At 70.2% G+C, this 55031-nt stretch carries 56 protein-coding genes, 2 tRNA genes and 1 pseudogene (1 of these 59 cut by a window edge); 30 read left to right on the plus strand and 29 right to left on the minus strand.

The features are described 5' to 3' along the window. Positions 1-43: 43 nt before the first annotated feature. Positions 44-1126: a peptidoglycan-binding protein gene (locus ACWDEN_RS05835; RefSeq protein ID WP_450857467.1), complete on the minus strand. Its 1083-nt coding sequence runs from the start codon at positions 1124-1126 to the stop codon at positions 44-46. A 186-nt stretch (positions 1127-1312) separates the two neighbouring features. Between ACWDEN_RS05835 and ACWDEN_RS05840 the strand changes: the two genes are divergently transcribed. The 4 genes and pseudogenes from ACWDEN_RS05840 (at position 1313) to ACWDEN_RS05855 (ending at position 6516) form a co-directional block, all read left to right on the plus strand. Then, a tRNA-Lys gene (locus ACWDEN_RS05840) sits at positions 1313-1386 on the plus strand. A gap of 105 nt (positions 1387-1491) precedes the next feature. After that, positions 1492-2178: pseudogene (locus tag ACWDEN_RS05845) on the plus strand (FadR/GntR family transcriptional regulator); the annotation flags it as partial. Positions 2179-2593: 415 nt separating this feature from the next. Then, complete coding sequence (locus ACWDEN_RS05850) at positions 2594-4585, plus strand: glycosyltransferase family 2 protein (protein ID WP_450857469.1); 1992 nt, start codon at positions 2594-2596, stop codon at positions 4583-4585. Beyond that, positions 4582-6516, plus strand: coding sequence for a radical copper oxidase GlxA (locus tag ACWDEN_RS05855; protein ID WP_351614098.1), 1935 nt, complete (start codon positions 4582-4584; stop codon positions 6514-6516). The genes ACWDEN_RS05850 and ACWDEN_RS05855 overlap by 4 nt, the downstream gene beginning before the upstream one ends. Here ACWDEN_RS05855 and ACWDEN_RS05860 read toward each other — a convergent pair whose 3' ends face one another. From ACWDEN_RS05860 to ACWDEN_RS05920, 13 genes are all read right to left on the minus strand, one after another. Continuing rightward, a complete protein-coding gene (locus ACWDEN_RS05860) occupies positions 6517-7542 on the minus strand; it encodes a glycoside hydrolase family 6 protein (RefSeq protein WP_450857471.1) in 1026 nt (341 codons plus the stop codon). A 121-nt stretch (positions 7543-7663) separates the two neighbouring features. Then, on the minus strand, positions 7664-8326 hold the full coding sequence (locus tag ACWDEN_RS05865) for a class F sortase (protein WP_351614092.1): 663 nt from the start codon (positions 8324-8326) through the stop codon (positions 7664-7666). A gap of 9 nt (positions 8327-8335) precedes the next feature. Beyond that, the gene (locus ACWDEN_RS05870; RefSeq protein ID WP_450857473.1) at positions 8336-8902 is read right to left on the minus strand and encodes a hypothetical protein; all 567 of its coding nucleotides are present in this window, start codon (positions 8900-8902) and stop codon (positions 8336-8338) included. Positions 8903-9059: 157 nt separating this feature from the next. After that, positions 9060-9839, minus strand: coding sequence for an HAD-IIA family hydrolase (locus ACWDEN_RS05875; protein WP_351614086.1), 780 nt, complete (start codon positions 9837-9839; stop codon positions 9060-9062). 123 nt (positions 9840-9962) lie between these two features. Next, positions 9963-11018: a 2-aminoethylphosphonate ABC transporter substrate-binding protein gene (locus ACWDEN_RS05880; protein ID WP_450857476.1), complete on the minus strand. Its 1056-nt coding sequence runs from the start codon at positions 11016-11018 to the stop codon at positions 9963-9965. Positions 11019-11064: 46 nt separating this feature from the next. Beyond that, complete coding sequence (locus ACWDEN_RS05885) at positions 11065-11862, minus strand: ABC transporter permease (RefSeq protein WP_351614080.1); 798 nt, start codon at positions 11860-11862, stop codon at positions 11065-11067. Next, on the minus strand, positions 11849-12631 hold the full coding sequence (locus ACWDEN_RS05890) for a 2-aminoethylphosphonate ABC transporter permease subunit (RefSeq protein WP_450857478.1): 783 nt from the start codon (positions 12629-12631) through the stop codon (positions 11849-11851). Before ACWDEN_RS05890 ends, ACWDEN_RS05885 begins: the two co-directional genes overlap by 14 nt. Next, positions 12624-13670, minus strand: a complete 1047-nt coding sequence (locus ACWDEN_RS05895; protein WP_450857480.1) for an ABC transporter ATP-binding protein — start codon at positions 13668-13670, stop codon at positions 12624-12626. Before ACWDEN_RS05895 ends, ACWDEN_RS05890 begins: the two co-directional genes overlap by 8 nt. A gap of 1 nt (position 13671) precedes the next feature. Next, positions 13672-14370: a phosphonatase-like hydrolase gene (locus tag ACWDEN_RS05900; RefSeq protein WP_450857482.1), complete on the minus strand. Its 699-nt coding sequence runs from the start codon at positions 14368-14370 to the stop codon at positions 13672-13674. 8 nt (positions 14371-14378) lie between these two features. Continuing rightward, positions 14379-15464, minus strand: a complete 1086-nt coding sequence (locus ACWDEN_RS05905) for a TIGR03364 family FAD-dependent oxidoreductase (RefSeq protein ID WP_450857643.1) — start codon at positions 15462-15464, stop codon at positions 14379-14381. Between the two features lie 180 nt (positions 15465-15644). Beyond that, positions 15645-16400 carry a GntR family transcriptional regulator gene (locus tag ACWDEN_RS05910; protein ID WP_351614066.1) on the minus strand — a complete coding sequence of 252 codons (756 nt, stop codon included), beginning with the start codon at positions 16398-16400 and terminating at the stop codon, positions 15645-15647. 68 nt (positions 16401-16468) lie between these two features. Next, on the minus strand, positions 16469-17314 hold the full coding sequence (locus tag ACWDEN_RS05915) for a hypothetical protein (RefSeq protein WP_351614063.1): 846 nt from the start codon (positions 17312-17314) through the stop codon (positions 16469-16471). A 167-nt stretch (positions 17315-17481) separates the two neighbouring features. Further along, positions 17482-17853 (minus strand): hypothetical protein, encoded by a 372-nt coding sequence (locus ACWDEN_RS05920; RefSeq protein WP_351614060.1) that lies wholly within the window; start codon positions 17851-17853, stop codon positions 17482-17484. Between the two features lie 135 nt (positions 17854-17988). Between ACWDEN_RS05920 and ACWDEN_RS05925 the strand changes: the two genes are divergently transcribed. Beyond that, the gene (locus tag ACWDEN_RS05925) at positions 17989-18405 is read left to right on the plus strand and encodes a VOC family protein (RefSeq protein ID WP_351614054.1); all 417 of its coding nucleotides are present in this window, start codon (positions 17989-17991) and stop codon (positions 18403-18405) included. 19 nt (positions 18406-18424) lie between these two features. Here the strand turns inward: ACWDEN_RS05925 and ACWDEN_RS05930 are convergent, their stop codons facing one another. Then, entirely contained in the window at positions 18425-19603 is a 1179-nt protein-coding gene (locus ACWDEN_RS05930; protein WP_450857486.1) for an ROK family transcriptional regulator, read from the minus strand. A 56-nt stretch (positions 19604-19659) separates the two neighbouring features. On the opposite strand from ACWDEN_RS05930, the gene ACWDEN_RS05935 reads away from it, so the two are divergent. From ACWDEN_RS05935 to ACWDEN_RS05945, 3 genes are all read left to right on the plus strand, one after another. Next, positions 19660-20739, plus strand: a complete 1080-nt coding sequence (locus tag ACWDEN_RS05935; protein ID WP_450857488.1) for a Gfo/Idh/MocA family protein — start codon at positions 19660-19662, stop codon at positions 20737-20739. Beyond that, on the plus strand, positions 20739-21269 hold the full coding sequence (locus ACWDEN_RS05940; protein WP_450857490.1) for a heme-degrading domain-containing protein: 531 nt from the start codon (positions 20739-20741) through the stop codon (positions 21267-21269). The genes ACWDEN_RS05935 and ACWDEN_RS05940 overlap by 1 nt, the downstream gene beginning before the upstream one ends. 86 nt (positions 21270-21355) lie before the next feature. Beyond that, positions 21356-22228, plus strand: a complete 873-nt coding sequence (locus ACWDEN_RS05945; RefSeq protein ID WP_450857492.1) for an LLM class F420-dependent oxidoreductase — start codon at positions 21356-21358, stop codon at positions 22226-22228. Positions 22229-22314: 86 nt separating this feature from the next. Here the strand turns inward: ACWDEN_RS05945 and ACWDEN_RS05950 are convergent, their stop codons facing one another. The 3 genes from ACWDEN_RS05950 to ACWDEN_RS05960 all read right to left on the minus strand — a co-directional run bounded on the left by ACWDEN_RS05950 (position 22315) and on the right by ACWDEN_RS05960 (position 24442). Then, a complete protein-coding gene (locus ACWDEN_RS05950; protein ID WP_351614041.1) occupies positions 22315-23172 on the minus strand; it encodes a fumarylacetoacetate hydrolase family protein in 858 nt (285 codons plus the stop codon). Positions 23173-23311: 139 nt separating this feature from the next. Next, the gene (locus ACWDEN_RS05955) at positions 23312-24037 is read right to left on the minus strand and encodes a YidC/Oxa1 family membrane protein insertase (protein WP_450857494.1); all 726 of its coding nucleotides are present in this window, start codon (positions 24035-24037) and stop codon (positions 23312-23314) included. A 93-nt stretch (positions 24038-24130) separates the two neighbouring features. Beyond that, positions 24131-24442 (minus strand): DUF6412 domain-containing protein, encoded by a 312-nt coding sequence (locus tag ACWDEN_RS05960; RefSeq protein WP_351614035.1) that lies wholly within the window; start codon positions 24440-24442, stop codon positions 24131-24133. 86 nt (positions 24443-24528) lie between these two features. Between ACWDEN_RS05960 and ACWDEN_RS05965 the strand changes: the two genes are divergently transcribed. Continuing rightward, entirely contained in the window at positions 24529-25365 is an 837-nt protein-coding gene (locus ACWDEN_RS05965; protein ID WP_450857497.1) for a serine hydrolase domain-containing protein, read from the plus strand. 10 nt (positions 25366-25375) lie between these two features. On the opposite strand, the gene ACWDEN_RS05970 is transcribed toward ACWDEN_RS05965, so the two are convergent. Further along, complete coding sequence (locus ACWDEN_RS05970; protein WP_450857499.1) at positions 25376-25903, minus strand: winged helix-turn-helix transcriptional regulator; 528 nt, start codon at positions 25901-25903, stop codon at positions 25376-25378. 175 nt (positions 25904-26078) lie between these two features. Here ACWDEN_RS05970 and ACWDEN_RS05975 point away from each other — a divergent pair, with 175 nt between their 5' ends. Continuing rightward, the gene (locus ACWDEN_RS05975; RefSeq protein ID WP_450857501.1) at positions 26079-27476 is read left to right on the plus strand and encodes an MFS transporter; all 1398 of its coding nucleotides are present in this window, start codon (positions 26079-26081) and stop codon (positions 27474-27476) included. Positions 27477-27703: 227 nt separating this feature from the next. Here the strand turns inward: ACWDEN_RS05975 and ACWDEN_RS05980 are convergent, their stop codons facing one another. Then, positions 27704-28501: a class E sortase gene (locus ACWDEN_RS05980; protein WP_450857503.1), complete on the minus strand. Its 798-nt coding sequence runs from the start codon at positions 28499-28501 to the stop codon at positions 27704-27706. Between the two features lie 229 nt (positions 28502-28730). On the opposite strand from ACWDEN_RS05980, the gene ACWDEN_RS05985 reads away from it, so the two are divergent. The 3 genes from ACWDEN_RS05985 to ACWDEN_RS05995 all read left to right on the plus strand — a co-directional run bounded on the left by ACWDEN_RS05985 (position 28731) and on the right by ACWDEN_RS05995 (position 34864). Next, the gene (locus tag ACWDEN_RS05985) at positions 28731-30206 is read left to right on the plus strand and encodes a beta-1,6-galactanase (protein WP_450857505.1); all 1476 of its coding nucleotides are present in this window, start codon (positions 28731-28733) and stop codon (positions 30204-30206) included. A 70-nt stretch (positions 30207-30276) separates the two neighbouring features. After that, the gene (locus ACWDEN_RS05990; protein WP_450857507.1) at positions 30277-31299 is read left to right on the plus strand and encodes an SEC-C domain-containing protein; all 1023 of its coding nucleotides are present in this window, start codon (positions 30277-30279) and stop codon (positions 31297-31299) included. 415 nt (positions 31300-31714) lie between these two features. After that, entirely contained in the window at positions 31715-34864 is a 3150-nt protein-coding gene (locus ACWDEN_RS05995; protein ID WP_450857509.1) for a DUF3427 domain-containing protein, read from the plus strand. Positions 34865-34876: 12 nt separating this feature from the next. Here the strand turns inward: ACWDEN_RS05995 and ACWDEN_RS06000 are convergent, their stop codons facing one another. Further along, positions 34877-35512, minus strand: coding sequence for an ATP-binding protein (locus tag ACWDEN_RS06000; RefSeq protein WP_450857645.1), 636 nt, complete (start codon positions 35510-35512; stop codon positions 34877-34879). Between the two features lie 233 nt (positions 35513-35745). On the opposite strand from ACWDEN_RS06000, the gene ACWDEN_RS06005 reads away from it, so the two are divergent. The 11 genes from ACWDEN_RS06005 (at position 35746) to ACWDEN_RS06055 (ending at position 42070) form a co-directional block, all read left to right on the plus strand. Then, on the plus strand, positions 35746-36591 hold the full coding sequence (locus ACWDEN_RS06005; RefSeq protein ID WP_450857511.1) for a helix-turn-helix domain-containing protein: 846 nt from the start codon (positions 35746-35748) through the stop codon (positions 36589-36591). Beyond that, positions 36591-36788: a DUF397 domain-containing protein gene (locus ACWDEN_RS06010; protein ID WP_450857513.1), complete on the plus strand. Its 198-nt coding sequence runs from the start codon at positions 36591-36593 to the stop codon at positions 36786-36788. Before ACWDEN_RS06005 ends, ACWDEN_RS06010 begins: the two co-directional genes overlap by 1 nt. A gap of 397 nt (positions 36789-37185) precedes the next feature. Further along, the gene (locus ACWDEN_RS06015; RefSeq protein ID WP_450857515.1) at positions 37186-37791 is read left to right on the plus strand and encodes a DUF5753 domain-containing protein; all 606 of its coding nucleotides are present in this window, start codon (positions 37186-37188) and stop codon (positions 37789-37791) included. Positions 37792-37887: 96 nt separating this feature from the next. Next, a complete protein-coding gene (locus tag ACWDEN_RS06020; protein ID WP_450857517.1) occupies positions 37888-38115 on the plus strand; it encodes a hypothetical protein in 228 nt (75 codons plus the stop codon). Next, positions 38093-38605, plus strand: coding sequence for a DUF6879 family protein (locus tag ACWDEN_RS06025; RefSeq protein WP_450857519.1), 513 nt, complete (start codon positions 38093-38095; stop codon positions 38603-38605). The genes ACWDEN_RS06020 and ACWDEN_RS06025 overlap by 23 nt, the downstream gene beginning before the upstream one ends. 29 nt (positions 38606-38634) lie before the next feature. Beyond that, positions 38635-39483, plus strand: a complete 849-nt coding sequence (locus ACWDEN_RS06030; RefSeq protein WP_450857521.1) for a helix-turn-helix domain-containing protein — start codon at positions 38635-38637, stop codon at positions 39481-39483. Positions 39484-39545: 62 nt separating this feature from the next. After that, positions 39546-39761: a hypothetical protein gene (locus tag ACWDEN_RS06035; protein ID WP_450857523.1), complete on the plus strand. Its 216-nt coding sequence runs from the start codon at positions 39546-39548 to the stop codon at positions 39759-39761. Between the two features lie 121 nt (positions 39762-39882). Further along, complete coding sequence (locus tag ACWDEN_RS06040; protein WP_351614009.1) at positions 39883-40107, plus strand: DUF397 domain-containing protein; 225 nt, start codon at positions 39883-39885, stop codon at positions 40105-40107. Positions 40108-40200: 93 nt separating this feature from the next. After that, on the plus strand, positions 40201-40668 hold the full coding sequence (locus ACWDEN_RS06045; protein ID WP_351614006.1) for a hypothetical protein: 468 nt from the start codon (positions 40201-40203) through the stop codon (positions 40666-40668). A gap of 394 nt (positions 40669-41062) precedes the next feature. Beyond that, positions 41063-41344, plus strand: a complete 282-nt coding sequence (locus ACWDEN_RS06050; protein WP_351614004.1) for a hypothetical protein — start codon at positions 41063-41065, stop codon at positions 41342-41344. Positions 41345-41767: 423 nt separating this feature from the next. After that, positions 41768-42070 carry a hypothetical protein gene (locus tag ACWDEN_RS06055; protein WP_351614001.1) on the plus strand — a complete coding sequence of 101 codons (303 nt, stop codon included), beginning with the start codon at positions 41768-41770 and terminating at the stop codon, positions 42068-42070. A 56-nt stretch (positions 42071-42126) separates the two neighbouring features. Here the strand turns inward: ACWDEN_RS06055 and ACWDEN_RS06060 are convergent, their stop codons facing one another. Then, positions 42127-43077, minus strand: coding sequence for a GlxA family transcriptional regulator (locus ACWDEN_RS06060; protein WP_351613999.1), 951 nt, complete (start codon positions 43075-43077; stop codon positions 42127-42129). Between the two features lie 207 nt (positions 43078-43284). On the opposite strand from ACWDEN_RS06060, the gene ACWDEN_RS06065 reads away from it, so the two are divergent. Then, on the plus strand, positions 43285-43764 hold the full coding sequence (locus tag ACWDEN_RS06065; RefSeq protein ID WP_450857526.1) for a hypothetical protein: 480 nt from the start codon (positions 43285-43287) through the stop codon (positions 43762-43764). Between the two features lie 13 nt (positions 43765-43777). Here the strand turns inward: ACWDEN_RS06065 and ACWDEN_RS06070 are convergent, their stop codons facing one another. Together ACWDEN_RS06070 and ACWDEN_RS06075 are read right to left on the minus strand one after the other, a co-directional pair. After that, entirely contained in the window at positions 43778-45352 is a 1575-nt protein-coding gene (locus tag ACWDEN_RS06070; protein WP_450857528.1) for an MFS transporter, read from the minus strand. A 93-nt stretch (positions 45353-45445) separates the two neighbouring features. Then, positions 45446-46762: a DUF445 domain-containing protein gene (locus tag ACWDEN_RS06075; protein ID WP_351613991.1), complete on the minus strand. Its 1317-nt coding sequence runs from the start codon at positions 46760-46762 to the stop codon at positions 45446-45448. Positions 46763-46984: 222 nt separating this feature from the next. Here ACWDEN_RS06075 and ACWDEN_RS06080 point away from each other — a divergent pair, with 222 nt between their 5' ends. Further along, complete coding sequence (locus ACWDEN_RS06080; protein WP_450857531.1) at positions 46985-48319, plus strand: SGNH/GDSL hydrolase family protein; 1335 nt, start codon at positions 46985-46987, stop codon at positions 48317-48319. A gap of 45 nt (positions 48320-48364) precedes the next feature. Further along, the gene (gene rdgB / locus ACWDEN_RS06085; protein WP_450857533.1) at positions 48365-48967 is read left to right on the plus strand and encodes an RdgB/HAM1 family non-canonical purine NTP pyrophosphatase; all 603 of its coding nucleotides are present in this window, start codon (positions 48365-48367) and stop codon (positions 48965-48967) included. A gap of 41 nt (positions 48968-49008) precedes the next feature. Here rdgB and ACWDEN_RS06090 read toward each other — a convergent pair. From ACWDEN_RS06090 to bcp, 4 genes are all read right to left on the minus strand, one after another. Next, a tRNA-Leu gene (locus tag ACWDEN_RS06090) sits at positions 49009-49093 on the minus strand. Positions 49094-49107: 14 nt separating this feature from the next. After that, a complete protein-coding gene (locus ACWDEN_RS06095) occupies positions 49108-49716 on the minus strand; it encodes an HNH endonuclease (protein ID WP_450857535.1) in 609 nt (202 codons plus the stop codon). Further along, the gene (locus ACWDEN_RS06100) at positions 49713-50366 is read right to left on the minus strand and encodes an HNH endonuclease signature motif containing protein (protein WP_351613980.1); all 654 of its coding nucleotides are present in this window, start codon (positions 50364-50366) and stop codon (positions 49713-49715) included. The genes ACWDEN_RS06095 and ACWDEN_RS06100 overlap by 4 nt, the downstream gene beginning before the upstream one ends. A 138-nt stretch (positions 50367-50504) precedes the next feature. Continuing rightward, positions 50505-50972 (minus strand): thioredoxin-dependent thiol peroxidase, encoded by a 468-nt coding sequence (bcp, locus tag ACWDEN_RS06105; protein ID WP_351613978.1) that lies wholly within the window; start codon positions 50970-50972, stop codon positions 50505-50507. Between the two features lie 93 nt (positions 50973-51065). On the opposite strand from bcp, the gene ACWDEN_RS06110 reads away from it, so the two are divergent. The 3 genes from ACWDEN_RS06110 to sugE all read left to right on the plus strand — a co-directional run bounded on the left by ACWDEN_RS06110 (position 51066) and on the right by sugE (position 52283). After that, positions 51066-51395, plus strand: a complete 330-nt coding sequence (locus ACWDEN_RS06110; protein ID WP_351613975.1) for a DUF3618 domain-containing protein — start codon at positions 51066-51068, stop codon at positions 51393-51395. A gap of 43 nt (positions 51396-51438) precedes the next feature. After that, positions 51439-51798: a GroES family chaperonin gene (locus ACWDEN_RS06115; protein WP_031159553.1), complete on the plus strand. Its 360-nt coding sequence runs from the start codon at positions 51439-51441 to the stop codon at positions 51796-51798. Between the two features lie 164 nt (positions 51799-51962). After that, positions 51963-52283, plus strand: coding sequence for a quaternary ammonium compound efflux SMR transporter SugE (gene sugE, locus ACWDEN_RS06120; protein WP_351613972.1), 321 nt, complete (start codon positions 51963-51965; stop codon positions 52281-52283). A gap of 25 nt (positions 52284-52308) precedes the next feature. Here sugE and ACWDEN_RS06125 read toward each other — a convergent pair whose 3' ends face one another. Then, on the minus strand, positions 52309-55031 hold the 3' portion of the coding sequence (locus tag ACWDEN_RS06125) for a transglycosylase domain-containing protein (RefSeq protein ID WP_450857647.1). 106 nt of this gene lie beyond the right edge of the window; 2723 of the gene's 2829 nt are visible here — the last part of the coding sequence; its start codon lies beyond the right edge, outside the window; the stop codon is at positions 52309-52311.

Consider the following 55031-nt stretch of genomic DNA (forward strand, 5'->3'; position numbering starts at 1 on the left):
CACCCGGCCCAGCCTTCAAAGGCCGCCCCCCCCGGCCCCCCGCTCAGAGGCCCGTCGCGCGATCGGGGTCCGTGTCTGCGAACAGCCGGCGCCAGGTTTCCGGTCCCGGGAAGCCGTCCGCCGCGCCGCCGCGCCAGCCCTGGGTGCGCTGGAAGGCCTGCACCGCGCGCCGGTCCGCTTCACCCCAGCGCGGACCGGGACCGGCGGGATAGAACGTGCCGAATCCCTTCTCCATCAACCGGCGGCCCAGCTGCGTGACGTACGCGTTCTCCGCGCCCGGACGGAAGGAGGCCCTGCCCGGATAGCCGGGCACCCCGTGCGAGACGGGCACTCCCCGCGTGGCGGCGCGGCCCGGTCCTCCCGCCGCCGAGACCGTCTCCGCGCCCTTCCCGCCGGAGGTCAGGCCCTTGTAGCGGTAGGGGACGTACTTGTCGGCGTTGCTCCAGTAGGGATACGGGGTGGCCTGGCTGCGGGTGTGCGGGGGTGTCTGCTCGTAGACCGTGTAGTTGGTGTGCTTGTAATCGGTCCAGCCGCCGAAGATCACCACGTGAGAGCCTTTTTCCGGGTTGTCGGGATTGTGGTACAGCAGCATGTCGCCGGGCTCGAGCTCCTCCTTGGTGATCTTCACTCCGAACTGGTCGAGGCTGCCCGTCCACTCGTTGCCCGGCAGCCCCCAGGCCATGGAGACATAGCCCGAGCAGTCCTGCCGGTAGCCGTCGGTCCAGTAGGCCTCCATGCTGTACGGCACCTTTGCGGTCACCCAGATCTTGGCCCGGTCGATGATCTTGGTCCGGGTGGTGGCCGGGGTAGGGGTGGTGCCGGGTTCGGCCGGTTTGCCCTTCGGGCCGTACAGCGGGCCCGGGGCGCCCTGGGGGGTGTCGGACTCGCCGTCGTCGGGGGCATGGAGGCGCTCCACCGCGGCGGGGCGGACGGGGGTGAGGGCGGCGGCCGGGGCGGCCGCGCCGAGGACGGCGGACGCGGCGGCCGCGGCCACGATCCCGCAGGCCGCCGGGCGGACGCGGGGGCGGCCGGACGACGGGCCGGGGCCGGCCCGTCGCTCCTGGACGCAACCGGGGCAGTCGCAGTCGCGGGTGGGGTCGAAGTCCACGAACACCGGAGCCGGCATGCGATCTACCTCACATTCGAAGGGGCGTTGTCCGCGAGATTGCACGTTGATCAGTTTTCCAACTGTCCACCGGACCGCCACTTTGACGGCCCGAATGATGTACACGCCCCTCCGGACCCCCGGCCGATCACCCGGGGGTGGTCATGGGCACCCCTGGAGGTCGGGTAGAGTTATCTCCGTCAGCAGGCGCCGCTAGCTCAGTTGGTTAGAGCAGCTGACTCTTAATCAGCGGGTCCGGGGTTCGAGTCCCTGGCGGCGCACCGACCGGGAGGCCCCTCGCGAAAGCGGGGGGCTTTTCGCATGTCCGGAAATCTCCCCTGTCCGGAACCGGGCCCTCCCCCCGACTGGCCGGATACCCTCTCGCCATGGCAGCCCGGGACCTCCAGGAGCGGATCAAGAAGCTGATCGTCGACCGACGGCTGCCCTCGGGTGCCCCGCTGCCGACCGAGCCCGAGCTGATGGAGTACCTCGGCGCGAGCCGGAACTCCGTCCGCGAGGCCCTGAAAGCGCTCCAGGCCATGGGCATCGTGGAGATCCGGCACGGGTTCGGGACGTACGTCGGCTCGATGTCGTTCGCACCCATGATCGAGGGGCTGGCCTTCCGCACCGTCGCCGGGCACTACCGTGGCGAGGACTCCCTGCTGCAGCTGCTGGAGCTGCGCGAGGCCGTGGAGACCGGGCTGGTCTCGCGGCTGGCCGGGCGGCTGCCCGAGGCGGACCTCGTTGAACTGGACGGCCTCGTGGACCGTATGGAGCAGGAGGCCGCCGAGGGGGCGGGCCTCGCCGAGACCGACCGGGCCTTTCACGCCACCCTCTACCGGGGGCTGGACAACGTGCTGCTGAGCGAGGTGCTGGAGGCGTTCTGGGACGCCTTCCACCGGGTGCAGCAGGATCTGGTGGACGTGCCGCAGGACCCCAGGGTCACCTGCCGCCAGCACCGGGAGATCCTGGACGCGGTGCGGTCCGGCGACTCACTGCGGGCGGAGGAGGCCATAAGAGATCACTTCGGCAACATCCGCGTCCGCCTCTCCACCACCGGCACATCCCGGCCACCCGGGACCACCGGCACATCCCAGCCACCCCGGTCACCCGGAAGCACCGGCACACCCCGGCCACCCGGGTCACCCGGGTCACCCGGGACCAGCGGCGCGCCCCCGTCCCCCGAGCCCCACGCGCGCCACAATGAACGGGTTTGAGCGGTAAACACCGCGTTTCGCGTCTTGCGATCATGTGGAGCGCCGTAGAACCCTGAGATGTCCAAGCTGCCGCCGTTTGGCGGGAGTTGGGGGGAAGCAAACGGTTGCCGGACGGCGGGGAGGGGGCCCCGCTCATGAACCGATGCCGAGGGGGGCATCAATGCAACCGGAAGGTCGCCAGTCCCGTGTCCATGAGGTGGGGAAGACGTGGGGACTGCGAGCCACCACAGCGACAGAACACGCGGTGACCTGCGTGTGGGGGGAATGACTCATGACGTCGACGCCGACGGGCGCCGGACACAGCCACGCTCACGACGACCCGTCACAGACCACACAGCTCAGGGTGATCGGGCACCGGACGGGCCAGTTACGCCGGATCAAGAAGAGCCTGCCGAGATACGACTACGAGCACTACAGCCGGCTCGCGGGCCCCCTCACCCAGCCCGACCCGGCGAAGCCGTACAGGGTGCAGTACCGGTCGCTGCTCTCACAGGAGCCGCACCGCATCCGCGCCGCGCTCATGCTGGGCGCGGCCCCGCTCCTCTCCCTGGTCCTGCTGTTCTGGCTGCTGCAGCCCGAGCACTGGACCGAACGCGACTATCCCGCCTACGACTTCCTGCCGGCGCTCGACGTCGTCATGCTCGTCTCGATCGGCCTGATCGAGTTCTTCCGCTGCATGAACGTGCTGTCCAACGCCCACGCCACCCTGGTCGCCCGCGACCCGGTCCCGGTGGTCCCCGAGACCGGAACCAGAGTCGCCTTCCTCACCACCTATGTGCCCGGCAAGGAGCCGCTGGAGATGGTGACGAGGACCCTGGAGGCGGCGGTGAAGCTGCGCCACCGGGGCCTGCTGCACGTGTGGCTGCTGGACGAGGGCGACGACCCGGCCGTCAGGGAGGTCTGCGCCCGGCTCGGCGTGCACCACTTCACCCGCAAGGGGGTGGAGAAGTGGAACCAGCCCAAGGGGCCGCACCGCGCCAGGACCAAGCACGGCAACTACAACGCCTGGCTGGAGGCGCACGGCGGCGACTACGACTTCTTCGCCTCCGTCGACACCGACCATGTGCCGCTGCCCAACTACCTGGAGCGGATGCTCGGTTACTTCCGCGACCCGGACGTCGGCTTCGTCATCGGCCCGCAGGTGTACGGCAACTACGACACGTTCGTCACCAAGGCCGCCGAGTCCCAGCAGTTCCTCTTCCACGCCCTGATCCAGCGCGCCGGCAACCGCTACGGCGCCCCGATGTTCGTCGGCACCTCCAACGCCGTACGCATCAGCGCCCTCAGGCAGATCGGCGGCCTGTACGACTCCATCACCGAGGACATGGCGACGGGCTTCGAGATGCACCGCGCCAAGAACCCGGCGACGGGCCGCAAGTGGAAGTCGGTCTACACCCCGGACGTGCTCGCGGTCGGCGAGGGCCCGAACGCCTGGACGGACTTCTTCACCCAGCAGCTGCGCTGGTCCCGGGGCACGTACGAGACGATCCTCAAGCAGTACTGGAAGGGCCTGTTCACGCTGGGGCCGGGCAAGCTCTTCAACTACACGATGATGATCATCTTCTATCCGATGTCCGCCCTCAACTGGATTCTCGCGGCGCTGAGTTGTGCCCTGTTCCTGGGCCTGGGCGCCTCGGGCGTGAACATCGACCCGACCGTGTGGCTGATGCTGTACGGCAACGCCTCCGCGCTCCAGATCGGCCTGTACATCTGGAACCGGCGGCACAACGTCTCCCCGCACGAGCCGGAGGGCTCCGGCGGTGTCGCGGGCATGGTGATGTCCGCCCTGTCCGCGCCGATCTACGCGCGCTCCCTCATGGACGCCGTACTGCGCCGCAAGAGCAGGTTCGTGGTCACGCCCAAGGGTGAATCGGCGAGCCCCGACACGCTGTTCGGGACGTTCCGGGTCCACTGGTTCTTCATCCTGGTCTTCGCCGGCTCGCTCGCCGCCGGCTTCGTGTTCGGGCACTCCCACCCCGCGATGATCACCTGGGGGTGTCTCGCCCTGCTGATCACCGCCTCGCCGATCTTCGCCTGGCGGTACACGCTGCGGCAGGAACGGAAGAGGCCGAAGCCGGCGACGGCCACGGCGATCGCCGAACCGCAGGACGCGGTGCCCGCGCCGTACGCGGCCCATCTGCCGCTCAAGCGGCCCACCTGGGCGGCCGGCGAGCAGCACGGGGGCCGGGAGGCGGACCGGAGCGGGGAGAACGAGCAGACCATGCAGATCGCCCTTGGCGGACTTGGGGGAAGCAAGGAATGAAGGACCAGGCCGGCCGCCGTCGCGCCCGCAGGCTCGCGATCGGTACGGCGGTGGTACTCGCGCTGGCCGGGATGAACGGGCCGTGGCTCTACCGCTTCGGCACCGCGCAGTACCACCAGTACAAGATCAACAGACCTGAGTACAAGGCCGAGAACGGCCACTGGGACATCATCGAGTTCCCACCGGAGTACCGCCAGGACACCATCCACGCGGCGCTGCTGCACACCGGCAAGGTGCTGCTGGTCGCCGGCTCGGGCAACAACCAGGACAACTTCAACAGGAAGAAGTTCGACACCCGCATCTGGGACCCGGTCAAGGGCACGATCAAGAAGGTCCCCACACCCAACGACCTGTTCTGCACCGGCCACACCCAGCTGCCCGACGGCAACCTGCTGATCGCGGGCGGGACCAAGCGGTACGAGAAGCTCAAGGGTGACGTCAAGAAGGCCGGCGGCGTCATGATCCTCTACAACGAGAACCCGGACAAGCCGATGACGCTGCCCGCGGGCACCAGGTTCACCGGCAAACAGAACGGCAGGACGTTCGTCTCCCAGGACTCGGTACTGGTCCCGCGCGCCACGAAGGTCTTCGACAGCACCGGCAAGTGGCTGCGGAACAACCCCGGTTACGGCCGTGTCTACGTCGAGGCGCCGCAGGAGGGCACCCAGTACGAGACCGGCACCCAGGACAACTACCGCATCCAGGGCCTGACCGGCGCCGACGCGCGCAACACCTACGGCATCGCGCAGAAGCTCGCCCTCGACAAGAAGGACTTCGAGGGGATCAAGGACGCCTACGAGTTCGATCCGGTCGCCGAGCGGTACATCAAGGTCGACCCGATGAACGAGGCCCGCTGGTACCCGACGCTCACCACCCTGTCGGACGGCAGGATCCTCAGTGTCTCCGGCCTCGACGACATCGGTCAGCTGGTACCGGGCAAGAACGAGGTCTTCGACCCGAGGACGAAGAAGTGGACGTACACGAAGACGGTCCGGCAGTTCCCCACATATCCGGCGCTGTTCCTGATGCAGAACGGGAAGATCTTCTACTCGGGTTCGAACGCGGGGTACGGACCGGACAACGTGGGCCGTGAGCCCGGCATCTGGGACGTCGACACCAACAGGTTCACCAGGCTGCCCGGGCTGAGCGACCCGAACGCGATGGAGACGTCCGGGACCGTGCTGCTGCCTCCGGCGCAGAACGAGAGGTTCATGGTGATCGGGGGCGGCGGCGTCGGTGAGTCGAAGCTGTCCAGCAAGAAGACCCGGCTGATCGACCTGAAGGCGCAGAACCCGCACTTCGTGGACGGGCCATCGCTGGAGAAGGGCACGCGGTATCCGCAGTCCTCGATCCTGCCCGACGACACGGTGCTGGTCTCCGGCGGCTCGGAGGACTACCGGGGGCGCGGCGACTCCGACATCCTGCAGGCGCGGCTGTACCACCCCGACAGCAACAGCTTCACCCGGGTCGCGGATCCGCTGGTGGGCCGGAACTACCACTCCGGCTCCATCCTGTTGCCGGACGGGCGGGTGATGTTCTTCGGGTCCGACTCGCTGTACGGCGACAAGGCGAACACCAAGCCGGGGAAGTTCGAGCAGCGGATCGAGATCTACACACCGCCGTATCTGTACCGGGACTCGCGGCCGACACTCGGTGGAGGGCCGCAGACGATCGCCCGCGGCGCTTCGGGGACGTTCACCTCGGATCACGCGGCCGGTGTCAAGAAGGTGCGGTTGATCCGGCCGAGTGCGTCCACGCATGTGACGGACGTCGACCAGCGGTCCATAGCACTGGACTTCAAGGCGGCCGGGAACAAGATCACGGTGACGGTCCCGAAGAACCGGAACCTGGTGACCTCCGGCTGGTACATGTTGTTCGTCGACGACGATCAGGGGACACCGAGCAGGGCTCAGTGGGTCAGGGTTCCGTAGTCACTTGGTGTTGGCGGCAAGGGCAAGTGCATAACTTGCCCACCAGTCCCCCGCCTTCGGGCCTCCCTTGCACGTGCCGTCGGACTCTCCCGGCCGCTTGACCCACAGGTAGGCGTCCACCAGGGCGTCCGCCGTCTTTGTCGTCGGGGTTTCTCCGAGCGCCCGGCCCGGCGGGTTGCACCAGCGCTGGGCCGGGTCGCCGCCGGTGTAGGGGCCGTTGCCGTTGCGGCTGGTGTCGATGACGAAGTGTTTGCCGCCCACCTTCGCCGAGAGCTGCTTGCCGTAGGCGAGGGAGTCCTGGGTGGAGTAGAAGTTGGAGACGTTGACGGAGAAGCCGTCGGCCTGGTCGATGCCGGCCTGCTGCAGGCTCTGGAAGATCTGGTCGGGGTGGCCCCAGCCGGCGTTGCCCGCGTCCAGGTAGACCTTGGTGTTCGGCAGGGACTTGAGCTTGGCGATCGCGCCCTTGAGGAGGTCGTAGCGCTCCTCGTGGAACCGGTCCGGGGTGCAGCCGTCCACGAGGTGGAGTACGGCGTCCGGTTCCAGGACGACGATGGCGGGGCGGTCCTCGATGCCCCGGGCCACGCCGTCGATCCAGGCGCGGTAGGCGTTGCCGTCGGCGGCGCCGCCCTGGGAGTACTGGCCGCAGTCGCGGTGCGGGATGTTGTAGAGGACGAGCAGGGCCGTACGGTCGGACTTCTCGGCGGCCTCGGTGAAGCCGCGCGCCTCCTTCTCCGGGTTCTCCGGGCCGATCCACTCCCCCACCGGCTGCTCGGCGATCCTGCGGATCTGCGCGGCCTCGGTCTTCCTGCCGGACTTCTCGTAGGCGCCGACCTGGCGGGCGGCGGTGCCGTCCGGGTTCACCCAGAACGGGTCGGCGGCCTTGGGCTGTTGGGTGATCCGGGCTCCCGGGTCGCCGCTCTCGTCCCCGCCGCCGGAGGAGCATCCGGCGAGCAGCGCTGCCGCCCCCAGCACCACCACCGCCGCCGACGCCCGCCCGGAAAGGCGGGCCCCCCTGCTGTCGTCCATGCGAATTCCCCCTGGTCCCCCCTGGGCGCACCGGTCCAGGGCCAATCCTGGCATATCCACCCGGTCCGTCACGAGGTCGCGAGGTCGCCCCGCGGGGCGTGGGGGGCGAGGTGTGCGGGGGTCAGCCCGCGGTTCCGGTGAGGTATGCGGAGACCACGACGTTGGCCGTGTAGCTGCGGGCGGCGCGGTCGAAGGAGCCGCCGCAGGTGATCAGGCGCAGCTCGGCGCGGCCGGGCCGGTGGGGGCCGTAGGCCTGGTGGGCGTCGAAGCGGGCGCGGGGCAGGACACGGACGTCGTCGATGGTGAACCGGGCGACCTTGCCGTCCGAGCGGACCACCCGGACCGTCTCGCCGGGCTCGAGGGTGCTGAGCTTGTAGAACACCGCGGGCCGAGTCTCGGTGTCGACGTGCCCGACCAGGAGCGCCGCGCCCTTGGCGCCGGGTGCGGTGCCGGCGCCGTACCAGCCGACCACGCCCGGCTGGTCGAAGGGGGGCGGGTCGACGGCGCCCTCGGCGTCCAGGCCCCGGCTGACCACCGGAGCCTGCACGCCCAGCTGGGGGATGTCGACGCGCTGGGGTACGGCGTCCCCGAGCGGCCTGGCCGGGCGGGGCAGCCGGGGGGCCTCGGCGGGTGCGAACAGGTTCCCCGTGGCGGAGCCGCCCGTGGTGTGCGGTACGCCGGTCAGCCCGCGGCCCCACAGCCACAGCCCGAACAGCAGCAGGGTCCAGGTCAGGGCTGTGACGAGCCGCTCGGTGCCGGTGGTGCGCGCACGGTCGTGGGACATGGCCCGTGCTCAGCGGGTGCCGCGGTTGCGGCGGGCGCGGAGCCCGACGGCGACCGCCGCGGTCGCGGCGAGGGCCAGGCCGGTCACGGTCTGGACGGTGTCGGGGCCGGACTCGGTGGTGGCCACCGTGGCGAAGTGGGCGGTGCCGCCACCGCCCGCGGGGACGGGGGCGACGGGCGAGGCGGAGGTGGGGGGCCGGCCGGCGGGATCCTGGTACTGCCCGGGTGCCCGGCCCGGTGCCGTCTCCCTGTCGACCACCGTGATCCTCCCGGTGATGACGTAGTCGGCGCAGGTGATCCTGACGTCGTAGGCGCCCGGCTTGAGGGAGGAGCGGACGCGGGTCTCGCCGGCCAGGGTGCCCTGTGCGCCGGTCAGCCGGGCGTCGGCGACGAACGCGGCCGAGGCGGCGGTGCCCTGCGGCCCGGAGCAGCCGTGGACCCGCACGGACACGTCGGTGCCGGGGGCGGGGGCGGCGGGCGTCACGGAGACCGAGCCCGAGTCGGCCGCGTGGGCCGCCGGGGCGAACGCGGCGACGGCCAGGATTCCTGTACAGACAGTGAGGCGTAGTGAGCCCATCGTGAACCTCCAGATATCAGGAGGCTCCCCCGCCCCGGGCGCCTCCGCATCCTCGGGAGGCGCCCGATTGCTCCGAACGGGTGGATCGGGGTTTGAAAGGCCCAGGTCAGAACCGATCGGGGCCGATCGGGGTCCGGTCAGGGCAGGACGGGACGGGTCAGACGAGGTCGACCAGGTCAGCGATGGAGTCGACGACCTGCGAGGGGCGGAAGGGGTAGCCGTCGACGTCGTCGGGCTGGGTGACGCCGGACAGCACCAGGAAGGTGCGCATGCCGGCCTCCAGGCCCGCGAGGACGTCGGTGTCCATCCGGTCGCCGATCATCGCGGAGTTCTCGGAGTGGGCCCCGATGGCATTGAGCCCGGCCCGCATCATCAGCGGGTTGGGCTTGCCCACGAAGTAGGGCTTCTTGCCGGTCGCGGCGGTGATCAGGGCGGCGACCGAGCCGGTGGCGGGCAGGTCGCCCTCGGTGGAGGGGCCGACGTTGTCCGGGTTGGTGGCGATGAACCGGGCGCCGTCGTTGATCAGCCGCACCGCCTTGGTCAGCGCCTCGAAGGAGTAGGTGCGGGTCTCGCCGAGGATCACGAAGTCGGGCTCGTGGTCGGTGAGGATGTAGCCGATGTCGTGCAGCGCGGTGGTCAGACCGGCCTCGCCGATGACATAGGCGCTGCCGCCGGGCCGCTGGTCGTCGAGGAACTGGGCGGTGGCCAGGGCCGAGGTCCAGATGTTCTCCTCCGGCACGTCCAGGCCCATCCGGCGCAGCCGGGCGTGCAGGTCGCGGGCGGTGTAGATGGAGTTGTTGGTGAGCACCAGGAAGGGCCGTCCGGACTCGCGCAGCTTCTTCAGGAAGGCGTCGGCGCCGGGGATCGGAACACCCTCGTGGATCAGGACACCGTCCATGTCGGTGAGCCACGACTCGATCGGCTTGCGGTCTGCCATGTTGTGCGTCTCCTGGCGTGCGTACGGTCGGAAAGGCTGGGGCGCCGGAACCACGGCGTACCGACGCCCCCAGCCTAATCAGCGTGGCCTGATCCTGACCCCGGCGTTCGCCGGTCGAACGGATCAGCTCCCCGTCGCCGACTTCCAGTCCTCGACGTACGACGTGAGGTTCTTGTCGATGTCGTTCCAGTCCGGCTCGAAGAACTCCACGCCGTCCATCAGCCTGGTGAGGGCGATGGCGTTGGCGTCGGTGGCCTTGACGTCCTGCCGGGCGGCGAACCCGCCGCCGATCCCGCTGACCTCCTGCTGCTGCTTCTGGGCGAGCATGAAGTCGAGCAGCTTCTGGCCGTTCTCGCCGTGCGGGGCCTTGGTGACCAGGCCGGCCGCGTACGGCAGGGCGAAGGTGGTGGGCTTGCCGTCCTTGCCGGCCGGGAACCAGATGCCGAGGTCGGGCATGGTCTTGGACTGGGCGTAGTTCATCTGCACGTCGCCGTTGGCGACGAGCAGCTCGCCCTTGTCCACCTTGGGGGCGAGCTTGCCGGTGGAGGCGGACGGGCCGACGTTGTTGGCCTGGAGCTTCTTCAGGTAGGCGAGGGCCTGCTCCTTGCCGCCGAAGTCGTGGATGGCCTTGATGAGGACGGCGGTGCCGTCACCGGCGACGCCGGGAGTGGAGTACTGGAGCTTGTTCTTGTACTTGCCGTCGAGCAGCTCGTCCCAGGTCTTCGGGGCCTGCTTCAGCTCCTTCTTGTTGTAGACGAACCCGAAGTAGTTGTCGACGACCGAGGTCCAGGTGCCGTCCGGGGCCTTGTCGGCGCCGCTGACCTGGTCCGCGTCCTTGGGCTCGTACTTCTGCAGCAGGCCCTTGCTGTCGGCCTGCTGGATGAACGGCGGCAGGGTGACCAGCACGTCGGCCTGCGGGTTGGACTTCTCGCGGACGGCGCGCTGCACCATCTCGCCCGAGCCGCCCTCGACGTACTTGACCTTGATGCCGGTCTGCTTGGTGAAGTCGGCGAAGACCTTGTCGTACCAGCCGTCGCCGTTCTCGCCCTTGAGGCCGTCGGCACTGTAGACGGTGACGACCTTGGCGTCGGAGGCGGCCGAGGAGCCGCCGCAGGCGGACAGCAGGGGGGTGGCGAGCAGGGCGAGGGCTACGGCGAGCGTGAGGCGGTTTCTGGGCATGGCGAGGCCAACTCCTGGCGTGGTGAAGGGAATTACCGAGGGGGATTCAGCGGTACGAGGCCCGGGTGCGGATCCGGGAGACGGCGAACAGGACGAGCAGGGTCGCGGCCATCAGCACCACGGCGACGGCGGAGCCGGTGAACAGGGCACCGCGGTCGGTGGCCGCGTAGATCAGGACGGGCAGCGGGGTCCAGTCGGGCGGATAGAGCATCATCGTGGCGCTCAGCTCGCCCATGGACAGGGCGAAGCAGAGGCCGGCCGCCGCGGTGAGCGAGGGCAGCAGCAACGGCAGCCGCACCCGGAGCAGGACGCGGGCGGGCCGGGCGCCGAGGGAGGCGGCGGCCTGTTCGTAGGCCGGGTCGAGGCGCGTGATCGCCGCCGACACGGACTGGTGGGCGAAGGCGGTGACCAGCACGGTGTGGGCGAGGATCACGATCCACCGGGTGCCGTTGAGCAGCATCGGCGGCTTGGAGAAGGCCACCAGGACCGCCAGTCCGACCACGACCGACGGCACGGCGACCGGCAGCACGAACAGGGCGTCCATGAGCCGCCGGTACCGCTTCTTCAGGGCGGCGGAGGCCAGCGCGGCCCAGGTGCCGGCGGTCAGCGCGAGCAGGCTGGCCGCGGTGGCGGTGAGCAGGCTGGTGGTGAGGGCCTGCAGGGCCTCACCCCGGGTCGCCGCACGGTAGTTGGCGGTGTTCAGCCCGGAGGGCAGGACGCCGGACCAGTGGGTGGCGAAGGAGGCGCCGAGGACGACGAGCAGGGGAAGCGCGAACACCGGCACGAACAGGACGAGGAACAGCGTCCACACCGCCCACCTGGCCCCACGGCTATGCACCAGCACGACGGCTCACCACCCGGTAGAGGCCGTAGAGGCCCACGGAGATCAGGACGTTGACGACGGCGACCACGCACGCGCCCGGGTAGTCGGACTCCAGGATCGCCTTGCTGTAGACGAGCATCGGCAGGGTGGTGACCCCCTTCGCGCCGGTGAACAGCACGATCCCGAACTCGTTGAGACACAGCACCAGGACCAGGCTCCCGCCGGCCGCGAGCGCGGGCAGCGACTCCGGCAGGATGATCCGGCGGACGATGCGGGGTGCCCGCGCACCCAGCGAACCGGCCGCCTCCAGCTGGGCGGTGTCCAGCTGCGAGAACGCGGCGAGCAGCGGCCGCATCACGAACGGCGTGAAGTAGGTGACCTCCGCCAGCAGCACCCCCCAGGGGGTGGTGAGGAACTGGAAGGAGCCGATGATGCCCGTGGTGCCGTAGATGAACAGCAGTGCCAGCGTGATGAGGAAGGACGGGAAGGACAGGTAGACGTCGATGAACCGCGCCACCGCCTTCGCCCCGGGGAACGGTACGAACGCGATGACCAGCGACAGCAGGAAGCCCAGGACCAGGCATCCGGCGGTGGAGGCCAGCGCCAGCCAGACGGTGGTCCACAGCGCGTTCCGGAAGGCTTCGGAGGCGAAGACGTCCGCGTACGGCTGCGGGGAGGTGCCTCCGCCGTCCGGCTGGAAGGACTGCTGGACGACGAGGGCGAGGGGGTAGAGGAAGAAGAGGGCGAGGAGGGCCACGGGAGGAAGGGCCCACAGCAGCCGCCTACTCATGGCCGACCCCTGCGGGCAGCAGCACCGCGTCCTCGGCGGCGAAGTGCAGGCTCACCGGGTCCCCGAGCGCCGGCGGCTCCTTCAGCTCGCGCACGTCCGCCATGACGGAATGCCCGTCGACCTCGACGTACAGCCGATGTGTGGCTCCCCGCCACTGGATCTCCCGTACGACACCGTCGAGTTGGTTGGGGCCCTGCCCCAGTGCGATGACATGCGGCCGTACGCACAACGTGGCCCGCGCCCCCGCGACCACCTCCCCCGCGTCGACCTTCAGCTCGGTCCCCGCGAAGCCGACGCCCCCGGAACCCACGGTCACCGGCAGCAGATTCGCGCCGCCCACGAAGGAAGCCGTGAACTCGCTCTTCGGCGCCCGGTACAGCTCGCGCGGCGTACCGCACTGCTGAAGCCGCGCCGCGTCCATCACCGCGATCCGGTCGGCCAGCGTCAGCGCCTCGACCTGGTCGTGGGTGACGTACAGCATCGACATCTCCGGCAACTCCCGGTGCAGCCGGGCGAGTTCGGCCAGCATCCCGGACCGCAGCCGGGCGTCCAGCGCGGACAGCGGCTCGTCCAGGAGGAGCACGTCCGGCCGGATGGCGAGCGCGCGGGCGATGGCGACCCGCTGCTGCTGCCCGCCGGACAGCTCGCGCGGATGCCGGCGGGCGTAGGCGGCCATGCCGGTCAGCTCCAGCGCCTCGGCGACCCGCTGCCGTGTCTCCGCCTTGTCCGCCCTGCGGGCCTTGAGCCCGAAGGCCACGTTCTCGTCCACCCGCATGTGCGGGAACAGCGCGTAGCTCTGGACGACCATCCCGATGCCCCGCCGGTACGGCGGCAGGTCCGTCACGTCCCTGCCGCCGAGGAGCACCCGCCCGGACACGGGCCGTACGAACCCGGCGACCGCCCGCAGCGCGGTGGTCTTGCCGGAGCCGGACGGCCCGAGCAGCGCCATGACCTCGCCGGGCTCAACGGTCAGGTCGAGAGAGTCGAGGACGACGTTGCCGTCGTAGGCGACGGTGACGGAGTCGAAGCGGATGCCCATCTCACCGGTCTCCCCGCAGCAGCGCCGGGAGGCCGGCGACGGAGTCGAGGACGTGCGTGGCCCCGGCGGCCCGGAACTCCGCGTCCGAGTGGGCCCCGGTGCGCACCCCGGCGACCAGCCCGGCCCCGGCCCGCACCCCGCTGAGCACGTCGTAGGAGGTGTCCCCGACGACGGCGACCTGCGTCACGTCCTCGGCGGCCTTGGTGCGGACGAAGGCCTCCAGGACCATGTCCGGGTACGGCCGCCCGCGCCCGCCGGCGTCGGCCGGGCACAGGGTGAGCGGCACGAGGTCCCGCCAGCCGAGGGCGTCGAGGATCGCGTCCTGGGTGACGCGGGCGAAGCCGGTGGTCAGCACGACGGTACGGCCGCTGCCGGCCAGCTCCCGGATGGCCTCCTCGGCCCCCGGCACCGGGGCGATCAGGCCGCCGTCGACCAGGTCGCCGTACGCCTTCTCGAAGGCGGTGTTGGCGCGCCGGGCGCGGTCCTCGGCGCCGAACAGGTGCCGGAAGACGGAGATCTTGGACTCGCCCATGGTGGCGCGGACGTAGGCGAGGTGCTCGGCGTGCTCGGCCGAGCCGGGCTCGACGCCGAGTTCGGTGGCGGCCGCCGCGAAGGCGCGCTCGACCAGTCCGCCGTCGGCGACGGTCGTGCCGGCCATGTCGAGGACGACGAGCCGGATGTCGGTGGTTACGGGGGTCATGGGGGTGGTCACCAGCCCAGTTCGTTCGCGGTGGTCTCGGCTATCGCGGGGGCGCAGGTCATGCCGCGCCCGCCGGGCCCGGTGACCAGCCACACCCCTTCGCGCACCTGCCGGCGGTGCACCACCCGGCCGGGCTCGGTGCACTGCGCGTACACGCCGGCCCAGCGGCGCCGGACGCGCGGCAGCGGCCGGCCGAGGAGGGACTCGACCACGCCGGTGAGGTGCTCGTACGGCTCCTCGACGGTGTCGAAGGCGAAGGGGTGCTCGTACTCGTGGGTGTCGCCGATGGTCAGTCCGCCGTCGGCGCGCTGCACCATGAGCAGCTGCATCCGGTGCGTGGCGGCGGTCTCCGGCTGCGGCTGTTCGGTGTTGAGCCGGTCGAGGGCCGGGGAGGCGTAGGCCGGGTAGTAGCGGAAGCTGTCGGCGTCGGCGACGGACGTCGGCAGCGGTTCGCCCAGCGGGTCGGTCTGCATCATCTGCAGCCGTACCCGGCGCACGGGCAGCTCCGGTCCCGCGAGTTCGCGGACCAGTCCGCCGAGCCAGGCGCCGGTGCACAGGACGACCGCGTCGGCGCGGTGCACGTCGCCGTGGTCGTCCCGGACGGTCCCGGCGCCGGTCACCTCGCGGACCTCCCGGCCCGGCAGGAAGGTGTAGTTCGATGCCTTCAACAGCTCGGCGCGGAGGGCGAGTTGGGCGGTGCGCGGCTCGACGGCCGCGTCCCGCTCGCAGTACAGGGCGGCGGTGAAGTCGCCGCGCAGGGCCGGGTTGAGGGCGCGGGCCTCGCTCGGGGTGAGGAGTTTGTAGCCGCGGGCGGCGGCGTCGGCGCGGGCCACCGCGGCCTCGGCGACGGCGAGCTCCAGGGGGCCGCGGACGGGGGTCAGGGACCCGTTCGCCCGGAAGCCGAGCGCCGGTACCCGTGCGCCGATGCCCTCCCACAGCTCCCGCGCCCGCAGAGCGGTCTGCAGCTCTTCTCCAGCGGCGCGGCCACTGACCCAGATCTGCCCGAAGTTGCGCAGCGAGGCGCCGCGCGCCTCGGCCTCGCGCTCGATCTGGACGACCTGGTGGCCACGCTGCACCGCATGCCAGGCGTGCATGGTGCCCACCACGCCTGCTCCGACGACTGTCACTTTCACGACGGCAACGCTCCTCGCGATCAGGGAACCGGAGACATCCGGCTGACAACGAGAGCGTGAACGACCCATCACGTTTGGGCTAGACCCGTTATCTTCCCGTGATATTAGAGCGGGGGTCGATATCGGGACATAAGCCGCTTTTCAGCCCTTGAGGTGGGTGGTGAAGGAGAACCGGTCCCCCCGGTACAGCGAGCGCACGCGCTCCAGGGGCCGGCCCTCCGTGTCCCGGGAGACGCGGTGGATCAGCAGCATCGGCAGGGCGGGCGGGGTGCCGATGAGCAGCGCCTCGCGGGGTGTGGCCAGCACGGTCTCGATGCGCTCGTCGGCGTCGCCGAAGGAGATGCCCTGACTGGCGAGATAGCCGTAGAAGGAGGAGTCCGGGTCGAAGTCGCTGTCCAGCCGGGGCACCCGCTCGACGGCGACGTACGTGCTCTCCAGGCCGACCCGCTCCTCGTCGGCGAGCAGCACGCGCTCCAGGTGCCACACGGGTTCACCCCGGGTGAGTCCGGTCTCGGCGGCGAGGGCCTGCGGGCAGGGGAACCGGTCGAGGGTGACGAGCGTACGACCGGGCGTACGGCCTTGCCGGCGCACGCCCTCGGTGTAGCTCGCGAGCGACAGCGGCTGGGCCAGCTTGGCACCGGCGACGACCGTCCCCCGCCCCTTCCGCCTCAGCCGCCCTTCCAGCACCAGCTCCCGTACGGCCTGCCGTACGGTCTCCCGGGCGACGTCGTACCGCTCGGCGAGGTCCCGCTCAGTGGGGATGACACTGCCCTCCCCCAGCTCCTCCAGCAGCGCGGCGATGCGTGCCTTCACCGCGTAGTACTTGGGGATGCGCCCGTGCTCGGGGATGCCGGAGCGGACGGGGGCGCCGGGGGCCTGGTCGTTCGGGTAGTCCACGCAAAGATCGTCGCAGACGGCAGGGGTGCCCGTCGTACGACCCCCGGCATGGGCGTACCAGCCCCGGCTCAGCGGCGTTTGCGGAGGAGCAGCAACGCGACGCCGCTGACGCCGAGGACCGCGGCGGTGGCGGCGAGCAGCCCGCGGGTGAGGCGGGGTCCGGTGCGCGCCAGCTCGCCGGCCCGCTCCCCGGCGTCCTCCGCCCCCTCGGGGAACGACAGGTCCGGGGCGGGGTCGGTATCGGGGGTGGTGATGCCGGGGGTGGTGATGCCGGCGCCGGGGGTGGCGCGCGGGCCTGCGGACTCGCCGGGTGCCACGCCGCCGTCCTTCGTGGCGTCCGGGGACGGCGGGGCGTACTCACCGATCCCGAACCGGTAGGCATTGGACTCCCCGATCCACTCCCCGTCGTCGCCCCGGCGCTGGACGACGGCGGCGTTGGCGGTGACCTGGTCGGACGCGGTGTCGGAGGGGAACACGAGTCTGACCTTGACGCTGACGGTCCTCCCGGGCGGTACGGCGAACCCGTTGAACCCGGCGCCGTCGAGCACGCCGATCAGCTCCTGCTCGTCGGTGCCCTCGAACGTCACCGGCCGGGCCGTGGGGCCGTCGTAGAACTCCAGCTTGGGCTGGTCCGGCTGCAGGGTGCGCTTGTCGTCGACGAGGACGACCACCGGGTGGACGCCGGTGCAGGCGCGGCGGGTGGTGTTGGTGAGGTCGATGTACCACGTGCCGTATCCGCCGCCCGCGTCGTAGGAGGCCGGACCGCCACGGATCCGGGCGGCGAGCGGGAAGGCCCGCGGGTCAGCGCCGACGCAGGCGGGGGGCGGGTCGGCGAGGGCGGCGGCCGGTGCCGCGGGGACGGCCACACCGGCGGAGGCGGACGCGGCGGCGGCTGCGGCGAGGCGGAGGGACAAAGGTGTGCACAGTCGCATAAACACATAACCATGCCGGTAGGACCGGCGCCCTGCGGCAGCCACTCCGGTACGGGACGCGAAGTCCGCCCGATGGACGGAGGCCGGGCGGTGGGTTCAGGCCGTGGGTTCAGGCGGTGGGTTCAGGAGTTGAGTTTGCTCGGCGGGGGTCAGCCGGTGATGGTGACGTCCACCGTGACCACAGCGTCCGGATCGGAGGCGCACGCCATGTAGATCTGCGCCACGCCCGGGCGCGCGTCGGACACGGTCGCGGCGATCCCGGCCAGAGTGCCGTTCTCCAGCGGCTTGAGGTCCACGATGCCGATGGGGGTGCGCTCCGTCGTGCCATGGCCGGCCGGCGCTCCTTCGGCGCGGCCGCCCCGGCTGGGATCACTGCATCCCGTGAGCGTGAGGGATACGGTCTGACCGGCCTTCACCTTCGCGGGACTGACGGTGCCGACCGGTGCGGCGGTGGCCGTGCCGGCGAGGGCCGCGAGACTGGCGCCGACGAGGGTTGCGGTGGTGATGCGAGAGCAGCGCATACTCACTCCTCACTGCACCGAGCGGTGCGTTCCGTGAGACGGCGGTGGCCGTTTGGTTCGATTGATGCGCTTGAGTCCATTGTGAACACCTCGGGCGGACCTGCGCCGCCCGACAGCGTCTGAGGAGCATGCAGCATGAAGATCGCGGCGTCACAGAAGATCACCACGTTCCTGATGTTCGAGGGCAACGCCGAGGACGCGATGACGTTCTACACCTCGCTGTTCGACGACGCCGAGGTCGTCAACATTGCTCGCTACGGGGCCGAGGGGCCCGGCGAGGAGGGGAGCGTGCGGCGGGCCACGTTCTCGCTCGCCGGTCAGCAGTTCATGTGCATCGACAGCCCCGCGCCCCACGACTTCACGTTCACACCCGCCATCTCGCTCTTCGTGCAGTGCGAGGACGAGGCCGAGATCGACCGCCTCCACGCGGCCCTCTCCGAGCAGGGCACGGAACTCATGCCCCCGGGCAACTACGGCTTCAGCACCAAGTTCACCTGGATCAACGACCGCTTCGGCGTCTCCTGGCAGCTGAACCTGCCGACGGCTTCGTAGCACCCTGTCACAGCGTCCCTCACGCGTCCCCCCGCCCGAACACCGGGGCCAACAGCAGCTGCGCGGCCCCCTCGGCCACCACCCGCTCCCCCCGCGGGACGATCCGCACCGGCACCGCCCCGCCCACGCCCCCCTCCCGCCGGGCCCGCGCCGCCTCGAGCACCCCCCCGACGCCCCGCAGAAACGCCTCCGCCGCCCCCGCCACCGTCCGCCCCCCGAGCAGCACCGTGTCGATGTCCAGCAGCCCGACCAGATTCGCCGCCGCGACCCCCAGCACGCGCGCCGCCTCCCCCGTCTCCCCGCGCCCCACGGCCGCCAGGCACAGCGCCTCCACGCACCCCCGGTTCCCGCACTCGCACGGCGGCCCGTCCAGCTGGATCACCTGGTGCCCGAACTCCCCCGCCCCGGTCCGCGCCCCCCGGTGCACGCGCCCACCGATCACCAACCCGGCCCCGAGCCCCGTACCGAGATGCAGATACGCGAAGGACCCGCCCTCGCCGCCGGAACCCCCGGCCGACAGCCCGAGCGCCGCCGCATTGGTGTCCTTGTCCACCACCACCGGCACCCCCAACCGCTGCCGGAGCGCGTCCCGCAGCGGAAACCCGTCCCACTCGGGAAACCCGGTCACCCGGTGCAGCACCCCCCGCGCATGATCCAGCGGTCCCGGAAGCGCCACCCCCACGCCGAGCAGCGACCCGCCCCCGGCCGGCCCGTCCGCACCCGGGCCGAGCCCGTCCCGGACCACCCCCCGCACCGCAACCCCGACCACCGAGAGCACGGCTTCCGCCCCGGCCCCCAGGTCCAGCTCGGCCCGCCGCTCCCCCACCACGGCTCCGTCCAGATCGACCAGCACCGCCCGCAGCTCGTCCCGGTCCAGATGCACCCCCACCGCGTGCCCCGCCTCCGGCACCAGCCGCAGCACGGTCCGCGGCTTGCCGCCCGTCGACGCCCGCCGCCCGGCCTCCGCCGCCAGCCCCTCCTCCCGCAGCCGCGCGGTGATCTTGCTGACGGCCTGCGGGGTCAGCCCGGTCCGCTCGGCCAGCTCCAGCCGGCTGATCCCCTCCGCCCCGGCGTCCCGCAGCAGCCCCAGCACCAGCGCGGTGTTGTGCGACCGCACCGCGACGAGGTTCGCTCCCGCCGGCCCACCGCCGCTCGCCGACACACCGGTCCCCGTCCTCGTCCTGTTCACGCCACCCATTGTCCCCACCACTTGCACTTTGGCAACAGCGTTGCGAAAGTGGATCCATGGGATCCATGACAGGACGCACGACCGCCACCCCCCTCCGCGTCGGCCTGATCGGCTACGGCCTCGCCGGCTCCGTCTTCCACGCCCCGCTGATCGCCGCCACCGAGGGCCTCGCCCTGGACACCGTGGTCACCTCCAACCCGGAGCGGCAGCAGCAGGCCCGCGCCGAGTTCCCGGACGTGAGGCTCGCGGCCACCGCCGAGGAACTGTTCGACCGCGCGGAGGAGCTGGACCTGATCGTCGTCGCCTCCCCGAACAGGACGCACGTCCCGCTCGCCACCGCCGCCCTGAAGGCGGGCCTGCCGGTCGTCGTGGACAAGCCGGTGGCCGGCACCGCGGCCGAGGCCCGCGACCTCGCCGCCCTCGCCGAGGAGCGCGGCCTGCTCCTGTCCGTCTTCCAGAACCGCCGCTGGGACAACGACTTCCTGACCCTGCGCAAGCTGGTCTCCCGGGGCGACCTGGGTGACGTGTGGCGCTTCGAGTCCCGCTTCGAGCGCTGGCGCCCCCAGCCCAAGGGCGGCTGGCGCGAGTCCGGCGACCCGGCAGAGATCGGAGGTCTGCTCTACGACCTCGGCAGCCATGTCGTCGACCAGGCCCTGGTCCTCTTCGGCCCGGCCACCGAGGTGTACGCCGAGACGGACCTCCGCCGCCCCGGCGCCGAGACCGACGACGACACCTTCATCGCGCTCACACACGCGAGCGGCGTCCGCTCCCACCTCTACGTCTCCGCGACGACCGCCCAGCTCGGCCCCCGCTTCCGGGTGCTCGGCTCCCGCGCGGGCTATGTGAAGTACGGCCTCGACCCGCAGGAGGCGGCCCTGCGCGAGGGCCTGCGCCCCGGCCCCCGGTGGGGCGCGGAGCCGGAGTCCCTGTACGGCCGCATCGGGGCCGGCGAGTCCCCGCTGACCGGCGCCGGCACCCCCGTGCCCACCCTGCCCGGCGACTACCCCGCCTACTACACGGCCGTCGCCCGCGCCCTGACCGGCGAGGGCCCCAACCCGGTGACCGCCCTGGAGGCGGCCGCCGCCCTCGACGTACTGGAAGCGGCCCGCAGGTCGGCCACGGACAAGGTGGCGGTGACCCTCTGATGCCACACAAGCAGCACCAGCACGGCCAGCAGCACCATCCGCAGCTCACCCCCAGGACCACCCCCGAACTCACGCCGTCCGTCGAGGAGTTGGAGGCGCAGGAACGCCGCCTGGTGTTCCCGCGGTTCACGTACGACGACGCCTGGGCCCTCGGCTCGCTGCTGGTCGAACTGGCCCGGGAGCGCCAGGCCCCGGTCGCCATCGACATCCACCGCGCCGGCCAGCAGCTCTTCCACGCGGCCCTGCCGGGCTCCACCCCGGACAACGACGCCTGGATCGCCCGCAAGCGCCGGGTCGTCGAGCGCTACGGCGCCTCCTCCTACCTGGTCGGCGCCCGCTTCCGCGCCAAGGGCACGACCTTCGAGGACTCCTCCCGCCTCGACCCCGGCACCTACGCGGCCCACGGCGGCTCGTTCCCGGTCAACGTGGAGAACGTGGGCGTCATCGGCGCGGTGACCGTCTCGGGCCTGCCCCAGTTGCAGGACCACAGGTTCGTCGTGGAGGCGCTGGAGCAGTTCCTGAAAGTGTGACACCCACCGGGATTACGTGAGGGATCCCTCCGGTTGGGAATGGCTGCAGACGTGATCGTCACGGCCCCACCCGGAGGGACAGACCCATGAGCACCGTGAGCAACCTGAAGGACCGGATCGGCCGGTACGGCATCTGGAGCATCGGCCTGCGCGCGGAGGACCCCTCCCGGCGCGGTGAACTGGGCGAGGCGGCCGCCGAGTTGGAGGAGCTCGGCTTCGGCGCCGTATGGCTGGGCGGCAGCAGCGCCGCCCGGCACGCCGTGCCCCTCCTGGAGGCGACCGACCGCCTCACCGTCGGCACCAGCATCCAGAGCATCTGGCAGTACGACGCCGGGACCAGCGCGGCCGCCTTCGCCGAGGTCGACGCGGCACACCCCGGCCGCTTCCTGCTCGGCCTCGGCGTGAGCCACGCCAAGCTCGCCGACCGGTACCGCCGCCCGTACTCGGCCCTGGTCGCCTATCTCGACGCCCTGGACAAGGCCGGGATGCCCGCCGACCGCCGGGTGCTGGCCGCCCTCGGCCCGAAGGTCCTGGAGCTGTCCCGCGACCGGGCGGCGGGCGCGGTGCCGTACCTGGTCACTCCCGAACACACCGCGCGGGCCCGCGAGATCCTCGGCGCCGGCCCGCTGCTCGCCCCGGAGCTGAAGGTCGTCCTGGAGACCGACCCGTCCCGCGCCCGCTCCCTCGCCCGCGACACCCTCGCGATGTACCTCGCCCTGCCGAACTACACCAACAACTTCCTCCGGCACGGCTTCACCGAGGACGACCTGGCCGACGGCGGCAGCGACCGCCTGGTCGACGCGGTCTTCGCCTGGGGCGACGACAGCCGCATCCGCGACCGCATCGACACCTTCCACCAGGCGGGCGCGGACCACGTGGCCCTCCAGATGATCACCGACGGTGACAGGGACAGCCTCCCGAGGGAGGAATGGCGCACGCTCGCTTCTCTGCTCGGGTGAGTCTTCCCACCTCAGGGGCGCGGGGAACTGCGCGAGAAAGCACGACGGACCCGCACCCGCCGTACTCGCGCAGCCCCCGTCCCCCCTCAGGCGTCCTTGAGCTCCTGCCGCTGCCGGCCGAGCCCGGGAATCTCCAGCTCGACCACGTCCCCGGCCTTCAGGTACGGCTTCGGCTCGGGCTGCCCCATGGCCACCCCCGCCGGCGTCCCGGTGTTGATGACGTCGCCGGGGTACAGCGTCATGAACTGGCTGACGTACCGCACGACCTCGCCCACGGGGAAGATCTGCTGGGCCGTCGTACCGTCCTGCTTCAGCTCCCCGTTGACCCACAGTTTCAGCGACAGGTTCTGCGGATCGGCGACCTCGTCGGCCGTCACCAGCCAGGGCCCCAGCGGGTTGAACGTCTCGCAGTTCTTGCCCTTGTCCCAGGTGCCGCCGCGCTCGATCTGGAACTCCCGCTCGGACACGTCGTGCGCCACCGCGTACCCGGCGACATGCGCGAGCCCCTCCTCGGCCGACGACAGGTAGCGGGCCGTACGCCCGATGACGACCGCCAGCTCCACCTCCCAGTCGGTCTTGGCCGATCCCCTCGGGACGAGCACGGTGTCGTTCGGCCCGACCACCGTGTCCGGCGCCTTGAAGAACACCACCGGCTCGGCGGGCGGTTCGGCGCCGGTCTCGCGGGCGTGGTCGTGGTAGTTGAGCCCGATGCACACGATCTTGCCGATGCGGCCGAGCGGCGGACCGATGCGCAGCCCCGCCGGGTCCAGATAGGGCAGTTCGCCGGAGTCGGCAGCCGCCCGTACCCGGTCGAGCGCGGCCTCGTCGGCGAGGAACGCGCCGTCGATGTCGTCCACGATGCCCGACAGGTCCCGCAGGGCCTCGTCGGCTTCGAGCAGCGCCGGCCGCTCGGCCCCTGCCGTACCCACTCGCAGCAGCTTCATGGTCACCATCTCCCTCGATCGCGGGCGCCCGACCGACGGGTGCAGCCATCGGAGGACTGGTCGATCCTCCAATCGCGACGTCCACTCCGCAAGACCCTGTTCACGTACTGGACCGTAACCGCGGCCGTGACCGCGCCCTCTACCGGTACAGCACGGCCCGTTCCACCGCGGTCCAAGTGGTGCTGGTGACGACGTACAGCGCGGCGGCCAGCGGTACGACCGCGATGGTGACGAGCGTGAAGAAGGACATGAACGGCATGACCTTGTTGACCGCGCCGAGCCCGGGCACCTGCTCGCCGCCCCCGGCGCCCACCGCGACCGGGCCCGCGGCCATCATGCGCCTGGTGCGCCGGTAGGTGAAGGCGGCGACGGCCGCGACGATCAGGAAGAGCCCGAGATAGACCAGCCCGGCGGGGCCGAACAGTCCACCGCCGGCGAGGGTGTCGGCCCAGCGCCCGCCCAGCGGCGCCGCGAACAGCCGGTGGCCGAGCAGCCCGTTGCTGCCGCCGCCGATCGTGGGGCTGGAGAAGAGGTGGTAGAGCAGGAAGAAGGCGGGCAGCTGGAGCAGGCTGGGCAGGCACCCGGACAGCGGTGACACCTTTTCCTCGGCGTGCAGTTCGAGCACCGCCTGCTGCAGCCGCTTGGGGTCCTTGGCGTGCTTCTCGCGCAGCTCGGCGATACGCGGCTGCAGTGCGGTGCGGGCGCGCTGGCCGCGGGCGGCGGCGCGGGACAGCGGATGGACCAGGAGTCGTACGAGCGCGGTGAACAGGACGATCGCGGCGGCGGCCGCGGAGGCGTGGAAGAGCGGCTGGAGCAGGTCGGCGAGGTGCTCGACCAGGCGGGCGAAGAGGGAGAAGACGGACATGGGTGAGCCCTCCGGGGGTCTCGTCGTGCCGGAACGGAGTGAATCGGCATGACGACCCGCGCGGGGTCACGCAGACAGAAGGAGTGACGTGCCCTACGCGGCGGTCGCCGGAAGGGCGTGCCCGGGTGCCCTGGGCCGGCGCCGGCCGGGCGCGTCGGGATCGCGCTGTGGCAGGAAGGCCGTACGCCGGGCCCGGTCGCGGATCGCCGTACGGACCCGGGTGGGCGGGACGGCGGGCACGGAGCGGGCGGCGATCAGCGCGCAGGCGGCGAACGCGGCCCCGGCCGCCGCGGTCGCGGCGAGCGCCACGGTCGCGGAGAGGTTACCGGTGTCGAGCAGCACGACCGGCAGCAGCACAAGCAGCAGCGGGGCGAGCGCACGCGAGCGCGTCAGACTGCGGACCACTCGGCTCCCCTCCCCACGGCCTCAACCATCCATGCCTCTTTGCCCTTTATACAGGTAGACCTACCCGACACCTGAAGGGCCCCCGCATGCCCCGCATTCCCACCTGCGTCCTGACCGACACTTCTCCGGCACAGGTCGACGACGGTCACGCCGTGGACCGTTTCGTCGAGATCGGCTCCTTCACCAAGGTGCTCACCGGTACGGCGCTCGTGCGCATGGCCGCCGCGGGCCTGCTCGACGTGGACGACCCGGTCGAACGCCGGCTCCCCGCCGCCCCGGGCACCGGCATCACGCTGCGGCACCTGGCCGAGCACACCTCCGGGCTGCCGCGCCTCCCGCCCGGCACCGGGCGCCGGGATCCGTACGCCGCGTTCGACGGCACCGCCCTGCACCGGCTGCTCGGGCGGCTCGACCAGGTCGTGGTCCGGCCGCCGGGACAGCAGGAGGAGTACTCCAACCTCGGGTACGCCGTCCTCGGCGCGGCCCTGGCCCGCGCGGCCGGTGCGCCGTACGGGGAACTGCTCGCCGAGCACGTGCTGCGACCGCTGGACGTCCATGAGGTGAGCGCACACCCCGACCCGGACCGGCGCCTGCTGGCACCCGGTTTCCTCGGCAGGCCCCGCAGGCCCTGGACCATGGACGGGGCGATCCTTCCGGCGGGCGGTCTGTGGGCGACCCCGCGTGCGGTCGCCGATCTGCTCGTCCGGCTGGTGCTGGAGCGCCGGCTGGGGGATCCCGCTCCCTCCTGGCAGACGGCCGGCCCGCTGCTCTGGCACAACGGCGCGACCCGCCACGCCTCGGTCTTCGCCGGGGCCATGGCGGACGGCCGCTGGGTGGTCGTCCACCGGCTGGGCGGCAGCCCGGAGGCGACCGACCAGGCCGGCATCGACGTCCTCAGGGGCGCCGGTTCAAGCGCCTCCTGACCGGTTCAGGTCAGGCGGGTTCCGTCTCCAGCGGCTCCAGCAGTCGCTTCGGCTTCAGCAGGGCCCTGCTGACCGGGTCCGCCGGGTCGGGGTCGAGGCCGGGGCCCGGCACCATGACCACGTCCGCGACGGGTACGACGACCCCGCAGGCGCGGCACTCGTCGTAGGGCCCGAGGTCCGCGCCGCAGTCGGCGTGCCGGAAGTACCGCAGCTGTGTCTCGGTGAAGTGCTCGCGGCCCCACAGTCCGAGGGCGCGCAGGGTGGGCCACAGGGCGATGCCGCGCTCGGTGAGGACGTACTCGTCACGCGGCGGCGACTCCTGGTACCGGCGCTTCTCGAGGATGCCCTCGGCGGTCAGGGTCTGCAGGCGGGCGGCCAGGACGGCGCGCGGGATGCCGAGGTGGACCAGGAAGTCGTTGTAGCGCCGCACGCCGTAGAGCGCGTCCCGCACGACGAGCAGCGTCCAGCGCTCGCCGACGATCTCGAGCGCGCGGGCGATCGAGCACTCCTGTGTCGCGTAGTCCTTGCCCAGTGCCATGCCGTCCACTGTAGCCACTTTCCGACTTCTTGGTTCGGTGACCGAACCGACAGTGTTACGGTGGCGGAGCCAGGTCAGTTCAATGACCGAACCGTGAGTCGGTCACCCGAGTGATCCATCGGTTGACCGCTTGATCCGCACAGCACCACAGGCCCCGGAAAGACAGGACCACGCCATGACCGGGCTCGACTCCACCACCACCCCCGCCGCCGCATCCGTACGCGAGGCGACCGTCCGGGACGCCCCCGCACGCCCCCGGGCCACCCTCGCCCTGACCAGCGCGGCCACCGCTGTGGCGCTGATGACGTACACGGCCCCGATGGTCACGCTCCCGGACACGGCGGCCGCCCTGCACACCCCGCTCTCCGGCCAGGCCTGGCTGCTGAACGGCACCCCGCTCGGCCTTGCCGCCCTCCTGCTGGTGGCCGGCAGCCTCGCCGACGACTACGGCCGCCGCCGGATCTTCCTCGGCGGCACCCTGGCCCTCGGCATCACCACCGCCCTCGGCGCCTTCACCACCTCCACCTGGCAGTTCACCCTCGCCCGCATCGCTCAGGGCGCGTCGAGCGCGGCGATCCTGGCGAGCAGCCTCGGCCTGCTGGTGGCGGCCTTCCCCACCCCCCGCGGCCGGCTGCACGCGACCGGCGTGTGGGGCGCCTTCGTCAGCGGCGGCATCGCGGTGGGCCCGCTGGTCGCGGGCGCGCTGCCGACCTGGCGGGTGGCGTACGGCGTCCTGGGCGCCGCCGCCGTCGCCGTGGCCGCGCTGGGCACCCGGACCCTCGCCGAGTCCCGCGCCCCGCGCGGCGGCCGCCCGGACGTCCTCGGCGCCCTGACCTTCGGCCTCGCCCTGGTCGCCCTGGTGGCGGCCCTGACCCTGGGCCGCGACGGCTGGCTCCGCGCACCGGTGGCACTGCTGCTGGCCGCCGCCGTCCTCCTGATCGCGCTCTTCGCCGCCGTGGAACACCGGACCGGCACGCCGATGATCGACCTCGGCCTGCTGCGCCACACCCGCTTCCTGGCCTCGGCCGCCGGCGGACTGTTCACGGGCCTCGCGGTGATCGGCATGTTCAGCTTCCTGCCGGCCCTGCTCCAGCAGACGCTCCACCTGTCCCCGATCAACACGGCCTGGCTGTTCCTGCTCTGGTCCGGCCTGAGCTTCGCGGTGGCCCTCCAGGTCAAGCACCTGGCCGGCCGCATCGCCCCGCGCACCCAACTGGCCGTCGGCTTCGCCCTGCACACGATCGCCGTCCTGACCCTGCTCGGCACCGTCGCCTCCGGCTCCTGGACCCGGCTGCTGCCCGGCCTGATCATCGGCGGTGTCGGTAGCGGCCTGCTCAACGGCGCGCTGCCGCTGCTCGCCATCGAGTCGGTCCCGCGCGAACGCGCCGCGATGGGCTCCGGCGCCCAGCAGACCTTCCGCTACATCGGCTCCTGCGCCGGCGTGGCCCTGACCATCGCCCTCGCCACGTCCACCGGAAACCTGGCCCACGGCGCGAACATCGCCCTGCTGGTGTCGGCGGGCCTGGCGGCGGTGGGGGCGGTGAGCGTGATGGTGCTGCGGGAGCGGGCGTAGCGGCGCGCTCAGCAGGCTGCGCGAGGTCCACTGCGGTTCGGCAGCACCCCGAAGGGGCGCGGGGCTGTGCCGATACACGGCTCCGCCGCGTGGGACGCGACCAGCCCCGATGACGCCGCAGCCGGACCGACGGGAGGCCGCGGCCGACCGACACGGGACGCCGCAGCCGACCGACACGGGGCGCCGCAGCCGACCGACGGCACATCGCGGCACTTCCGGCGGAGCGCTCAGCGGGGCCGCATCGACACCAGCTTCCCCCACACCACCATCCGGTAGCGCGAGGTGAACTCGGGGGTGCAGGTGGTCAGGGTGATGTAGTAACCGGGCTGGTCGTACCCGTACCGGGGCCGGACGAGCGAGCGCGGGATCGACCGGACGACCCCCGAGTCCAGGGCGGACGTCTGCGGCAGGATCTGGTCGACGTCGTACGTGTACGTCGCCGTCCGCGTCTCCACCTCGATGTCGTCCCCGCGCCGCAGCCGGGGCAGGTACCGGAAGGGCTCGCCGTGCGTGTTCCGGTGCCCGGCGAGCGCGAAGTTGCCCGCCTGCCCCGGCTGCTGGGTGCCCCGGTAATGGCCGACGTACCCCTTGTTCAGCACATCGGCCTTGCTCACGCCCTCGGCGACGGGAACCCGCAGCCCGAGCCGGGGGATGGTGAGCACGGCGTACGCCTGGGACTGCCGGGGCAGACTGACGGGCACGTACGACCGCTGCGGCGCACGGGACTCGGAGGGATCCGGGGTCGATGCGGGGGCGGGACCTGAGCCGGAGGAACCGGGCGACAGGCCCGCACCACCATCGCCGTACCCCTCCTGCCTCCACTCCCGCTCCAACGCCTGCACCTGCCGCTCGGCGCCGCGCCGGGCCTCCCGGTTGGTCCACCACAGCTGGTGCACGACCAGCAGCATGAGCAGCACGCCGACGGTGACCAGCGCCTCGGCCCCGCCCCACAGCGCGCGCCGCCGCCGGGCACGCCGACGCCGATCGCTGTGCCGTACGACCCGCACGCCCGACCATGCCGGCATCCGCACCCACCTCCATGGGCCTCCACGGGGCCGCCCGCAGGGTAGGTGCAACGGGCACAACTGGCCAGAGCGGCAAGCGAACCAGCCTCTCCGGCAGACTCCCCCGGCGCGCGCCCTGCGGCTTCCTCAACCGGTTTTATAAACCACTGTCAGAACCCTCGACAGCCCCACCCGCCACCCCCGATGCTTCCTGCTGCCGGAGCCGCAACAGAAGAGGGCGGAGACAGCGATGATCCGACGCAGAACACTGCTGGCCGCGGCGGGCGGCGCCGCCCTGGGCAGCGCCCTGGCCACGGGCACGGCCCGGGCGGACGCGACGACGACCATCAACCCGTCGGTCACCTACGGGACTTGGGAGGGCTGGGGCACCTCGCTGGCCTGGTGGGCGAACGTCTTCGGAGCGAGGGACGACTTCGCCGACATCTTCTTCACGACGAGGACGACGACGTACAGCGGGACGTCACTCCCCGGCCTGGGCCTGAACATAGCCCGCTACAACCTGGGCGCCTGCAGCTGGAACAGCGTGGGCGGCGAGTCGATGACCGCCTCCCCCGACATCCCCTCCTTCAAGCAGATCGAGGGCTACTGGCAGGACTGGACGAACGAGGACCCGACGTCCTCGTCCTGGAAGTGGACGGCGGACGCGAAGCAGCGCGCGATGCTGCAGAAGGCGACCCGACGAGGCGCCATCAGCGAGCTCTTCGCCAACTCCCCCATGTGGTGGATGTGCCTCAACCACAACCCCTCCGGCGCCTCGGACGGCGGCAACAACCTCCAGTCCTGGAACTACCGCCAGCACGCCTCCCACCTGGCGTCGGTGGCCCTGTACGCGCAACAGAACTGGGGCGTGACCTTCACGACGGTGGAGGCCTTCAACGAACCGTCCTCCTCCTGGTGGACGGCGACGGGCACCCAGGAGGGCTGCCACATGGACGCGACGGTCCAGGCGGCCGTACTGCCCCATCTCCGCAGCGAGTTGAACAAACGAGGCCTGACGGCGACGAAGATCTCGGCGTCGGACGAGACGAGTTACGACCTGGCCCGCACCACCTGGAACTCCTTCTCGTCGACGACGAAGGGCTGTGTGGACCGGGTGAACGTGCACGGCTACCAGGGCTCGGGCGGCCGCCGCGACCTGCTCTACACGGACGTGGTGACGACGGCGGGCAAGGCCCTGTGGAACTCGGAGACGGGAGACGCCGACGCCACGGGCCTGACCCTGGCCGGCAACCTCCTCTACGACTTCCGCTGGCTGCACCCCACGGCCTGGGTCCACTGGCAGGTGATGGACCCGAGCGCCGGCTGGGCGACGATCGCGTACGACGCGAGCACCCTGCAGCCGGGCGCGGTCCAGACGAAGTACTACGTACTGGCACAGTTCACCCGCCACATCCGCCCCGGGATGACGATCCTGGACACGGGAGCGAGCTACGCGGCGGCGGCCCTGGACAGACAGACGAAACGCCTGGTCATCGTGGCGGCGAACACCTCCTCCTCGGCCCAGACCCTGACCTTCGACCTGTCCCGCTTCTCCTCGGTGACCGGCGGCTCGGGAGGCCTGGTCCCCCGCTGGAACACGGTGACGACGGGCGGAGCGGACCTCTACACCCCGCACTCCGACACCTACCTCTCCGGCAAGACCCTGTCGGTCCCCTTCGCGGCGAAGTCGATCCAGACGCTTCAAGTGGACGGAGTGACGGCGTAGGGAGAGCGGAGGGAAGCCGATGAACTGGCCTTACTCCCTCCTGTCACCGCTCGGCAGTACGGTGTCCCCCATGCGCCCCGACACGCCTGCCGAGAACGTCGACCACACCGCCGAAGCGGCACGCCTGGAGCGGACCGCCGGACTGTATCCCGAGGACGCCGAGGCCCTGCTGCTGCGGGCGGCGGCCCACCTGGAACTGTCCGGCGACCGCCCCGCGGCCACCGCGCTCTACGACCGCCTGCTGTCCGCCGACGACGGCCTGGAGAACCCCGCCCTGGTCCGCGCCCTGAAGGCGTCGAACCTCTGGGAGTACGGCCACGAGGCGGAGGCGAGGGCGATCATCGAGGGCATCCGCGTGGCCGCCCCACGCGACCCGGCCCCCTGGTTGATCATCGCGGAGTCCCTGGAGTCACACGACGAGCTGGAGACGGCGGCGGAGACCTTCACGGAGGGGGCGAGCCTGCTCCTGCCGGAGGGGGACGACACGGAACCCGCACCCGCCACCCACCCCCTCCTCTACGGCCGCCACCGCGTCCGCCGCATGCTGGGCCTGCCCCACGACACCTGGGACACCCTGGCGGACACCCTCCACACGTCCCCCGTGTCCCTGGACGAACTCCACGACCCGAAGCGCGTCTGGTCCCTGGGCTCGGAGAACCCGGCCGAACTCCAGGCGGAAATCACCCGCCTCCAAGCCGAACTCGGCGCCTACAGGGAGGCCCTCTCCCGCCCCTTCCCGGTAGCGGTCCTCCACTGGCCGGCGGGGGAGCTGACGGAACTCCTGTCGGCCTACCCGACCCTGGCCGTGGAGTACCCGTCCCACGAGACCCACCTCGCGACCATAGAGTCGTCCCTGCGCGAGCTGTCCGCCTCGGGCACGGGAAACCTCGGCATCGTCACGGGCACGGTCCCGTCCTACGAGGCCTTCGCGGCGTCGGAGGGCTCGTCCCCGGCGGACACCGCGCTCCTGCCGCAGTATGCGACGACGCTGGCGGCGCGGGGGCGGGCGGTTGCCTGGCCGCCGCGGCGGGGGGCGGAGTGTTGGTGCGGGGCGGGGCGCGGCTACGGGGACTGCCACGGCACGACTGCCTGACGCACGCAGCCACACAGAGACCGAAGGCCACCGCCCACTACGGCGTGCCCCCACTCGGCGTACGCGCGCCCAGCCCCGCCCCACTGCACAGCCAACCCCGAGGCCACCCCACCTGGTCCGCCCGCTTTCCGGGCCGCTCGCTCGCTTCTTCCCTGTGCTGGAGCGGGCCGGGTCAGGGGTGGCCCGCAGGGCCATCGGCGCAGCCGACGCGGAACGGAGCGCAGCGGAGCGCAGCGCCCTTGACGCGGCCTGCGGAAGCACGACACTGATCAAGAAGCGGGCGGCCTCACCGCCACTGAAGGACGCCGGTGCCCTGATTTCGGTACGCGACCCTCTCCTGTCAGTGGCTGCTGTTAGAACTGATCCATATCGGCGCGCAAGGTCGCGCACAGCATGAGGGATCAGGGGGGCAGCCGTGGCAGAACGGGTGGGCCGATCAGAGCCGATCGCTGGCGTCTACGAGAAGCTGATCACGCATGACGTACGCGACGAGTTGGAGCGATTCGAGGCGGCTGGCTGGAAAGCCATTGACGCCGAGGTCAGCTCGGAGTCCGCTCCCCATGTCCTGGCTCGCTACATCGGTGAAGCTGTCGGTCGAAGGTTGGCTGACGTTCCCGCCGAGGATCGCGTCGAGGTCGCCAACCGCATCCTCGAGGCAGTGACTGCCACAAACGCTCCCGAATCGAGCAATGCCGACGCTGTCAGCTCCATCATCGAGGGACCGCGACAACTTCTGACTCTCGCGCGGCAGGAGGCTCCGGGCGCGTACGCCTTGCGCCCCTTGACACCTCTATCCGAGACGTCGCTCATCACCAACTCCCCAGAGGACCTCAGCCTCGGTGCCGAGCTCAGGGCGGAGCTGGCTACGGCAGACCGCATCGACCTGCTGTGCGCATTTGTGAAGTGGTATGGCATCCGTGTCTTGGAGGACTCACTGCGCGCCGCGAGGGAAAGGGGGGTGCCGATACGCGTCATAACGACCACCTACATCGGCGCCACCGACCGTCACGCGCTCGACCGCCTGGTCCGGGACTTCGGTGCCACGGTCAAGGTCAACTACGAGACCCGTTCCACTCGACTGCACGCCAAGGCCTGGCTGTTCAGGCGAAAGACGGGCTTCGACACGGCGTATGTCGGCAGCTCCAACCTTTCGAAAGCGGCGCTGCTCGATGGTCTGGAGTGGAACGTACGACTGTCGTCCGTCGCGACACCTGCCGTCCTGAACAAGTTCGAGGCAACCTTCGACGCCTACTGGAACGACACCGCCTTTGAAACGTACGATCCCGAGCTCCACGGCGGTCGCCTTGATGAAGCGCTGGCCCGGGCGAGTGGCGCCAACGCCAGCACCGACCTGAGGATCAGCCTTTCTGGTCTCGAGGTACGTCCCTTTCCCCACCAGCGGGACATGCTGGAGCGGCTCACCGTCGAGCGGGAGCTCCGTGGACGGCATCGGAACCTTCTTGTCGCGGCGACTGGCACCGGCAAGACGGTGATGGCCGCCCTCGACTACCGCAGTCTTTGCAGCAAGTCGGAGGGTGGTCGACCGAGACTGCTGTTCGTGGCCCACCGCAAGGAGATCCTCAAGCAGTCCCTGCGTACCTACCGGGAGGTACTGGATGATGCTTCCTTCGGAGAGCTGCTACACGCAGGGCAGGATCCACGCGAGTGGCAGCACGTCTTCGCCAGCGTGCAATCACTCAACGTTCAGCGCCTTGAGCAACTGGCACCGGATCACTTCGACATCATCGTCATCGACGAGTTCCATCACGCCACAGCCGCCACCTATAGGCGCGTCATCGACCACTTCACGCCGAAGGAACTGCTGGGCCTGACGGCCACCCCCGAACGAATGGACGGCCTCAACGTCCAGGACGAGTTCTTCGACGGCCGGATCGCCGCTGAGATGCGGCTCTGGGAAGCCCTGGAGAACGACCTGCTCTGTCCCTTCCACTATTTCGGCATCCCCGACGGCACGGATCTGACGAACCTTGGCTGGCAGAAGGGTTCGTACGCTGACCAGGAGCTCGGCAACCTCTACACGGGGAACCACGCGCGTGCCCGGATCGTGGTGAAGCAGATCCGGGACAAGGTCTCCAACCCAGGCGCCATGCGGGCACTCGGCTTCTGCGTGACGAAGGCACATGCACACTTCATGGCGGACTTCTTCCGAAAGGCCGGCTTCGAGGCAGTGGCGCTTGACAGCGACTCGCCCTCCGAAGTGCGCTCCCAGGCCTTGTCCGACCTCCGCGACGGAAAGCTCCAAGTGATCTTCTCCGTCGACCTGTTCAACGAAGGCCTCGACATCCCTGACGTCGACACGCTTCTCCTCCTACGCCCCACCAACAGCGCCACCGTCTTCCTCCAACAGTTGGGTCGGGGGCTGCGACGCACAGAAACGAAGCCCGTACTCACCGTCCTCGACTTCATCGGGCAGCACCGGGCCGAGTTCCGCTTCGAGGAACAGTTCCGAGCCCTGACCAACCTGTCGCGGAACCGACTCCTTGATCACATCGAGCACGACTTCCCCCAGCTGCCGTCCGGCTGCCAGATCATCCTGGAGGGCAAGTCGAAAGACCTCGTCATCGACAACCTCCGGACCCAACTGGGTGCCACGGTGAAGACCCTGATGAAAGAGGTCAGGGCCTACGGCACGCCCTACCTCGGCAGTTACCTTCGGGAAAGCCGCCGGGAGATCAAGGAGCTGTACAAAAGCGACAACTCCTGGACGACAGTGCTGCGCCGCGCCGGCCTCATCGACGAACCCGCACCCTCGGGAGAGGCTGCACTACTCAAGCGGGTCCATGCCTTCCTGCACGTAGACGACCCGGAGCGCGCGGAGGCCTATCTCCGGCTCCTCCAGGACGACGCTCCGGCATACGAGGAGCTCAGCCCCACTGACCAGTCGTACGCCCGCATGCTGTTCTTCAACCTTTGGGACAACGCAGGCGGCTTCACCAGCTATCAGGAAGGCCTGGATTCGCTGCGGGACCAGCGGGCGTTCCGGGACGAACTACGACAGGTGATCTCACACGTCATCGAGCAGGCCGACCACGTCCCCATCCCGCTCTCCGCCCCCCTTAGCCATGTCCCGCTGAAGGTTCACAGCGCGTACAACCGATCCGAGATCCTCGCCGCCCTCGGCGTGGCTCGCTTCGGCGGCCAGATGCCTCGCTCCTTCGCCCAGGGTGTGCAATGGGTCGAGGAACTCAAGACCGACGCACTCCTCATCACGCTGGAGAAGAACGAGAAGGACTTCTCGCCCACCATCCGGTACAAGGACTACGCGTTGAGCCCGATGCTCTTCCACTGGGAGTCCCAGAACTCCACGGCCGCCAACTCCCCCACCGGGGTGCGCTACCAGCAACACAAGGATCGCGGTAGCCACGTCCTGCTGTTCGTACGGCGCTACAAGAACACCGACATAGGCAAGTCCCAGCCGTGGATGCTGCTCGGCCCGGCCGCCTACGAGGACCACACCGGCAGCAAACCGATGGCGATCACATGGCGCCTGACGCATGAACTACCCGCCGACGTGTGGACGTACTCGGCCATCACGGCGAGCTGACCTACACGTCGATCAGCGAGTCTCAACGTCGGCTTGGAAGTGAGTCTGGGCCCGCTCCAGCACCTCGTCCGGGTCCCGGCCGTGTGCCCCGAGCCAGTACAGGAGATCGGCGATCACGTTGATCGCCGCCTCCTCGGCCACTGCCGTGCCCAGCCGCCCAAGCTTCGTTCCTGTCGGCAGCTCCGTCACATCGGCGTACAACCCGAGAACGTTCGCCGCCCGGGTTACGCGAGGGCCTGTGGTATGCCCATCAGCGGTCTTGAGATTCGTGCGGAACTCGCACCAAGTCGCCTTGCGCCCAGGCGCAAGGTCGACGCCCCAACGATCGGTGATTGCCTCGATGAGGGCCATGCCACGCCCTGTCTCGGCATCCGCATCTACGTCCGTCAGCGTCGGGAGGGCTCGGGGGTCGGGGTCCTGGACTTCGATGCGCAAGCGAGTCCCGCTCATGGAGACCGCAAGGGTACTCGGGGTACCAGGGCCCACGTGCTTGATGACGTTGGCGACGAGCTCGCTGACGCACAGTTGCGCGGCTTCGCTGAGTTCGTGCAGCCCCCAACGTTCAAGGTGAATCCGCAGGATTCGCCGCAGTGCGGCTGCTTCTTCCGCCTCAGCCAGAAACGGCAGCTTCCATGCCCTTCGGGGCATACAACCCGTGCAGTCCACGACGTACTTCGCTCCCTCGCCCACAGTGCCGGTGACGCTCTGAGCGTCAAGTAACCTCACAGCTACCGAGTGTGGCGATGAGACTTCCAAAATGGAACTCTCATCCCCTGCGAGCAGGAGCGCGCTGCCACACAAAGCGCCCCGGCGTGCACCACCTTGCAGTACTCCAGCGGGGTCGAGGACGATCTACCGCGTGAACAGGAAGGGCTGGAGGCATGGCAGTTGGACCCACCACACGTAGGCGCCAACTGGGAGCTGACCTGCGTCGGCTCCGAGAGTTGAGAGGGCTAACCCTGGAGGAGGCCGGAGCGAGCGTCGGTATCTCCAAGGCGACGCTCAGCCGGTACGAGACGAAGGAAGGCACGGTCAAGTGGCCGGCTGTCGACGCGCTCTGCCGTGTGTACGGCGCCACAGACGAGGAGCGTATGGCGCTGGTTGAGCTAGCCAAGGGCGCCAAGATCCAGGGATGGTGGCGTTCACTCGCTGATCCCATCCCTGAGTCGATGAACCTCATGTTGACTCTCGAAGACGAGGTCGTACGCGAGGACCACTACGCCTGCATGTACATCCCCGGCCTACTTCAGACCCGAGAGTACGCCGAAGCCGTACACCGAGCCTCGGAGGTGCAGTGCCCCGAGCGTGAGGTCCAGCACATGGTCGATATCCGCATGAAACGTCAGGAGTTGCTGGACCGCGAAGAGCCACCGCACATCTGGTGCGTGATCGACGAGGCTGCCATCCGCCGCTTGGTCGGCGGCCGAGAGGTCATGCGACAACAGTTGGATCACCTGCTCACCCAGTCACAACGGCCGCACGTCACGATCCAGGTACTACCGTTCGCACGGGGCGCGCACGCGGCGGCCGTAGGCAGCTTCGCCGTCCTGCGCGGGCAAGCTCGCGAACTCGACGTGGTGTACGTAGACCTCATCGGCGGCGGCCTCTTCATGGAGAAGCCACAGGAACTGGACCGTTATAAGTTGGCGTTCGAGTACCTCAGCGCTCAAGCACTCGACTTCGAGTCGTCAGCGGAACTCATCGAGCGGATCAGCAGGGAGCCTTGATGGCAGCCTCGTCACAACTTCACTGGTTCACGTCCTCTTACAGTGGTGGCAGTGGGACCGAGTGCGTGGAGTGTGCCTACACAGACAACGACACCCTCATACGCGATTCAAAGCGAGGGGACGACTCAGTGATCAGGGTGCGACCTGTCACATGGCGCGCCTTCATACGAGCCCTGGCGCACAAAGCGCCGAGATAGGAACTAGCGGAAGAAGGGGCCCGGCGATCTGCTCAGGGCCCTTCAGATCGCTACCAGCTCGACTACGTGCTGAGTTGTTGAAGCCTCCATTGGAGGATGCGCTCAAGCCCTGAAAGGCTCAGAGACCTTGACCTCCACACCGTGATCAACCACGTGTTTGGACAGGTCGTATCTGTACTTTAGGCATGAGGAATTTCCTGACGCTACGTCTAGGCTGGGAGATATTCCCGGATTGGGGGCCGGTCTCCGTGCGCACCGCCGGGGGCGGCGGTAACGTGGACAGCCTAGATCCTGCGGCACTTCTCCATCGAACCGCTGGGCACAAGAAACGAGGCACGGTGGCCGACTTGATGAGTCCGCCGTGTCGTGGAGACGGCTGGAACGCAGGTGCTGTCGAGTGGACTTGGGGGAGCGGATGAAGCTGGAGCCAGAGCCCAGCGCTCCGAGTGGCGTCCAGGATGAACTCGCCGCTCTTGAGCGGAGAGCTACTCGCCTGCGCTACTTCCTCCCAGCGATCCCCACAGGGCTGATTCAGACACCCGAGTATATGCGTCACGTCATGACGCAGACGTCAGCCTCGGGGGCAGGGGACGTCGACCGAGTCATCGCGTTGAAGCAGGAACGGCAGGCCGTACTCGACGACCCTGAAAAGCAGTTCGGGTTCCTATTGACCGAGTCGGCGATCCGGTGGCAACTGTGCGAGCCCGCCGTCATGGCCCGGCAGATCGAGCATCTCGTGTCGCTCTCGCGTCGTCCGAATGTGGATGTCAAGGTGCTTCCGCTGTCGGCTCGGGTCCCCGAGGTACCGTTCAACACGTTCACCGTCTACGACACGACTCTGGCGACGTTGGAAGTCTTCACCGGGCGGGTCGTGGTCCGCGAAGCGAAGGACGTTGAGCACTACAGCCGGCTCTTCGACGTGTTCGCCGAGCACGCGTACGCCGGTGACACGGCGCGGCAGTTGCTCAGCGACTGGGCGGAGACCTCCTCGGCGTCCGGATAGTCGGGCTGGCAAGTTCTGGCAAGCTGCTGTCCCGCGGGGCACCGTGTCGGGCACGCTCTGGCACACGGATCGTCGCCTACGACGGAGGTGGACCCCATGGCCCTGCGTAAACTCGGCAAGGACCCGGAGAGCCCGAGCGGCGGCTCCCCAACGGTGTATCTGGACGACGAGAAGGACACCTATCTCGTGCAGGGATGGAAAGTGCTGGACGAGGAACGGCTCGGCCAGATGGACATCCCCGGCCATGAGTCCGTGGTGGAGATCCCGCGGCGCATGGTCCAGTTCTTCCTGGAGGTACAGCGTGACCACGGTTCCGACGTTTGAGGAACTGTTCCGTGACTGCCGCGAGTCGGCAGTGCATCTGGAGATGCGGGACTCCTACATGAAGTCGGACCCGGCGTACATCGACTGGGATGCCGGCGCGGCGATCGACCCCGCCGAGAGGTGGGCGGACTGGCTCGCCCTGGTCTCCGAGGCAACGTGCCGAGGAGTGAAGGTCCGCCGCGCCCGGATCGTGTCCGAGCCGGTGAGCAAGTACATCCGCTTCGAGCACGAGGTGACCGACGGCCTGAACATCGCCGCAGGCGAGGAAGTGCGCTGGCTGCCGCGCAGGAAAGCCACGGGTATCGCCCTTCCCGGCAACGACTTCTGGTTGTTCGACTCGTCCCTGCTGCTCGTGAACCACTTCGATGGCGAGGGCGAGTGGCTGGAACCGTCTCTCAACACCGACCCCCAGGAGATCAAACTGTGCGCGGGCGCCTTTGAGGCGGTGTGGGAACTGGGCATTCCTCACGCTGACTACCAACTCGCCTGATCGGCGCGGGTGGAGTCCGACGCAACGCCATGTCGTCCCCTTCCTCCAGCGTCCACGAAGCCCGTAAGGCTCTCGGCCAACGTCTGCGCGAGATCCGGCTCGACGCCGGGCTCACCGCGCGGGCGTTGGCTGGTCTTGCCGGCTGGCACGAATCCAAATGCTCCCGGTATGAGAGCGGGGCTCGAACTCCTTCTGAAGCCGACCTTCAGGATTGGGCATTGCACTGCGGAGTGCCGCATCTGGCCGCCGATCTCGTGACGACGGCCCGCGGTATCGACGGCATGTACGTCGAGTGGCGCCGCATGGAGCGGTCTGGATTGCGTCACGCACAAGAGTCCGTCGTTCCGCTTTGGGAACGCACCCGTCGCTTTCGCATTTACTCGTCCTGGCTCATTCCGGGCCCGGTGCAGACGGCCCCCTACATCGAGGCTCTACTGAAGTCGATCCGGGAACGCCGTCAATTGACCGACGACGTGGAAGAAGCGGTGCACGTCCGCGTCGCCAAACAGCACGTCATTCACGAAGGCGACCACAGTTTCGCAATAGTGCTGGAGGAGGCCGCCCTGCGCTACCGCATCGGCAGCCCTGAGGTCATGGCCGGGCAGCTCGGCCACCTGCTCACCTCCGCTTCCCTCCCGTCCGTCTCGCTCGGGATCATCCCGCTGACCGCCGACCGGTCGCGCATCTGGCCCGTTGAGGGCTTCTTCCTCTACGACTGCGAGGTCGCCAACGTCGAGCTGGTCTCCGCGCATCTCACTGTGACGCAGAGCCACGAGATCGACTTGTATGCGCAGACTTTCGCGGCGCTCCAGGAGTTGGCCGTATACGGCTCGAAGGCCCGCGAGCTGATCACGTCGGCCATCGACGCGCTCGGGTGATCCCCGGCAAGTTCTGGCACGTTCGTTGAGGGCCCACCCGGCCGCTTTCTAGCGTGATTCACATGGCGGAAACGGTGACTCCGGACGTGGGTGAGCTCGCCTACGACACCAACCGGAATCGTGTCGGCGAGGTCATGGGAAACCAGGCGGGACGGGTCCTGCTACGCCTCTTCAGTGGGGGTATCGAATGGGAAGCGAACCCGGACGAGCTGCGGTCGGCCGACGCCGATGAACGCCTGCGTGCACGCGTGAACGAGATGAACGCGAGGCGGTTCTGATGCCCACCGCACCGACCACGCTCGTGTGACCAATGCACGGATCCCCACTCCCAAACTCCCGCCCCAGATGGGCGGAGGCGGTCAGTCATGGCCGCGATCAGTTGAGCAGGAAGGTGCAGTGATGTTGGACGGAAACAAGCTGTATGGGCTCGACATCAGCGGGGCTTCGTTCGTGAAGGCCTGCGGAGGTCCCTGTACGGAGGGATGCGTGACGCTCGCCCGGATCGGCGACGACGCCTGGGCGCTGGGTGACAGCAAGCGGCCGGATGCGGAGCCGTTGCGGTTCACCACGGAGGAATTGGCGGTGGCCGGCATCGATCCGGCGAGGTTCGGGCTGCGCGTCTGATGCCCCTGGCCGGTCCCGGCTGTCCCGGCACCCGTGCGGAGGCCGGTGCCGGGGCCGGTCCCTCTCGTCTCCGACACCCGACAGGAACGACTGGTGCACTACCACGGCTATCTATGGGTCGGGACGAAAGAGCGTTTCGACCAGGAGGCACTCCGGCGGCCTCCGTATCCCGAGCCGCCGCCGGGCGGCAGCAAGCCCGAGTTGATCCAGCGCTATCGGGAGGTCGCAGCGGAGTTCCCGACCGTGGATCTCCCTCCGCTGGAGACGGCGTACTGGCTCGTCAAACCGTCTTCCTTGGTGCGTGACACGTGGGATGAGGCGAAGGGCGCCGCCACCTGGATCGGGGCGTGCGTGGCCGCGTACGCGGGCCGGTTCGCCTCTGGCCGGGAGCGTGACCTCCTCGATCTCGCTGCGCTGGTCAACTCGGCGGCTGAGAAGTTGAGTTCGGGTAGTGACGTATCGCTCGGGTTCTACCTCGAGCGCCCCTCGTACCTGTCGCTTGCCGTGGTGACGTGTTCTCCGAACCGGTCCAAGCCCGAGCTGACCTGCCCCGTTGGGTGATCAGCGGGTCGGACGTGCCGTTCGCGACGCGTTGCCGTAGGGCCGCCCGCTGCCTGGGCAGCGTCGTGCCTCCGCGAGCCGGGTCAAGAGCAGGTTCGTTGCCTCGGGTACCCGGGGTGGGCCAAAGGCGGTGGTGGGGAGTGCGCGGTGGGTTGTTCGACGTGCGTTGCCCCTGGCGGTGACGGAGGTGACGGTGGGTCAGCTTGAGGGCGCGGACCGGGGAATCGGGGTCTCGGTCGCGACCGCGGGATGCCGGTTCGTAATGCGTCGATTACTCTACGCGGTCACAGGACCGGCGCGTCGCCGTTCGCCTTGGCGGATTTGCACATAATCTCCGTCACTGACGGAAGTCGATCTGTCACAGATCGTATCCACCACACGCGATGGAGATGAAATGCACAAGCTTCACAAGGCTGCCGTCCTGGTCGCCGCTCTCGGGAGCGTCGGACTTCTGGCCTCTGGCACCGCCTACGCCGGCGGCCAGGGCGGGGGCGGCGGGGGCAGCAGCGTCCTGCAGAGCTCCAACTGCAAGTCGCACGACCTCAATGTCGACGTCCTCGGTGAGGTCGGGATCCTCAACGGCGTGCTGGGCAACGCGCTCAACGGCGAGGGCGACCCGGGCGCGCAGGACACCCACATCGGGTCGACGATGGGCTGCAGCAACAGCGCCTTCTAGAGGGCGGTTCGGTACCCCCCTGACGGCGGAAAGCGGCGGCCGGCCAGCTTCCGGTGGGCCGGCCGGCTCGCCCGCCGACGGCACGGGAGATGCGTGGCGGCCTTGCAACGTGTGGATGCGTGCGAGGTCGCCACGCCCCGACCGTGTCCGGCACGGCGCTCTGCGTCCACGGTGAGCCGCGTTGACCCGCGGGTGCCGCAGACACCCGCATCCCCGTGAGAGACAGAGCACCCGACCAAGCCCCCCATGACGACGGCGAGTTCCGTGGGGGGCTTCAGTCGTGCTGTGCCGTGCGTACGGCTGTGGGGACAGAACTCTCCGCCGGAGACTTGACAAGATCCGACTCAGGTGAGGAGAGCATGATCGGCTGCGCGTTAGCCTCAGGCCGGACATCGCGCAAAAGCGGAGCAGGAGGAGGCAGTTGTGGCGAGGGTTCCCAGTGCAGTGGTGGCCGCCACCGGGCTTGTCGGTGGGTATGGCGTGGCCCGGTGGACCAAGAAGCGGCAGCTCGGTGGGGCCGTGCTGGCCGTCGCCGGGGTCACCGCCGCTCAGCAGTGGCGCCGGCAGGCCGGCGGGAAGGCCGCCGGTGCGCTGAGCGCCGCCTACGTCGCCGCGTTCGCCGGCTCGCACCCGCTCGCCAAGAAGGTCGGCGCCTGGCCGTCCGTCCTCGGTGTCGCCGGTGCCGTCGCCCTCGCCTCCTGGGCCGTCGCCGACCGCAAGGCCTGAGCCGACCCCGGCGGCAGGCCCGGGCGGAGCATCCCGGCCGGCACCCCCGTCCCCCTCTACACCGCCCCCGCCCTGAACGCCCTCCGGTACGCCTGCGGGCTCGTCCCCACCACCCTCCGGAACCGCTCCCGGAAGGCCGTCGGCGAGCCGAAGCCCGTCTGCGTGGCGATCCGTTCCACCGGGTACGGCGTCGTCTCCAGCAGATGCTGCGCCCGCCGTACCCGCGCCCGGTGCAGCCACTGCAACGGCGTCGTGCCGGTCTGCTCGCGGAAGCGGCGGTTGAGGGTGCGGGTGCTCATGCCCGCCCGGGCCGCGATCTCGTCCACCGTCATGTCGCGGTCGCAGTGGTCCTCCAGCCAGTGCAGCAGCGGCTCCAAGGTGGCACCCGACGGCGCCGGGGGCAGGTCGTGGACGATGAACTGGGCCTGGCCGCCCTCCCGTTCCAGCGGCATCACCGACATCCGCGCCGCGTGCGCGGCGACCGCCGAGCCGAAGTCCTTGCGGATCATGTGCAGACACATGTCCAGCGCCGCCGCCGCGCCCGCCGACGTCAGGAACTGGCCGTTGTCGACGTACAGGACGTTCGGGTCGACCGTCACCTCCGGGTGCCGCGCCGCCAGTTCCCCCGCCGCGTACCAGTGCGTCGTCGCGCGCAGGCCGTCCAGCAGGCCCGTCGCCGCGAAGAGGAACGCGCCCACGCAGATCGAGGCGATCCGGGTGCCGTTCGCGGCCGCCGCGCGCAGTGCCTCGGTCACGCCCGGCGGCAGCTCCTCCGGCGGTTCCGCCACACCCGGCAGGATGATCGTGTCCGCCTCCGCCAGCGCCTGAAGGCCGTACGGCGCCCGCACCGTGAAGGCCCCCGCGCTCACCTCCCCCCGCACCGCGCACACCCGCACCCGGTACGGCACCCGGCCGTCGGGCAGCCGCGCCCAGCCGAAGGTGTCGATGGGGGCGGAGAGGTCGAAGGGGATGACTCCGTCCAGCGCCAGTACGGCCACGGTGTGCATGGCGGGATCCTATGGCTACGACGGATTACCGCCAACGCCGCCCACCAATGCCCATCAGCGCTGATCAGCCCACCGGCTCCGTAACAGCGGACACCCCTGCTCCACTCCCCTGCTCCACTCCCCTGCTCCCTCCGCGTGGCGGGAATCCGTTGGATCATGGCACTTCCGCCACTTCTGCAAGATCCGGCCGCCGCCTACCGTCACCGCGTGACCAAGTTCCTCCTCGCCGTCCACGTCCTCGCCGCCATCGTCGCCGTAGGCCCCGTGACCGTCGCCACCAGCATGTTCCCGCCCGCCGCGCGCCGGGCCCTCGCCGCGCCCGGCACTCCCGGAGCCACCGGCACTCCCGGAGCCACCGGGACCCCCGATGTCACCGGCACGCTGCACCTGCTGCACCGCATCTGCCGGGTCTACGCCCTCGTCGGCGTCGTCGTCCCGGTCTTCGGGTTCGCCACCGCGAGCGAGATGGGCGTGCTCGGGAGCGGCTGGCTGATCGTGTCCATCGGGCTGACCGCTCTCGCCGCCGTCGTCCTGGCCGCGCTGGTGCTGCCCGCCCAGAGCGCGGTGGTGGAGGGCAGGGGCACCGACCCCGCGCGGCTCGCCATGTTCACCGGGATGTTCAACCTGCTGTGGGCCACCGTGACCGTCCTGATGATCGTGCGGCCCGGCTCCACGACAGGGGCCTGACGGCCTCACCCCCTTACGGGGTGCTCGGGGTACTCGGCGTGCTCGGCGTGCTCGGCGTGCTCGGCGTGCTCGGCGTGCTCGGCGTGCTCGGCGTGCTCGGCGTGCTCGGCGTGGCCCGGCTCGCCACCACCGTCAGCGGGCGGGCGATGTCCTCCAGGGAGCGGCGCTCCGCCCGTACGGCCAGGACGGCGGCGACCAGGCCCGCCGCGCACATCAGGGCCGCGCCGATGGAGAAGGCCAGCACCGTGTCGCCGACCTTGCCCGTGCCGGTGAGGTCGGCGAACAGCAGGGGGCCGCTGATGCCGCCGGCCGCCGTGCCGAGGGCGTAGAAGAAGGCGATGGACATCGCCCGCGTCTCCATCGGGAAGACCTCGGACACCGTCAGGTACGCGCTGGAGGCGCCCGCCGAGGCGAAGAACAGGACCGCGCACCAGCAGGCCGTCAGCGTTCCCGCGCTCAGCGAGCCCTGGTCGAACAGCCACGCCGTGCCGAACAGGAGCAGGCCCGACAGCAGGTAGGTCGAGGAGATCATCACCCGGCGGCCCACCGTGTCGAACAGCCTGCCCAGCAGCAGCGGACCGCAGAAGTTGCCGACCGCGATCACCGCGAAGTAGTAGCCGGTGTGCCCGGAGGGCACGTTGAAGAACCTGGTCAGGATCGCGCCGAAGCCGAAGGTGATCGCGTTGTACAGGAACGCCTGGCCGATGAAGAGGGAGAAGCCGAGAACGGCCCGCCTGCGGTAGTGGCCGAAGACCGTGCGGGCGATCTCCCGGAACGTCACGCTCCCGCGCTGGTGGATCTCCAGCGCCTCGCCCCGCGGCTCGGGCAGCCGCTCGCCCTTCTCCTGCTCGATCTGCCGCTCGATGCCACGGACGATCTCCTCCGCCTCCCGGTCCCTGCCGTGGATCAGCAGCCAGCGCGGGCTCTCCGGGACGTGCCGCCGTACCAGGAGGATGACCAGGGCCAGCACGGCGCCCAGGGCGAAGGTCAGCCGCCAGCCGACGTTCCTGGCCAGCAGATCCGTGTCGAGCGCCACGATCGACAGCAGCGAGCCGCCCACCGCGCCCAGCCAGAAGCTGCCGTTGATGATCAGGTCGACCCGGCCGCGGTGGGCGGCCGGGATCAGCTCGTCGATCGCCGAGTTGATCGCCGCGTACTCACCGCCGATGCCGAAACCGGTCAGAAAGCGGAACAGGAAGAACCACCAGGCCTCCCAGGAGACGGCGGTGAGGGCCGTCGCCGCCAGGTACACCCCCAGGGTGATCATGAACAGCCGCTTGCGGCCGAAGCGGTCGGTCAGACGGCCCCAGAAGAGGGCGCCCGAGCAGGCCCCGGCCACATACAGCGCGGCGGCCGTTCCGGTGATCTGGCCCGAGGTGATCGACACCCCGCTGCCCGGCTCGGCCAGCCGGCCCGCGATGGTGCCGACGACCGTGACCTCCAGACCGTCCAGGATCCAGACCGTCCCCAGGCCGATCACGATCGTCCAGTGCCAGCGGGACCAGGGCAGACGGTCCAGCCGGGCGGGGATGTCGGTGGTGATCGTGCGGCCCGTCCGCGGCGACGGCGCCTCGGCTGCAGCGCTCATGCGCTCCCTCTCGTCGAAGGACGTCCCCCCGCACGGGCGGGGACGGCATCACGGGTGCCCCCGACCCGCGCAGCCACTCGGAACCGGCCCCGCTCAGGCGCCCAGCGTCCGCGTCACCGCATAGATCAGCAGTCCCGCCAGTGATCCCACCACCGTGCCATTGATCCGGATGAACTGCAGGTCGCGGCCGATGTGCGCCTCGATCTTCCGGGTGGTGTGCTCGGCGTCCCAGCCCGCCACCGTGTCCGTGATCAGCGAGGTGATCTCCGCGCGGTACGTCGTCACCACATGCACCGCCGCGCCCTCCACCCAGCTGTCCACCTTCCCCTGCACCTTCGGCTCGGTCGCCATCCGCGCCCCCAGCGACAGCAGCGCGCGCCGCACCCGCATCCGCAGCTCGCTCCGCTCGTCCTCGGCCGCCGCCACCACCATGGACCGTACGGCCGTCCAGGCCGACGCGATCAGATCCTGCACCTCACCCCGGCCCAGCACCTCCCCCTTGAGCCGCTCCACCCGCGCCCGGGTGTCCGTGTCGGACTGCAGATCGGAGGCGAAGTCGGTGAGAAAACGGTCCAGCGCGCCACGCGCCGGATGGGACGGCATGTCCCGCATCTCGGTGACGAACCGCAACAGCTCCTTGTAGACCCGCTCGCCGACCTTCCGGTCCACGAACCGCGGCGTCCACCCCGGCGCACCCCCCTCCACCGCCACCATCACGTCGTCCCGGTGCAGCACCAGCCAGTCGTGCGCCCGCGCCACCACCAGGTCCACCGCCCGCCGGTGCCCGCCGTCGGCCACGACCTTCTCCAGCATCTTGCCGATCCCCGGAGCGATCTCCTGCATGTTCGCCCGCCGGGTGATCGCCTCACCCACGACCGCCTGCACATCGGAGTCCCGCAACACGGTCAGCGCACCCCGCAGCGCCGTCGCCAGCTCCGCCGTCACCCGGTCCGCGTGCGCCGGCTCCGCCAGCCACGCCCCGAGCCGGCTGCCGATACCGACCGCGCGCAGCCGCTGCCGTACGACGTCCTGGGACAGGAAGTTCTCGCCGACGAACTCACCCAGCGAAACACCCAGCTGGTCCTTCTTCGTCGGGATGATCGCCGTGTGCGGAATGGGCAGCCCCAGCGGATGCCGGAACAGCGCCGTCACCGCGAACCAGTCGGCCAGCGCGCCCACCATGCCCGCCTCGGCGGCCGCCGCCACATAGCCCGCCCACGGCCCGGCACCCTCCTGCGAGGCGAGTTTCGCCAGGGCGTAGACCACCGCCACGAACAACAGCAGACAGGTCGCCGTGACCTTCATGCGCCGCACCCCGCGCCGGCGCTCCTCGTCGGCCGGGGTGAAGGCCGTCATCGTCTTGTACGACACACCCCGCGCCGGCGCTGCTTCCGTCTCGGTCGGTTCCATCGGCTCCACCCGTTCAGCTCCACCCGCTCGGTGATCCCGATCGGTGATCCCGCACACAATTGTCCCTTCCTGACCGACTCCCGGAACGGAACAAGAGTTCCCGGCGTCTGTCAGAAAAGGGATGTGGGCAGGGCCCTGACAGCTCTCCCCACCCCATGCCGCATCATGGGCTCATCAAGATCGGAGCCTCGGGCTCCCCTCCCCGAGGAGAGCAAGACAACCGTGACCAGGCGTCATGGCTATGCCGTACTCAGTGCGCTCATCGCGCTGGTCGTAGCCCTCTCCGCCGCCATCTACCTCACCGTGGCGGCCGACGACGGCACCCCGCGCGGCACCCTCACCGACGACCGCCCCCACCACGGCTCCTCCGTCGCCCCCGCCTCCACCGGCACCTGGGTCGGCGCCTGGTCCGCCTCCCCGGTGGGCGGCGAACCCGGCACCGAGACCGACGGCCTCACGGGCCGCTCCGTGCGCAACATCGTCCACACCAGCACCGGCGGCACGAGCGCCCGCATCACGCTCTCCAACCTCTACGGCAGCGAACCCCTCACCATCACCCACGCCACCATCGCGCTCTCCGCCGGCGACGGCACCGCCGCGGCCGACCCGGACTCGATGCGCCGCCTCACCTTCGACGGCGCCACCGACGTGGTCATACCCACCGGCGAACAGATCGTCAGCGACGCCGTACGCCTCACCGTCCCGCACGACAGCGACGTCCTCGTCACCACCTACTCCCCCACCCCCTCCGGCCCCGTCACCTACCACCCGCACGCCCGGCAGACCTCCTACGTCGCCGACGGCGACGCCACCGAGGACGCGACCGGCACCCCCTACACCCAACAGACCCCGCACTGGCGGTACTTGACGGCCCTGGACCTCCTCAGCAACGAAGCCGACGGCACCGTCGTCGTCTTCGGCGACTCCATCACCGACGGCGTCACCTCCACCATCGGCGCCAACCACCGCTGGCCCGACATCCTCGCCGACCGGCTGCGCACCGCGCTCGAAAACGGACGGCAGGTGCCCCGCTACAGCGTCCTCAACGAGGGCATCAGCGGCAACCAGGTCCTCACCGACGGACTCGGCCGGCCCGCCGAGAACCAGAGCGGCCTCGGCCGCTTCACCCGCGACGCCCTCACACACCCGGACGTCAAGGCCGTCGTCATCGACCTCGGCGTCAACGACATCCTCCGCAACCCCCGCCTCGCCGACCCCGACAAGATCATCACCGGCCTGCGCACCCTGGTCCGCGAAGCCCACGCCCACGGCCTGAAAGTCGTCGGCGCCACACTCATGCCCTACCAGGGCCACCGCGGCTGGACCCCGGCCCGCGAGGCGGTACGACAGCAGGTCAACGCCGAGATCCGGGCCGGCGGGGTCTACGACGCGGTCGTCGACTTCGACAAGGCCCTGCGCGACCCCTACGCCCCCCGCCGCCTCCGCCCCGACTACGACTCCGGCGACCACCTGCACCCCAGCGACCTGGGCTTCGCCAGGATGGCCGCGGTCTTCGACCTGACCACACTCCAGGGTGCGGGACAGGCGGAACTGTAGGTACGGGCGAGGGACACCGGCGGGACGACCGGGATACTGACTGGCATGACCCGCTTGATCCTCGCCACCCGCAACGCCGGAAAGATCACCGAGCTGAGGGCCATCCTCGCCGAGGCCGGACTCCCCCACGAGCTCGTCGGCGCCGACGCCTGCCCCGACGTCCCCGACGTCAAGGAAACAGGTGTCACCTTCGCCGAGAACGCCCTGCTCAAGGCCCACGCCCTCGCCCAGGCCACCGGCCTGCCCGCGGTCGCCGACGACTCCGGCCTCTGCGTCGACGTCCTCGGCGGCGCCCCCGGCATCTTCTCCGCCCGCTGGTCCGGCCACCACGGCGACGACAAGGCCAACCTGGAGCTCCTCCTGGCCCAGCTCGCCGACATCACGGACGAACACCGGGGGGCCCACTTCGCGTGCGCGGCGGCCCTGGCACTGCCGGACGGCCGGGAGCGGGTGGTCGAGGGCCGCCTGAGGGGCGTGCTCCGGCACACCCCCGCCGGCACGAACGGCTTCGGCTACGACCCGATCCTCCAGCCGGAGGGCGACACCCGGACCTGCGCCGAGCTGAGCCCGGAGGAGAAGAACGCCATCAGCCACCGGGGGAAGGCGTTCCGGGCGTTGGTGCCGGTGGTTCGGGAGCTGTTGGGCTGAGAGTGGAGGAGGGGCCGCCTGGACGGACGGCCCCTCACGTGTGCGGTCGGTGGGACTCGAACCCACACGGGATTTCTCCCACGGGCACCTAAAACCCGCGCGTATCGCCTATTTCGCCACGACCGCCCCAAAACGGACATCTAACCTGGAGGCCGTTTTGCCTCGCCCAGTGTACGGGGCAGCGCGTTTCGTCGTCCGCCCCCTCTGCACCAGGTGCTTGTGGTCGCGTGGCAGTTGGGGCACAGCAACCGGAGGTTCTCGCGTCGGTCGTCGCTCCAGTCGCCGCTGATGTGATCGACTTCCAGTGTCATGGGCCACCCGAGCCACTCGGGGCCAACGCCGCACTCATCGCATTGCTCCGGTACGCCCACCTCGCCGAGCGCGCGGCGCAGCAGATGGGTCCGTGCCCGACGCCGACCGTCATGCTTGACCAGGACGTCCTCGGGGCGCTTGGCGCGGTCTGCACAGGTCTTGCCTCGTTGGTGCGCCTGCCCCAGGAAGTGCGCGGTCGAGATGCCCTCTTCAGCGACCCACTGACGCAGCAGCGCGCGCTGAGTTCCGGTGTCGGGGCGCCGAAGTCGGCGAAGTGTCTCGGCGATGGAGATCGACTCGGCGACCGCCGCGCGCAACTCCTCGGGCGCGGGGTGCCCAGGCCTGCCGGAGTGCAGGGCCATGACCTCATCCATGCTCGCGCACTGCTCGGCAGCCTCGGCCAACTGCTCACGGGTGTACTGCACGCCGCTGCTCATACGGCGCCGCCCCGAGAACGGCCCTTGCCGCGCCCTCGGTAATTGTCCGTGGTGGAGTGGCAGTTGGGGCAGAGGAAGCGGAGGTTCTCGATCCGGTTGTCACGCCAGTTCCCGTCGATGTGATCGACCTCCAGCGGGAGCGGACGGCCCCGCCACTCCGGCTCGGTACCGCAGCGAGCACAGCGCTCCGGAACGCCTACGGCCGTCATCGCCCACTTGAGCCTGTCGCTCGGAATGCGCCGGGCCTGGCCGACCGGTTGCTCGACGAGCAGGACCTCCGGCGTTCGGGCGCGCCAGGGCTTTCCTCGCTGGGTCGGCAGCTGGAAGTGCGAGGTGTCGATCCCGTACGCCTTGATCCTGCGGCTGATGTGCGTGTGGTGGCCGCCGACGACCTCCAGACCGAGATGGCGCAGCACCTCGCACATGTTCGTGGAGGCAGCCACGGCCCCCTCAAGCAGTTCCCTCGTCCACTTCACCCCCTCCCTCTCGAAGTGGGAGACATCCACCCCGAGCTTCTTCATCCGCCCCAGGACATAGCGCCGCGTCGAACTCCTCGGATCCACCCCCAACCTCTCCAACGCCTCCGACAACGTCCGCGCCCCGCGAGCCGCTTCCTCCAGCCGTTCCTTGCTGTACGCGCTGGCCCCCATCGAGCCCCCTCCGTTCCGGGCGTGCGTTCGCAGCCCGTACGGAGCAACGAACCGGTTATCGGACAGTCACGCACGGATAGGGAAGGCGGCCCGCACCCGGTCCTCCCGGTGCGGGCCGCCGTCAACAGGCTCAGGCGCTCAGATACCCAGATCCTTGATGATCTTGGCCACATGGCCCGTGGCGCGGACGTTGTAGAGGGCTCGTTCGACCTTGCCCTCCTCGTCGACGACGATCGTGGAGCGGATGACGCCCATGTAGGTCTTGCCGTAGTTCTTCTTCTCGCCGTAGGCGCCGTAGGCCTCGGTGACCTTCTTGTCCGGGTCGGCCAGGAGCGTGACCTTCAGGGACTCCTTCTCGCGGAACTTCGCCAGTTTCTCCGGGGCGTCGGGGCTGATGCCGAGCACGTCGTAGCCGGCGGAGGCCAGGACGTCCAGGTTGTCGGTGAAGTCGCAGGCCTGCTTGGTGCAGCCGGGGGTCAGGGCGGCCGGGTAGAAGTAGACGATGACCTTGCGGCCCTTGTGGGAGGACAGGGAGACCTCGTTGCCGTCGGCGTCGGGGAGGGTGAAGGCGGGGGCCACGTCCCCCGGCTGGAGTCGCTCGCTCATCGGGCCAGGGTAACCGGGGGGCCTTGCGGTGCACCGGGAGGAGAAGCTGACAGACTGTCCGGAACAGCATCAGGAGACTTCGGAGGCCGTACGGTGGCGGACACGTCGGACACCAGAACCCCGGCGCAGATCGAGGCGGACATCAAGCGCCGCCGCGAAGTGCTGGCCGAGACGCTCGACGAGATCGGGGTGCGGGTGCACCCGCAGACGATCATCGGGGACGCCAAGGCCAAGGTCGTCGCCAATATCGATCACACGGTCGGGCGGGCGTACGTGCAGGTCAACCGGGTGGTGAGTGAGGTGCGCGCGCAGTTCGTCGATGAAGAGGGCGGGGTGCGGCTGGAGCGGGTGGTGCCCGTCGCGCTGCTCGCCGTCGGTGTGGTGGGGCTGCTGGCCGTGGGCTCGCGGCGGCGAAAGGGCTGACCCGGGCGCGGCCCGGCGTGGCGAAGGCAGGTAGGTTCGAGGCGTGAGCGCCAACAGAAACCAGCACAGCACCCCCCATCACGACAAGCTTCCGATCCGGATGCTGCACGACCGGGTTCTGGTCAAGCAGGAGACCGGTGAGGGCGAGCGGCGGTCGGGGGGCGGCATTCTGATTCCCGCCACCGCGGCGGTCGGGCGGCGGCTGGCCTGGGCCGAGGTGGTCGCGGTCGGGCAGAACGTACGGACCGTGGAGCCGGGTGACCGGGTTCTGTTCGATCCGGAGGACCGGGCCGAGGTCGAGGTTCGGGGTGTGGCGTACGTGCTCATGCGCGAGCGGGATCTGCACGCCGTGGCCGCGGACCGTTTCGAGGGGTCGGAGGACTCCACGGGTCTGTATCTCTGAGTCGTTCCGGTAATGGGGCTGGTGACCGCGGTCACCGGCCCCTTTGTCGTTTCTTTGCTATGTTCGGAGGCGTCAGCCCGACGAGACGCGCCGTACCGGGATCCCCGACCTTCAGGCAAAGACGACGCACCCCCGTTCAGAGATTCCTTCCGGAGGTGCCTGTCATGGCCTGGGTTCTGCTTGTCGTCGCCGGTCTGCTGGAGGTGGGCTGGTCGATCGGGATGAAGTACAGCGAGGGCTTCACCCGGCTGGTGCCCAGTGTGTTCACGGGCGCCGGGATCGTCGCCAGCATGGTTCTGCTGTCGTACGCCGCGAAGTCGTTGCCCATCGGTACGGCGTACGGCGTGTGGGTGGGCATCGGGGCGGCCGGTGCGGCGGTGCTCGGCATGGTGGTGCTGGGTGAGCCGGTCACCGCCGCCCGGATCTTCTTCGTGTGTCTGCTGCTGGTCGCCGTGGTGGGGCTGAAGGCGACCAGCGCTCACTGAGACGTCACGGGGGCGTCACCGGGGGTCAGATGGCCGGGTCGCCGCCTCCGGCGCCGGCGGCGGTGCCTGTCGTGCCGCCGCCGCCGTCGGTTCCGCCGCCGGTGGTCGTGCCGCCGCCGTTGGTTCCGCCGCCTGTGGTCGTGCCGCCGCCGTTGGTTCCGCCGCCATTGGTCGCGCCGCCCGTGGTCGTGCCGCCGCCGTTGGTCGTGCCGCCGCCGGTCGTGGTGCCACCGGTGGCGGTGCCGGTGCCGCCGGTGGTGGTCGGGCCTCCGGTGGTGGGGGTGCCGGTGGTGCCGCCGGTGGTGGGGCTGGTGGTCGGGCCGCCGGTGGGGGTGCCGGTGGTGCCGCCGGTGTTCTGGCCGGCGGTCGTGCCCGGAGGGGCCGAGCCGGTGGCGCTGGGCGGCTGCGGCTGGTCGGCGCCCTGCTCCAGCTGGAGGTCGAAGTCGGAGGCGGGCTTGTTCTTCAGCGCGTCCGCCGTGTACTGGGCCCAGATCTCGGTGGGCGGGCCGCCGCCGTTCATACGGGGCTGGCCGAGGGCGCCGTACAGCGACATGTGCTTGGCCGTCACCGGGTCCTGGCCCATGACCGAGACCACCGTGGCCAGGTCGGGGGTGTAACCGGCGAACCAGGCGGCGGTGTCGTTCTCGGCGGTACCGGTCTTGCCGGCCGCCGGGCGGCCCGCGGCCTGCGCGGCGGTGGCGGTGCCGCTGTCGACCACGCTCTGCAGGATGGAGGTGGTGGTGTCGGCGGCCTCGCGGCTGACGGCCTGCTTGACCGGCTGCTGGGGCAGCTTGACCGTGTCCGTGCCGTCCTTGGTGATCTTCTCGATCATGGTGTAGGTGCCGTGCCGGCCGTGGTTGGCGAGCGTGGCGTAGGACTCCGCCATGTCCAGCACGCTGGCGGTGGCGGTGCCGAGGGCGATGGACGGGGACGGGTACAGGTCCGGGGTGTCGGAGGGGACGCCGAGGTCGATCGCGGTCTGCTTGACCTTGGACGGGCCGACGTCGGCGGCCATCTGCGCGTAGACGGCGTTCACGGACAGGTCGGTGGCCTTGGTGACGGTGATCTGGCCGTACGACTTCTGGTCCTCGTTCTGCGGGCTGTAGGGCGTGCCGTTCCAGCCCTCAACCTGCCGCTCGTTGGTGCCGTCGTACATGGTGTTCGGGGTGATGGTGCGGCCGTCCTGGGTGGTCGAGGCGTTCTGCACCGCCGAGGTGAAGACGAAGGGCTTGAAGGTGGAGCCGACCTGGAAGTCACCGCGGGTCGCGCCGTTGGTGTACTGCTTCACGTAGTCGATGCCGCCGTACATGGCGACGACCTTGCCGGTCTTCGGGTCGACGGAGGCGCCGCCCGCGCGGACGTACCTGTCCACCTTGTTGTTCTTCTTGTCCAGCTTGGCGATCAGCTGGTCGTTGACCGCCTTGACGAAGGCGTTCTGCCGGCTCTTCTGGATGGTGGTGGTGATGCGGTAGCCGCCGGTCGCGAGCTGGTCGTCGGTGAGGATGTTGTTGGTGGTCAGGTAGTGCTTGACCGCCTCGACGAGGTAGCCGCGCTGGCCGGACATGCCCGTGGAGACCGTCTGCTCCTTCGGCATCGGGAACGTCATCCCGGCGCGCTGGGACTGGCTGAGCCAGCCCTTCTTGACCATGCCGTCCAGGACGTAGTTCCAGCGGGCGACGGCCGCGGCCTTGTTCTCGGGGTGGGCCACGACGTCGTACTCACTGGGGGCGTTGACGAGCGCGGCGAGGTAGGCGGCGCGGGCCGGGTCGAGGTTCTGGGCGTCCACGCCGTAGTAGGCCTGGGCGGCGGACTGGATGCCGTAGGCGTTGCGGCCGAAGTAGCTGGTGTTGAGGTAGCCCTCGAGGATCTCGTCCTTGGACTTGTTGCGGTCCAGTTTGATCGAGATGAAGAACTCCTTGGCCTTGCGGGTGACCGTCTGCTCCTGGCCGAGGTAGTAGTTCTTCACGTACTGCTGGGTGATCGTGGAGCCGGACTGCTTGCCCTTGCCGGTCGCCGTGTTCCAGGCGGCGCGGAGCATCGCCTTGGGGTCGATGGCCGACTCGGAGTAGAAGTCGCGGTCCTCGGCAGCCAGTACGGCGTGCTGGGCGTCCTTGGAGACCTGGGCGAGGCTGACGTTCTCCCGGTTGATCTGGCCGTCGCGGGCGAGCTGGGAGCCGTCGGCGTAGAGGTAGACGTTGGCCTGCTTGGTGGCGAGGGCGTTGGCCGGCGGGATGTTGACCATGGAGTAGCCGAGGAAGAAGAGGCCGACGAGCAGCAGGACGCCGACGACGAAGGTGCCGAGCACCATGCGCCAGGTCGGGATGATCCGCCGCCACCCGGTCCGCTTGGGTCGCTTCGGCTTCCTGCCCGTGCCGGTCCCTGCGGGGGCCGGGCCGTCCGGGGAGGCGGCGAGGGCGGTGCCGGCCTGGCCGGGGGTTGTGCCGGGGGTCTGCCGGGGGGTCTTGCCCCCGGGTCCGCTACGGGGGCCGGGGGTGGCGGCGCCCACCGCGCCCGCGGCGCCTGCCGGGGACGCGTGTGCGGCGGCACCGGCGGCGGCTGCACCGGCCGCCCCGGCTGTCCGGGCGGCTCGGCCGGGGCCGGCGGGCCGCGAGCCGGTCGTGTGGGACGTACGGCCGGTGGCGGCCGGGCTCGTCGCCGGGGAGGCGGGAGAGGCCGGCGAGGCCTGGGGGGCCTGGGAGGCCGCCTTGGCGGGACCGCCGGGCTCACCGGCGCGGGGTCCGCTGACCC

Source organism: Streptomyces sp. NPDC001153 (genome assembly GCF_053598315.1).

Coding starts and splice junctions, on each gene's coding strand:
- ACWDEN_RS05925 (WP_351614054.1), top strand. CDS start 17,989: ATGAAGATCGCGGCGTCACAGAAGATCACCACGTTCCTGATGTTCGAG.
- ACWDEN_RS06005 (WP_450857511.1), top strand. CDS start 35,746: ATGGCAGTTGGACCCACCACACGTAGGCGCCAACTGGGAGCTGACCTG.
- ACWDEN_RS06095 (WP_450857535.1), bottom strand. CDS start 49,716: ATGAGCAGCGGCGTGCAGTACACCCGTGAGCAGTTGGCCGAGGCTGCC.
- ACWDEN_RS05940 (WP_450857490.1), top strand. CDS start 20,739: ATGCCACACAAGCAGCACCAGCACGGCCAGCAGCACCATCCGCAGCTC.
- sugE (WP_351613972.1), top strand. CDS start 51,963: ATGGCCTGGGTTCTGCTTGTCGTCGCCGGTCTGCTGGAGGTGGGCTGG.
- ACWDEN_RS06060 (WP_351613999.1), bottom strand. CDS start 43,077: ATGCACACCGTGGCCGTACTGGCGCTGGACGGAGTCATCCCCTTCGAC.
- ACWDEN_RS06100 (WP_351613980.1), bottom strand. CDS start 50,366: ATGGGGGCCAGCGCGTACAGCAAGGAACGGCTGGAGGAAGCGGCTCGC.
- ACWDEN_RS06020 (WP_450857517.1), top strand. CDS start 37,888: ATGGCCCTGCGTAAACTCGGCAAGGACCCGGAGAGCCCGAGCGGCGGC.
- ACWDEN_RS05875 (WP_351614086.1), bottom strand. CDS start 9,839: ATGGCAGACCGCAAGCCGATCGAGTCGTGGCTCACCGACATGGACGGT.
- ACWDEN_RS05900 (WP_450857482.1), bottom strand. CDS start 14,370: ATGACCCCCGTAACCACCGACATCCGGCTCGTCGTCCTCGACATGGCC.
- ACWDEN_RS06035 (WP_450857523.1), top strand. CDS start 39,546: ATGGCGGAAACGGTGACTCCGGACGTGGGTGAGCTCGCCTACGACACC.
- ACWDEN_RS05950 (WP_351614041.1), bottom strand. CDS start 23,172: ATGAAGCTGCTGCGAGTGGGTACGGCAGGGGCCGAGCGGCCGGCGCTG.
- ACWDEN_RS06075 (WP_351613991.1), bottom strand. CDS start 46,762: ATGGAACCGACCGAGACGGAAGCAGCGCCGGCGCGGGGTGTGTCGTAC.
- ACWDEN_RS05895 (WP_450857480.1), bottom strand. CDS start 13,670: ATGGGCATCCGCTTCGACTCCGTCACCGTCGCCTACGACGGCAACGTC.
- ACWDEN_RS06040 (WP_351614009.1), top strand. CDS start 39,883: ATGTTGGACGGAAACAAGCTGTATGGGCTCGACATCAGCGGGGCTTCG.
- bcp (WP_351613978.1), bottom strand. CDS start 50,972: ATGAGCGAGCGACTCCAGCCGGGGGACGTGGCCCCCGCCTTCACCCTC.
- ACWDEN_RS05955 (WP_450857494.1), bottom strand. CDS start 24,037: ATGTCCGTCTTCTCCCTCTTCGCCCGCCTGGTCGAGCACCTCGCCGAC.
- rdgB (WP_450857533.1), top strand. CDS start 48,365: ATGACCCGCTTGATCCTCGCCACCCGCAACGCCGGAAAGATCACCGAG.
- ACWDEN_RS05855 (WP_351614098.1), top strand. CDS start 4,582: ATGAAGGACCAGGCCGGCCGCCGTCGCGCCCGCAGGCTCGCGATCGGT.
- ACWDEN_RS05970 (WP_450857499.1), bottom strand. CDS start 25,903: ATGGCACTGGGCAAGGACTACGCGACACAGGAGTGCTCGATCGCCCGC.
- ACWDEN_RS05860 (WP_450857471.1), bottom strand. CDS start 7,542: ATGGACGACAGCAGGGGGGCCCGCCTTTCCGGGCGGGCGTCGGCGGCG.
- ACWDEN_RS05930 (WP_450857486.1), bottom strand. CDS start 19,603: ATGGGTGGCGTGAACAGGACGAGGACGGGGACCGGTGTGTCGGCGAGC.
- ACWDEN_RS05835 (WP_450857467.1), bottom strand. CDS start 1,126: ATGCCGGCTCCGGTGTTCGTGGACTTCGACCCCACCCGCGACTGCGAC.
- ACWDEN_RS06050 (WP_351614004.1), top strand. CDS start 41,063: ATGCACAAGCTTCACAAGGCTGCCGTCCTGGTCGCCGCTCTCGGGAGC.
- ACWDEN_RS05990 (WP_450857507.1), top strand. CDS start 30,277: ATGCGCCCCGACACGCCTGCCGAGAACGTCGACCACACCGCCGAAGCG.
- ACWDEN_RS05935 (WP_450857488.1), top strand. CDS start 19,660: ATGACAGGACGCACGACCGCCACCCCCCTCCGCGTCGGCCTGATCGGC.
- ACWDEN_RS05945 (WP_450857492.1), top strand. CDS start 21,356: ATGAGCACCGTGAGCAACCTGAAGGACCGGATCGGCCGGTACGGCATC.
- ACWDEN_RS05965 (WP_450857497.1), top strand. CDS start 24,529: ATGCCCCGCATTCCCACCTGCGTCCTGACCGACACTTCTCCGGCACAG.
- ACWDEN_RS05985 (WP_450857505.1), top strand. CDS start 28,731: ATGATCCGACGCAGAACACTGCTGGCCGCGGCGGGCGGCGCCGCCCTG.
- ACWDEN_RS05920 (WP_351614060.1), bottom strand. CDS start 17,853: ATGCGCTGCTCTCGCATCACCACCGCAACCCTCGTCGGCGCCAGTCTC.
- ACWDEN_RS05975 (WP_450857501.1), top strand. CDS start 26,079: ATGACCGGGCTCGACTCCACCACCACCCCCGCCGCCGCATCCGTACGC.
- ACWDEN_RS05980 (WP_450857503.1), bottom strand. CDS start 28,501: ATGCCGGCATGGTCGGGCGTGCGGGTCGTACGGCACAGCGATCGGCGT.
- ACWDEN_RS06000 (WP_450857645.1), bottom strand. CDS start 35,512: ATGCCCCGAAGGGCATGGAAGCTGCCGTTTCTGGCTGAGGCGGAAGAA.
- ACWDEN_RS05905 (WP_450857643.1), bottom strand. CDS start 15,464: ATGCACGCCTGGCATGCGGTGCAGCGTGGCCACCAGGTCGTCCAGATC.
- ACWDEN_RS06030 (WP_450857521.1), top strand. CDS start 38,635: ATGTCGTCCCCTTCCTCCAGCGTCCACGAAGCCCGTAAGGCTCTCGGC.
- ACWDEN_RS05850 (WP_450857469.1), top strand. CDS start 2,594: ATGACGTCGACGCCGACGGGCGCCGGACACAGCCACGCTCACGACGAC.
- ACWDEN_RS06070 (WP_450857528.1), bottom strand. CDS start 45,352: ATGAGCGCTGCAGCCGAGGCGCCGTCGCCGCGGACGGGCCGCACGATC.
- ACWDEN_RS05870 (WP_450857473.1), bottom strand. CDS start 8,902: ATGGGCTCACTACGCCTCACTGTCTGTACAGGAATCCTGGCCGTCGCC.
- ACWDEN_RS05890 (WP_450857478.1), bottom strand. CDS start 12,631: ATGAGTAGGCGGCTGCTGTGGGCCCTTCCTCCCGTGGCCCTCCTCGCC.
- ACWDEN_RS05865 (WP_351614092.1), bottom strand. CDS start 8,326: ATGTCCCACGACCGTGCGCGCACCACCGGCACCGAGCGGCTCGTCACA.
- ACWDEN_RS06010 (WP_450857513.1), top strand. CDS start 36,591: ATGGCAGCCTCGTCACAACTTCACTGGTTCACGTCCTCTTACAGTGGT.
- ACWDEN_RS05880 (WP_450857476.1), bottom strand. CDS start 11,018: ATGCCCAGAAACCGCCTCACGCTCGCCGTAGCCCTCGCCCTGCTCGCC.